This is a genomic window from Paraplanobispora siamensis (assembly GCF_016863175.1).
In the GTDB taxonomy this organism is placed as follows: Bacteria; Actinomycetota; Actinomycetes; order Streptosporangiales; family Streptosporangiaceae; genus Planobispora; species Planobispora siamensis.
In genome coordinates, this window is record NZ_BOOJ01000032.1 from 1 (window position 1) to 56,399 (window position 56,399).

Here is a 56,399-nt window from a genome sequence, read left to right on the forward strand (position 1 = left end):
GGGGATGTGAGGACGCCCCGCCCGCCGCACCCGGATCGCGGCGTACACGGGCATCCCGAAGAGCGCGCCGCGGCCCGCCGGGACCGCGGCGCGTTCGGCTGTTGCTTACTCCGGACGTATGGCCGGTCGGATAGTGTTGCGCGAACCTGACGTCTGCTTGAGGGATATCTGATGCGTCGCCGCAGCCTGGCCGTACTGGCCGCCGTTCCCCTGTTGTTCGCCGCCGCCTGCGGCACTCAGCAGGCCGACACCCAGGCCTCCACCGGCAGCGGTGTGAAGGTCACCGGTGAGATGGGCAAGAAGCCGACGGTGACCTTCCCCTCGGGAGCGCCCGCCAAGAAGTCCTCCGAGGTGACGATCAAGGAGGGCTCCGGCGCGGAGTTCAAGATGGGCGACAAGGTCCAGGTCAACCTCACCGGTTTCACCTGGAACGGCAAGGACAACGCCCCCGTCGGCTCGACCTACGACACCGGGGCCCCGGAGACCATCGAGATCGCCGAGCAGCTCCCGAAGGTGCTCAAGGACGTCTTCGTCGGCGCCAAGCCCGGCGGACGCTACCTGGCCGTCATGGCCGAGGACAGCCTGACCAAGGAGCAGATCGATCAGGCCAAGCAGCAGGGGCAGACCGACCTGACCCAGGTGTTCGTGCTGGACATGATCGGCCTGGCGCCCACGCCGCCCAAGCCGGTGACCGTCGAGGGCAAGGCCGCCGACCCCGGCGTCAAGGGCGTCACGGTGAAGAACCCCGAGCCCGGCAAGGCGCCGACCCTGACGACGAAGACCGGCGAGAAGGCCCCCAAGGAGCTGATCAGCAAGGTCGTCATCAAGGGCACCGGCCCGGTCGTGAAGTCCGGCCAGAACCTCATGGCCCACTACGTCGGCAAGATCTGGGGCACCGACAAGGAGTTCGACAGCAGCTGGGGCAGGGGTGAGCCGGCCACCTTCCCGATCGGCAACGGCAGCGTCATCAAGGGCTGGGACCAGACGCTGGTCGGACTGCCGGTCGGCACCCGCGTGCTGCTGGTCATCCCGCCGGACCTCGGGTACGGCGCGCAGGGCAGCCCGCAGGCGGGCATCAAGGGCACCGACACCCTGGTCTTCCTGGTGGACATCGTCGGCGTCTACTGAGCCGCCCGCCACCCGCGCAATCCACTGGGACGAGCCCGGTCACGCCCTCGGCGCGGCCGGGCTCGTCCGCGCTACTGACATCTCTCCTAATAGGGCGTTAAGGTGATCACACCGCCGAGCCAGGGGAGTCGGATGCGTATACGGACCTTGTTCACCGCGCCCCCCGCCGCGATCGTCGCCGTGCCCGCGGCGCTCCTGCTCGTGGCGGCCGGCGGCTGCACCCCGGGCGAGGGGGAGGCCGCCAGGAGCGTGCGGGCCGAGAGCTCCTTCGGGGCCAAGCCGAAGATCACCTTCCCGGAGGGGGAGCCCCCGGCGGATCTCCAGGTCGGCGAGCAGATGACCGGCACCGGGAACGTGGTCGCGGCCGACGACCTGGTCATCGCCCACTACACCGCGCACGTGTGGGACGGCCGGGACAACCGCCTGCTGGCCTCCAGCTTCAACCAGGGCGTCCCCGCCTCCTTCCAGCCCAGCCAGTCGATCACCGGCCTGAGCAGGGCGCTGAGCGGGCACCGGGTCGGCAGCCGCGTCGTGGCCGCCATCCCGCCGTCGGAGGGCTACGGCCCCAACCCGCCGGGCGGGATGACCGCCGACGACGCGCTGTTCTACGTGATCGACGTGCTGGGCGCCTTCCCGCCCGGCTCGGTCGCGACGGGCACCGGGGGACCCGGCGAGCTGGCCGGGGTCAGGGTCACCGGCGGCCCGGGGCAGCGCCCGGCCCTCGCCCTCCCGGCCGGGGGTCCCCCCTCGGGCCTGCGGAGCAAGATCCTGGTCCGGGGCACGGGCGCCGAGGTCAAGGCCGGCCAGCTCCTGGTCACCCAGTACGAGGGCTGGATCTGGGGGGCCGAGGGGCCCTTCGAGTCGACATGGGCGGCCGCGCGCCCCAAGGCCCTGCGGCTGGGCGGCGGCGGTGTCATCAAGGGCTGGGACAAGGCGCTGACCGGCGTCCCGGCAGGCAGCCGCGTCGTCATGGTCGTCCCGCCCGACCTCGGCTATCCCCGGGGCCTGCCGCCCCTGATCAAGCCCTCCGACACCCTCGTCTTCGTCGTCGACGTCCTGGCCGCCTACTGAGCCGCCTGCTGGGCCGCCTGCTGGGCCGCCTGCTGGGCCGCCTATCGGGGCGCCTATCGGGGCGCCCGCCGGACGGCCCGCCATGCGGCGGCCGGGCCTAGAATCCCGGCTGTGAGCAGCGATGACCTCGGCGCGGTGGCGGTACTCAACGATCCCGTACGGCGGGCGGTCTACGAATACGTGATCTCCCAGGGCCGCGAGGTCGGGCGCAACGAGGCGGCCGAGGCGGTGGGGGTGCAGCGCACGCTGGCCGCCTTCCACCTCGACAAGCTGGTCGAGGCCGGGCTGCTGGAGCCGGACTTCAAGCGGCTGGGCGAGCGCACGGGGCCGGGCAGCGGGCGACCGGCGAAGGTCTACCGCCGGGCGCCGGGCGAGTGGCAGGTGAGCGTCCCGCCCCGTGACTACCGCACGCTCGCGCTGGTGCTGGCCGAGGTGGTGGACCTGCTCGGCGGCGACGAGCGGGCCGAGCAGGCCGCGCGCCGTACCGGCGCCAGGCTCGCCGCGCCGGGCGGGGACCTCGGCGAGACCCTGCGGCGGCGCGGTTACGAGCCCTATCCGGAGGGCGATGACCTGCGGCTGCGCAACTGCCCGTTCCACGTGCTGGCCGAGGAGCACCCGCTGCTGGTCTGCTCGATGAACCTGGCGCTGTGCCAGGGCCTGCTGGCGGGACTGGGCCGCGATCCGGACGCCGCCCGGCTGGACCCGCGGCCGGGGGAGTGCTGCGTCGCCTTCTCTAAAAATAATGAGAATTGACATAGAAGGCCCGGGAGTGGTCTGCTGATGCCATGCATCTGGCACAGCTGAACGTCGCGCGCCTGCGCGCGCCCCTCGACTCCCCCGAGATCGCCGACTTCGTCAACCTGCTCGAACCCATCAACCGGGTCTCCGACGACGCTCCCGGCTTCGTGTGGCGGCTCAAGGGAGGGGAGGACCCCCGGGACACGGTCAAGCACGACTACGGCGACGACCTGGTGATCAACTTCTCGGTCTGGGAATCGCGCGAGACGCTGTGGAACTTCGTCTACCGCAGCGCCCACCTGCCGGTGCTGCGGCGGCGCAAGGAGTGGTTCCACCACATCGCGCAGCCGTACTCCGTGATGTGGTGGATCCCCGAGGGGCACATCCCCTCACTGGCCGAGGGGATGGAACGGCTGGAGCTGCTGCGCGAGCACGGCCCCGGCCCGCGGGCCTTCACCTTCAAGGACTTCTACGAGCCCGGGGCCGACACCGGCACGGACCTCTACGAGACCGCCGCCTCTTCCTGAGGGATCTGAGCGAGAGGTCACGGCCTCCGCCTACGGGGCCGCGGTCTCCTCCGGCAGCAGCCCGGCGGCCAGCCTGCCCGCGGCGGCCGAGGTCAGGAAGTAGGCCAGGTCCTCCTCCAGCCCCCGGCCCATCGTCGACAGCCGCACCGGCGAGTTCTTCAGCGCCTCGTGCAGCCCGTCCACGGGCACGGGGACCAGCTCGTGCCGCTCGCCCAGCGGCCCGGCCTGCTCGATCACCCGCCGGCCGAAGTCGCCCGGCAGCTCGGGCACCGCGACCCGGGCCGGGGCCAGGGCGACCCGGCCGTAGGCGGTCAGCGAGTGGTGGGAGACCCCGACGTGCCGATCACGCCGGTCGCCCTCGCTGACCCGCAGTGCCGCGACCGGCCGGCCGGAGAGCGCCGCGGCGGCGTTGACCGCCTCGCCGGCCGAGACCCCGGAGAACCCCCACCGGGTGCCGCCGCCCAGATTGCCCGGCCCCTGCGTGACGACCGCCACGTCGGCTTCCAGCACATGGCGGGCCGCCAGCAGCCCGGTGTGCGTCGTCACCGTCTCCACGTCGCCGCCGAACGCCTGGCCCGCCGTCACCACCCCGCACAGCCAGCCGGCCTCCCGCAGCTGCGCGCACGACATGGAGAACCAGGCGGGCAGCGCCCCGCCGTCGAGCATCACGTAGGCGACGCGGGCGCCGGGCCGCGAGCCGTACAGGCCGCACAGGATCGCCGGGAGCGCCGAGTGCAGGTCGGCGACGACCACCGGCATGCCGTCGAGGGAGTCGGCCTCCTCCAGGATGTCGTGGTGGGGCGAGTCCTGCTCGTCGGCGCCGAACACGGTGGCCTGCAAGGGGGTGTAGCGTGCCTTCACCAGATGTCCGGGCCCTTGCGGATCTTCTGGCAATCGTTCGGGAATCGCCACCACCATGGCGTAACCTCCCGTACCGAGACCCATCGCGAGCGCGGTCGTGTTCAGCAGGACCGCATCGCCGGGTTCCGGGCGTCCAACCAGGGCGGGATAGGCGAGCGCGCGCGCCTGACCCTCCTCGGTGACGACGTCGAGCTCCACCGCCCCCGGCCACTCGCGCCGGATCCGCACGACCTCGCCCCTGCGCCATCTGATCACGCGGGGAAGAGTAGCGTCATTTGAACAGGGAGGGAGGCCGGATGTCACGCCGGAAGACCGAGCGGTTGCTGAATCTCGTGATCTGCCTGCTCGCCACGCGGCGGCCGCTGAGCGCCGAGCACATCCGCCAGGCCGTTCCCGGCTACGACTCGGCCAACGATGAGGCCTTCCAGCGGATGTTCGAGCGCGACAAGAACGAGCTGCGGGAGATCGGCATCCCGATCGAGGTCCAGAAGGACCCGTGGGAGGACGACCCCGGCTACCGGATCGTCCGCCAGGCCTACGAGCTGCCGGAGATCACCCTGGAGGCCGACGAGGCGGCCGTGGTGGGCCTGGCCGCGCGGGTGTGGCAGCGGGCCAGCCTGGCCGAGGCGGCCAGCGGGGCGCTGCTGAAGCTGCGCGCCGGGGGAGTGGAGACCGACGAGACCGGCGGCATGCTCGGCGGCGCGCTGGAGCTGCGGGTCGACACCCAGGACCCGGCCTTCCCCGCGCTGTGGGAGGCGGTGCGCGACCGGCGCCCGGTCCGCTTCCCCTACCGCGTCGCGGCCGGCGAGAGCGTGCTGACCCGCACGGTCGAGCCGTGGGGCGTGGTCAGCCGCCGCGGCCGGTGGTACGTCGTGGGCCACGACCGCGACCGCGACGCGCCCCGGGCCTTCCGGCTCAGCCGCATCAGCGGGCCGGTCACCCCGGCCGGCCGACCCGGCACCGTGGTCGTCCCGGAGGGCGTGAACGTCAAGGAGATGGTCGGCTATCCCGACGAGCGGCCCCTGAACAAGCGGGCGGCCGTGATCCGGGTCCGCGAGGGCACCTGCCAGGGGCTGCGCCAGGTGGCCAAGGCCGTACGGCCCGCGGACGAGGGCTGGGACGAGCTGGAGGTCGACTTCACCGACCCCGAGCGGCTGGCCGGCTGGGTCGCCGGGTTCGCCGCCGACGCCCTGGTGGTCGGACCGCCGGACGCCCGCGACGCGGTGATCAGCCGCCTGAAGGGGGCCCTGGCGTGAGCGTGCCTGCAGGGGCCGTCCGGGCGGGCCGTACGCCCGCGCACAGCGAACGAGGAGCGGTGAGATGAGCACGGCCGACCGGTTGCCCAGGCTCCTGGCCCTGGTGCCGTATCTGATGTCCCACCCCGGGGCGCAGGTGCCGGAGGTCGCCAAGATCTTCGGGTTGAGCGAGAAGCAGCTCATCGACGACCTGCAGCTGGTGTGGATGTGCGGGCTGCCCGGGCACACGCCCGGCGACCTCATCGACGTCTCCTGGGACGGCGGCGAGATCGTCATCGACAACGCCGACACGATCGCCAGGCCGCTGCGACTGGGCGTGGACGAGGCCAGCGCGCTGCTGGTGGCCCTGCGGATGCTCGCGGAGATGCCGGAGTTCGGCGAGCGCGACGCGCTGTCGCGGGTCATCGCCAAGTTCGAGCAGGCCGCGGGGGAGGGCGCCGCCACGGTCAGCAGTCAGGTCGCGGTCGAGGTGGACGCCACCCCCGACGCGCTGCCGGTGGTCAACGAGGGGCTGCGGCGCGGCAGGCGGCTGTCATTGCGCTACTACGTGCCGGGCCGCGACGAGGTCACCCCGCGCGAGGTCGACCCGATGCGGCTGGTGGTGGTGGACGGGCGCTCCTACCTGTCGGGCTGGTGCTACCGGGCCGAGGCGGTGCGGCTGTTCCGGCTGGACCGGATGCTCTCGGTGGAGGTGCTCGACGTGGCCGCGGCGCCGCCGGAGGACGCGGTGCCCGACGAGGTGACGCCCGGGGTGTTCCGTCCCTCGCCGACCGACGAGCTGGTGGAACTGGAGCTGACCCCGGCGGGCCGCTGGGTGGCCGAGTACTACCCGTGCGAGAGCGTCGAGGAGCTCGGCGAGGGCCGCCTGCGGGTGGCGCTGCGCGCCCGCGACCAGGGCTGGCTGCTGCGGCTGGCGCTGCGCCTGGGCGACACCGGCCGGGTCGTCTCGCCCGCCTCGCTGGCCGAGACCGTGCGCGAGGCCGCCGCGGCGGCGCTGAACCGCTACGAGTCGGTGTCCTGAGACGGGGCCGCGTCTTTCGCCGCGGTCACGTACGGCGCGCGGCCGCGGTGACGCGCGGTCACGGTGACGCGCGGCTCTCAGCGCGGTCACGTACGGCGGCGGGGGTCGGTCCTGTGACGTCGCGATGGACGTTCGGTGAAGTGAATGTGCACGAATCCGCTCCCGCGGGCGGAGGGCCGACGGCCCGGTGCCGCGAGGTGATCTGTGAGCCCCGTCACTCCGCGAACCGCCGGGAGCGCTGCGCGCCTGGTCGGGGCGGGTCATCCGGTCGCTCGCGGCTCGGGCCGGGGGCAGGCGGCGACAACGGGCGGGACGATCGGCGGGTGGGATGAGCCGGACGGATACGGGACGATCCGGCGCCGGAAGGGATGAGTCTGCGCTCCGGGGAGCGTACGATCGGCACTGAGATTGCACGTCGTCTGGTTAAGGATGTGTCATGGCTGGCCTGGGTACCACTGAGCTGATCATCATCGGGGTCATCCTGGTGCTGCTGTTCGGCGCCAAGAAGCTGCCGGAGGCGGCTCGCGGGATCGGCCGTTCGCTGCGCATCTTCAAGGCGGAGACCGCCAAGCTCCGCGACGACGACGAGGCTCCCGCCGCGACCGCCACGGTCGTGCAGCCCCAGCCGCAGCCCGCGCCCCCGCAGCAGATCGTCGCGCCCGCCCCGGCGCCGGTCGCCGAGCCCTCGGCCGAGGAGCAGGCCCGCATGCTCGAGGAGCAGGCCGCCAAGCTGCGTGCTCAGGCGAGTGCGAACAAGCAGCAGTAGGCTGTCCCCGCACTCCCTGATCACCTCACCCCTCGGACCGGGATTCACGAATGGCGCTGCTGAAATGGCCCAAGCCGAGCCGTAACGGGTCCGTGTCGCCCGAGGACGCGGCCGAAGGCCGCATGCCGCTCATGGAGCACCTCCGTGAGCTGCGCAACCGGATCGTCGTCTCCCTGCTGGGACTGGTGGCCGGAATCATCGTCGGCTTCGTCTTCTTCGATCCGATCTGGGACTTCATCACCGCGCCCTACTGCAGCCTGGAGGCGTCGCAGATCCTCCGGGAGGGCGAGTGCACCTTCGCCATCCGCGGCGTCTTCGAGGCCTTCCTGGTCAACCTGAAGGTCGCGGCGATGTTCGCCCTGGTGGTCTCCTCGCCGCTGTGGCTCTACCAGGTCTGGGCCTTCGTGACGCCCGGCCTCTACCGCAACGAGAAGCGCTACTCGATCATCTTCCTCGCCATGGCGATCCCGCTGTTCCTGGCGGGCGCGGCGCTGGCCTACTTCGTCATGGACAAGGGCCTGGCGATCCTGCTCGGCTTCGCGCCGGGCAACGCCGTACCGCTGCTGGAGATGGACGACTATCTCAGCTACGCGCTGGTCATGCTCATCATCTTCGGCATCTCCTTCGAGATGCCCCTGCTGATGGTGTTCCTCAACGTCATCGGCGTCCTGCCGCACGCCACGGTGGCCCGGCACCGGCGCATGGTGATCTTCATCATGTTCCTGTTCGCGGCGATCGCCACGCCGAGCACCGACCCGTTCTCGATGCTCGCGCTCGCCCTGCCGATGGTGGTGCTGTTCGCCCTCGCCGAGGGGGTCATGTACCTCAGGGATCGCAGGAGTCCCGCGGATGACTTCTCTCACCTTTCCGATGACGAGGCGTCAGAACTCCCAGAAGACGAATCTCCTCTCGATTTGAATACGACCGATCCAGATTCGGCCCGATAGGGGATAAGTTCCGGTTTGTGCCCGGAGAGATCGCCGTACTCGTCAACCCCGCCGCCCGGGGCGGCCGCTCACGCGGCCTGCTCGCCCCCGTCCTGAACCGGCTCCGGCGGGAGGGGGCCGAGGTCTCGGTGATCGTCGGGGAGTCCCCCCAGGACGCCCTGGAACGTGCCTGCATCGCCGTGGCCGAGAGGCCCGACGCCCTGGTGGCCTTCGGCGGGGACGGCATGGTCCACCTGGCCGTGCAGGCGACGGCCGGGACCGACGTGCCGCTGGGCATCATCCCCGTCGGGACGGGCAACGACATCGCCGACGCCCTCGGCCTGCCCCGCAAGGACACCCTCGCCGCCGCCGAAGTCGTGCTCAGGCGGCGCATCCGCGAGGTCGACGCGGCCAGGGTCGGCGAGGACGAGTGGTTCGCCAGCGTGCTGTGCTGCGGTTTCGACTCCCGGGTCAACGAGCGGGCCAACCGGCTGTCGTGGCCCCCGGGCATGGCCAAGTACCTGGTCGCGATGGTGCAGGAGCTGCGCAGCTTCGCGCCGATCCCGTTCCGGATCGGCCTCGACGACGAGGTCGTCGAGTGCGAGGCGATGCTGGTCGCGGTCGGCAACACCCGCTCCTACGGCGCCGGGATGCGGGTCTGCCCGGGAGCCCTGCCGGACGACGGCCTGCTGGACGTGACGATCCTGGGCGCCTCCCCCAAGGGGCAGTTCCTGCGCGCCTTCCCCAGCGTCTACAAGGGCACCCACGTCGGCCACCCCGCCGTCACCGTCAGGCGGGCCCGCCGGGTGACGCTGGAGGCCCCGGAGGTGGTCGCCTACGCCGACGGCGAGCGGATCGGCCCCACCCCCCTCACCTGCGAGGTCGTCCCCGGAGCCCTGCGCGTCCTGTGCTGAGCCCGCGCGGGGCGGGCCGACGCCCCGCTCCGTCGGCGTGTCGCGGCGGGCCGTACGAGGGCCCGGAACCTATCCGGCCGAGCCCGGGTGGGCCTTGTGGTGCATCTCCGCGAACATCTCCTCCGCCTGTGCCGCCGTCAGCCCCGCGTCGAGCACCGGCAGGTAGATCTCCTCTTCCTCGGCGAAGTGGACCCGGACGAGAGCGTGCAGGCCGTACAGGATCCGCTGCAGGCCGCGGCGCTGCCCGGGGGCGGGAGGACCGGTCAGCGACGCCCGTGACCGCGCCGGCTCGCCGGTCAGCGCGACCACTTCCTCATGGTCCCTGCTCATGGTCGCCGTCGCCCCGGGCGCGTGCATGACCTCCTCGACTCTGGGGTACAGCACCGCGTCCTCCGCCTGTGCGTGCGGGATCAGGCGGTGGCGCAACGATTCGATGCCCGCACGAGATCCCGGTGTTCATCGCGCAACGGCTGTGCCACGACCATGACGACCACCTCCCTCTCCTCTCCGGCCCGGGACGGCCGGATGCGACCAAGTCTCGGCAGGGACAGGGAACCGGACAGAGGCTTGAGTCCCTCCGGCTTGAGTCCCGTCACACGGCGGCCGGTGTCAGGACCCCAGGGCGATCAGGTGCATCTGCGACGAGTGCAGCAGGTGGGTGTAGACCTGCCGGACGTCGGGGGCGGTCAGCCCGTCGAGGGCCTTCTGCAGCGCGGCGATGCCGGTCTTCTCGACCGTCCGGGCCGCGTTCAGCGCCTCCTGCGGACCGGTCGCGCCCTGGGCCAGCAGCCGGTCGTAGGTCGTCTTCACCGAGGGCGTGGCGAAGGTTCCGGCCGCCCTGCCCGCGGTCGGGTCGGCGAGGCCGTACCGGGCGAGCAGGGCGCGCACGGTCGCCAGGCGTCGCTCCTCCCTGACCGCGATCCGGTCCAGGACCGGCAGGTCGTGACGGTCGGCGAAGGCGGTGTAGAGGTCGCGGGAGAGCTTCTCCTCCTCGGCCGTCGCCGCCAGAGCGGTCTTCTGGGCGTTGCTGAGCGTCCCGCTCGGCGCGCGTGCGCCGGACAGGTGGCAGGCACCCGGAGACCGGTCCCGGGCGTCCGGTGAACCCGCGGCCGGTCCGGCGGAGGGTCCCCACAGGCCCATGCCGGGAGCCCCGCCGTCGCCGCCCATCATCCCCATGCCCGGGCCGTAGCCGCCCGGCCATGGGTCCGGCGTGGGCTGGACGGCGGAGACGGCGGTGGAGACTCCGTCGAAGGCCAGGGCGGGGACGGCGAACAGCGCGGCCCCCAGGCCCGCACCCGCGACGGCGAGGGCTGTCTTCCGCATGCGATTCATGATTCCTCCCGGTTCCCGTGCTCCATGTCTGTGCTTTCACGGTCCGCCTCCGGCGGGCAGATCCCGTGACGGCCGTGTGGAGACGGTGTGGAGACCCGGCGAGAAGGGCCTTTCGACCCTCGACGCCGTCATCGGCGGCGGCGTACATGTGGGGCATGGCCCAGAACGTGCTGGTCGTCGAGGACGACAAGGAGATCAGGGAGGTGCTCCGCCGCTACCTGGAACGGGCCGGGTACGGCGTGACGACCACCCCCTCGGGTGCCGAGGCGCTGCGGCTGTCGGCCGCGGGCGGCGTCGATCTCGTCGTGCTCGACCTGGGCCTGCCCGACCTGGACGGCGTCGACGTGCTGCGCACCCTGAGGGAGGAGGGCCGGATGCCGGTGCTGGTGCTCACCGCGCGGACCGCGGTGGAGGACCGCATCCACGGCCTGCGGCTCGGCGCGGACGACTACGTGACCAAGCCGTTCAGCCCCATGGAGGTGACGCTGCGGGTGCAGGCGGTGCTGAACCGGGCGCGCGGCGCCTCCCCGGACTCCGGGCCGGTCACCTACGGCGGCGGCCGGCTCCGGATCGACGAGGCCAGGCACGAGGCGAGCCTCGACGGCAGGCCGCTCGACCTGACGCTGACCGAGTGGGGCCTGCTCACCGCCCTCACCTCGGTGCCGGGACGGGTCTACTCGCGGTACGAGCTGGTCAACCGGGTGCGAGGGTACGAGTTCGCGGGCTACGACAGGAGCATCGACTCCCACGTGAAGAACCTCCGCCACAAGCTGGGGCCGTCCGGCGCCCGGATCGTGCAGACCGTGGTGGGCGTGGGCTACCGGATGGGAATCGACCGTGACCGGTGAGCGGGCCCGTTCGCCCGTCCCCTCCTGGCCCCCGGAGCCGTCCGGCATGGGCTCCCCGCCCGCGCCGTTCGGCCCGCTCGGACGGCGGATGCTGGCGGCGTTCGCCCTGGTGGCCTCCGTCTCGGTGGTCCTGCTCACCCTGGCCGCCCTGGTCGGCGCCGACCGCGGGCTCACCGCCGCCCGGCAGGCCGACCGGGTCCGGGTGACCGGCCAGGTGGCCCTCGCGGCGGGGACGGCGTACGCGGCGGCCGGGAACTGGTCCGGAGCCGACCTCGGGCCCGCCACGGAGATCGCCGCCGGGGCGGGCGCCCGCCTGACGGTCCTGGACCGGGGGGGCGCGGAGGTCGTCTCGCCCCCGGGCATGCACCGGGGGATGGGCGCCGGTCACGGCGCCTCGGAGGCCCCCGTCGTCGTCGGCGGTCAGACCGTGGGCCGGGTGCGGCTGTCGTACGGAACGCCGGTCGCCGCCGGGGCGCGGGAGGTGGCCTGGGGATGGATCGGCGCCGCCGCGCTGCTGGCCCTGACGGCCGCGCTGGTGGCCGGGGCTGTGGTGACGCGGCGGCTGACCGGTCCGATCCTGCGGGTGGCGCGCACCGCCCGCGCCTTCGCCGCCGGCGACCGTTCGGCCAGGACCGCGATGACCTCCCCCGGCGAGCTGGGCGAGCTCGGCCGCGCCTTCGACCACATGGCCGGGGAGGTCGCCCGGGCCGAGGCGACGCGGCGGCGCCTGGCGGCCGACGTCGCCCACGAGCTGCGCACTCCGCTGGCCGCCCTCCAGGCCGGTCTGGAGGAGCTCCGCGACGGCCTGGCCGAGCCCGTCCCGGCCCGCCTGGCCGTACTGCACGACCAGGCCCTGCGGCTGGGCCGCGTCGTGGACGATCTGGCCCAGCTGTCGGCGGCCGAGGCGGCGGCCCCCGCGCTGCGCCTGCGCGAGGCGGACCCGGCCGAACTGGTCCGCGGGGTGCTCCGGACCCACATGCCCCGGCTCCACGCGGCGGGCCTGTCCCTGCACGCCGATCTGGCCGGGGGTCTCACCGTCATGATCGATCCCGACCGCCTGCACCAGGCCGTCGGCAACCTGCTGGACAACGCCGCCCGGTACTGCCGCCCCGGCGACGCGGTCACCGTCACCGTCCGCGCGGGCGACGGCACCGCGGTCATCGAGGTGGCCGACACCGGCCCCGGGATACCCGCCGCGGAGCTGCCGCACGTCTTCGAGCGGCTCTGGCGCGGCCGTTCCGGCGCCGGGACGGCGGGCTCGGGAATCGGGCTGGCCGTGGTGCGCGAACTCGTCACCGCCCACCACGGCACCGTCACCGCGACCTCCGGCGCGTCCGGGGGAGCAGCCTTCACCGTCACCCTGCCGGCGGCCGCCCGCCGCGACGAGCATGCGCCGGACAGACCGGAATTGCGATATCGGTAGGCTGAAGGCATGACGACGCCTGCGGAACGCTACGCTGCCTTCCGTCAGAGCCAGGCCGAAAGCGGCCCGGCGCTGACCTCGTTCCGGGCTCTGTACGACTTCGGGCTGGACGAGTTCCAGCTCGACGCCTGCCGGGCACTGGAGGCGGGCGACGGGGTCCTGGTGGCGGCCCCCACCGGGTCGGGGAAGACCGTCGTGGGAGAGTTCGCGGTCCACCTGGCGCTGGAGCAGGGCCGCAAGTGCTTCTACACCACCCCGATCAAGGCGCTGTCCAACCAGAAGTACAACGACCTCGTCAAGCGGTACGGCGCCGCCAAGGTCGGCCTGCTCACCGGCGACAACAGCGTCAACGGCGAGGCCCCGGTCGTCGTCATGACGACCGAGGTGCTGCGCAACATGCTCTACGCCGGGTCCAACACCCTGGCCGGGCTCGGGTTCGTGGTCATGGACGAGGTGCACTACCTGGCCGACCGGTTCCGCGGCGCGGTCTGGGAAGAGGTGATCATCCACCTGCCCGAGTCGGTGCGCCTGGTGGCCCTGTCGGCCACGGTCAGCAACGCCGAGGAGTTCGGCGAGTGGCTCGGCACGGTCCGCGGCGACACCTCGGTCGTCGTCGACGAGCACCGTCCCGTCCCGCTCTGGCAGCACATGCTCGTCGGCCACCGCCTCTACGACCTGTTCGTCACCGACGAGGACGGCCAGCGGCCGCTGGTCAACCCGAACCTGATGCGGCTGGCGCGCGACGAGGAGCGCCAGGCCTACGGCAGGGGCCGGCGCGGCTACTCCCGGCCGCGCAGGCCCGGCCCGCCCAACCGGGCCGAGGCCATCGAGCGGCTCGACGCCGACGGCCTGCTGCCCGCGATCACCTTCATCTTCTCCCGGGCCGGTTGCGACGCCGCCGTGCTGCAGTGCCTGTACGCCGGCATCCGCCTCACCACCGACGCCGAGCGCCACGAGATCCGGCAGATCGTGGACGAGCGCACCGCGCACCTGCCCGACGAGGACCTGGCCGTGCTCGGCTACCTGGAGTGGCGCGACTGCCTGGAGCGGGGCCTGGCCGCCCACCACGCGGGCATGCTGCCCACCTTCAAGGAGGTCGTCGAGGAGCTGTTCACCCGCGGCCTGGTCAAGGCGGTCTTCGCCACCGAGACCCTCGCGCTGGGCATCAACATGCCCGCCCGCTCCGTGGTGATCGAGAAGCTCGACAAGTGGAACGGCGAGACCCACGCCGACCTCACCCCGGGGGAGTACACCCAGCTCACCGGCCGGGCCGGACGGCGCGGCATCGACGTCGAGGGCCACGCGGTGGTGGTCTGGCAGCCGGGCATGGACCCGCTGCACGTCGCCGGTCTGGCCAGCACCCGCACCTACCCGCTGCGCTCCAGCTTCCGCCCCTCCTACAACATGGCCGTCAACCTCGTCGGCCAGGTCGGCCGCGAGCGGGCCAGGTCGCTGCTGGAGTCCTCCTTCGCGCAGTTCCAGGCCGACCGGGCCGTGGTCGGCATCGCCAAGCAGCTGCGCCGCCACGAGGAGGCGCTGGAGGGCTACCGCGAGGCGATGACCTGCCACCTGGGCGACTTCCCGGAGTACGCCGCGCTGCGCAGGGCGCTGTCGGACCGCGAGGCCGAGCTGTCGCGCCAGCGCGGCGCGGCGCGCAGGACCCAGGCGCTGCGCTCGCTGGAGGCGCTGCGGCCGGGCGACATCATCCGCGTGCCCGGCGGGCGCCGCGCCGGGCTGGCCATCGTGCTGGACCCGGGCCTGAACTCCCGCGGCGAGGGCCCCTCCCCGCTGGTGCTCACCATCGGCAAGCAGGTCAAGAAGCTGTCGGCGGCCGACTTCCCGGTCCCGGTGGAGCCGGTCGAGCGCCTGCGCATCCCGAAGAACTTCAACTCCCGCTCCCCGAAGGAACGGGCCAACCTCGTCTCCTCCATGCACGCCAAGATCGGCGACCGCGACTTCGGCAAGCCCGTGCGCGCCCGCGACCACGCCGTCGAGGACGAGGAGATCCTGCGCCTGCGCAGGGACATCCGCCAGCACCCCTGCCACGGCTGCGACGAGCGGGAGGACCACGCCCGCTGGGCCGAGCGCTACTACAAGCTGCTGCGCGAGACCGAGGGCCTGCGCCGCAGGGTCGCCGGCCGCTCGCACGTCATCGCCCGCACCTTCGACAAGGTCTGCGGGGTGCTCGACCAGCTGGGCTACCTCGAGGGCGAGACCGTCACCGCCGAGGGCCGCCGCCTGGCCCAGCTCTACACCGAGCTGGACCTGCTCACCGCCGAGTGCCTGCGCGCCGGGCTCTGGGACGGTCTCGACCCGGCCGAACTGGCCGCGTGCGTCTCGGCGCTGGTCTTCGAGTCCCGTCAGGCCGACGAGGCCCGCCAGCCGCGCATCCCGGCGGGCGCCGCGCAGCAGGCGCTGGCGGCCATGGTCCGCCTGTGGGGCGAGCTGGAGGCGATCGAGAGCGACCACGGCCTGTCGTTCATCCGGGAGCCCGACTTCGGCTTCGCCTGGGCCGCCTTCCGCTGGGCCAAGGGCCACAGCCTGGACGCCGTGCTCGGTGACGGGATCAACGGCTCGGAGCTGGCGGCGGGCGACTTCGTGCGCTGGATCAAGCAGCTGCTCGACCTGCTCGGCCAGATCTCCGACGCGGCCCCCCGCGACAGCGCGATCAGGCGCAACGCGGGCAAGGCGATGGACGCGCTGCGGCGCGGCGTGGTGGCCTACTCCTCCGTCGGCTGACCGGTCGGCCCGCCGCAGGTGACCGGCCGGTCACGGATGTGTGACCGAGAGTGTGCGTAACGTAACCGTGAGGTCTGTTTCCCGGCGGGCCCGGCTGGAAATGCCATGTCACGACTGTTGACCGGTTACCAGCAAGACCCGTCCCACGGGACGGCCCCCGCGGGGCCCCACCCCTATCCTCCCCGCGAGGTCACCCCGCCGGATACGTCCGTGAAAGGAGCGCACTCGTCGACAAGCCCGACTCCCGCAAGACGGGGCCGCTCCGGAGGCGTCCGGTCGCGGCCCCGCTCGCGTGAGGGCCCCGACGGCTCCTTCACGAGACCGCGGCCGCCCGCTCCTCGGACCAGGCTGATCAGGCCAGGCTGAAGCGCACCTCCCGGGTGGCGGGGTCGGCGCGCGTCAGCCGTACCCGCACCGTGGCGCCCAGGGGGAGGTCCTCGCCGTCGCAGCGGGCCACCACCGGCGGGTCGGTGATCTGCACCTGGCCACCCGGGCGGTCCTCGTCCACGTCGATCACCACCGCCTCGAACGTCTGGCCCACCCGCTCGCGCAGCACCGACGCCTCGATCAGGTCCACGCACGCCCGCTCGGCCGCGGCCGAGCGCCGTCCGGTCGCCGCCATGACGCCCGGCAGCTCGCCCATGATCCGCTGGATCTCGTCGGGGACCGGCTCGCCCGCCGCGATCGCCAGGCAGATCTCGGTGGCGTAGCGGTCGATCAGGCGGCGCAGCGGGGCGGTCACGTGCGCGTACGGCGCCGCCACCGCGGCGTGGAAGGCGCCGGGCGGCGGCGCGCCGTTGAACGCCACGTACTCGGCCCCCCGCAGCAGCACCGTCGACTCCTGCAGGAACGCGGCCTGCTCGGGGATCTTCGGGTCGAGGTCGTGCACGACGTCGCCGTAGGAGGCCTCCTCGGCCCACGGGACCCCCAGGGCCGAGGCGATCCGGCGGACCCGGGCCACCTCCCCGGCCGGGGCGGGCGGCAGCACCCGCAGCAGGCCGATCTCGGCGTCCAGCATCATCGAGGCGGCGGCCATGCCGGTCAGCAGCGAGATCTGCGCGTTCCACGCCTCGGCCTCCAGCGGCACGCGCACCACCACCTGGTAGCCGTCGCCGTCGGGCACCACCTCCCGCTCGGGGGTGGGCAGCGTGACGCCGTCCCTCTCCCGCTCCAGCGCCAGGCGCAGCCTGCCGATCTCCGACAGCAGCCGCAGCGTGCCGTCGGCGGTGCCGGTGTCCACCGCCGCCTGCACGTAGTCGTAGTCGAGCCGCTCGCGGCTGCGCACCAGCGCCCGCGTCACGTCGGCGCCCACCATCCGGCCCTCGGCGTCCAGGTCGACGCACCACAGCGCGGCCGGCCGCACGGCGCCCGGCAGCAGGCTGGCCGCGCCCTCCGACAGGACCGGCGGGTGCAGCGGGATCCGCCCGTCGGGCAGGTAGACGGTCTCGCCCCGGGTGCGGGCCTCGCGGTCGATCGCGCTGTCGGGCCTGACGAACGCCCCGACGTCGGCGATGGCGTACCAGACGCGGTAGCCGCCGGGGCGCTCCTCCAGGTGCAGCGCCTGGTCGAGATCCATGGAACCGGGCGGGTCGACGGTGACGAGGGGCAGGTCGGTCCGGTCGGTCTCGGGCAGCCTGGGCACCTCGGCGACCCACTCGGCCTCGTCGACGACGGCGCGTGGGAACTCCGCGGGCAGCTTCAGCTCCCGGCGGATCCGCTCCAGGCCCTCGTCGAGTCGCGGACGTGACTCCCCGGTCACCCTGATGCTCTCGTACGGCACGGCGCTCAACCTACCCGTCCTCGGCATGTCGGTCTCATCGGACACTCCGGGCGTCCGCCGGCCAGCAGGCGGACGCCCGGACCACCACGTCTTCCCCGGCACGGCGCGGTGAATCGCCGCGGGCCCCCGCCGGCCGCGGCGGCTACGCCAGCCGGAGACCCAGCTGCATCCGCGAGCTGATGCCGAGCTTGGCGTAGATGTGCCCCAGGTGGTACTCGACGGTCTTGACGCTCAGGACCAGCTCACGCGCCACCTGGCGGTTGGTGAGGCCCCCGGCGGCCAGGCGGGCGACCGCGTACTCCTGCGGGGTGAGCCCCAGCGGCTCGGCCGGCGGCTCGCCCGGGACGCTCGCGCCGCAGGCGGCCAGCTCCTGCCGGCACCGGGCCAGGTACGGCGCGGCCCGCAGGTGCTCCAGGAGGCCGCGCGCCGTCTGCAGGTGCTCGGCCGCCTGCCTGCGGGCGCCGCCGCGCCGGAGGAACGCTCCATACTGCAGGTGCAGCAGGGCCTCCTCCAGCGGCTGGTCGATCCGCTTGATCCGGATCACGCCCAGCTCGAAGGCGGCCTCGGCCTCCTCCCGCCTGCCCTCCTCGGCCGCCAGCAGCCCGCGCAGCCGGGCGGCCGAGGCCAGGGCGGAGGCGCGGTCCCGCCGTTCGGCCAGCTCCTCGTGCTCGTCCAGTACGGCGCGCGCCCCCGCGAGATCGCCGGTCCTGACGAGCCCCTCCACCAGGAGCTCGCGCCACCCCATCACCCCGGGCTCGTCCACGCCGTCGCGCCGCTCCGCCCCCCGCAGCGGCGCCAGGGCCCGCACCACTCCGGCGCAGTCCCCGCGCGCGTGCCGCACCACCGCCCGGGCCAGCGCCGCGTACGCCGTGTTGCTCGCGTCGCACAGGTAGCGCGACCACGTCGCGGACGCCTCGGCGTGGGCCTCGGCCTCCTCCCATTCGCCCCGCCCGGCCAGCGGGAAGACGGCCAGCGCGTGGGACAGGCAGCGCATCCACCGCTGACCGGAGTCGGTCGCCAGCGAGACCGCCTGCTCCGAGTGGGCGATGGCGTCGTCCCAGCGCCCGCCGCGGTACTCGGCCTCGGCCAGGTAGGCGGTGGCCATCGGCCCCAGGTGCAGCAGGCCCGAACGGGCCGAGGCGGCGCGGGCGAGATCGTGCCGCGCCCCGTCCAGATCGTCGGTCCACAGGCGCAGGACCCCCCGGGCGACCAGGCCGTCCAGCAGCTCGGGACGGGTGTGGGAGGTCTCCTCCCCCACCGCCGCCACCAGGGCCAGACCCTCCTCGAAGCGGCCGCAGATCCCGTGGGCCAGGGCCAGCGCGTCGCGCAGCCCCGCCGGGTCGCCGCGCGGGCTCAGCGCGATGGACCGCCGCGCCCAGCCGGCCGCCTCGGCGCCCCTGGCCCGCACCAGGCACGACCACGCCAACTGCTCGGCGGCCCGGCGCGCCAGCCGGCGGTCGCCCTCCCGCCAGACCTGCGTGAGCAGCCGGTCGGCCCGCTCGCGCCGGCCGGAGGCCAGGGCGATCCGGCCGAGGACGTACTGCCGCTGCGGGGTCGCCGTCATCGTCTCCAGCGTCTCGGTCATGCCCTCCGCCTGCGCGATGTCGCCGCCCAGCAACTGGTACTCCGCCGCCCGCAGGACGCGCCGCTCGCAGGCCGGTCCGGCGGGCGTCAGCCGCCCCGCCTGGATGAGGTGGTCGGCCGCGGTGTTCCAGCGCCCGGCCCCGGCCTCGTCGGCGGCCAGCAGGGCCAGCTGCCTGGCCACCCGCTCGTCGGGCCCCACCGCCGCCGCGGCCCGGTGCCGCAGCGCCTGGACGCGGTCGGCCTCGATGGCGGCGGCGCCGGCGTGCAGCCGGGAGCGCCGCGCGGCGCCCAGGCGCTGGTACACCGCGGCGCGCACCAGCGGGTGGCTGAACACGACCGTGTGCGCCGAGCCGTTGCCGTGCTCCTGGAGCAGGCCCATGCTGACGGCCTGCTCCAGCGCCGCCAGCGGCGAGCCGATCCCGGCCAGCGCCGCCGCGGTCGTCAGGGAGCCGGACACGCCCAGCACGCTGGCGGCCCGGACGAGGTCGCGGGTCGCCTCCGCGCACCGGTCCAGCGTCTCCTCGACGAGCAGGGCGTAGGAACGCGGCGCGGGAAGCGGACGGTGCACGTCCTGCAGGTCCCGCGCGGCGACCTGCTCCAGCAGCGCGAGGATGTGCAGCGGGTTGCCCTGGGCGTGGGCGCGCAGCCGCTCGGCGGCGGCCGCGGTGAGCGACAGCCCGCCGTGCCGGTCGGCCAGGTCCCGCACCTCGGCCGTGGCCAGCCCCCGCAGCCGCAGGCGCAGCGTCGTCTCGTCGCACAGCAGCCTGCGCAGCCCCTCCGGCAGCCGCAGGTCCCCGGGGTCCTGGACGACGACCACGGCAAGTACGCGGTCGGCGCGCAGGCGGCGCAGGGCGAAGGTGAGCGCGGCCAGGGACGTGACGTCGGCCCAGTGGGCGTCGTCGACGACGATGACCACGGGCGGCCCGTCCTGCAGCAGGCCGATCCGGTCGAGCAGGGCCGAGCCGGCGACCAGCGGCCCCGCGGCGCCGTACGGCTCGCCCGGAGCCTGTGTCATGAGCTGGTCGAGCACCCCGTACTCCAGGGGGACCTCCGCCGCCTCGCCGCTCGCGCGCAGCAGGCATGTCTCCCCGGCCCCCGCAAGGAAGTGCCGGACGAACGAGGTCTTACCAATCCCGGCGGGCCCGTCCACCAGGACGATCCGGGGACGGCCCTCGCGGGCGTGGTCGAGTGCGGAACGAAGCTGAACGAGTTCCTGCCGGCGACCGACGAATGATGACATGGAACCTCTCCTCCCGATCCCCTGTCATTTAGGAGCGGGAAGAGGGGATCCTGATACACACCGGGTTCAGATGGTGATCCACTCGGTGGCGACCACGAGAGAGGGCAGCCGGCAGCGCAGGCTGAAGGCCCCGGTGGGCAGGTGCTCACCGCTGAAGCGGCCCAGCGGGTCGGCGGTGAGGACCATCGGCCGGCGCCCGTGGATCTCGATGCGCGCCGGCTGGGGCGGAAGCAGCCGCCCGATGATGTGGCCGGTCCCGCCGGAGACGGAGATCTCCAGCTCGATGGTGACCGGGGGGCTGCGGAAGGTCAGCAGCCGCGGCCGGCCCGGCCCGCGCACCCCGGCCGCCCGTTCCAGCGAGTCGAAGGCCAGCTCCGCCAGCTCGGCCTCCAGGGTGTGCAGCGCGTAGGCGTCGATCGCCGACTGCAGCGCCCCCGAGGGGAGCGGGTCGAAGATCTCCGCGGCCCGCCGCAGCTGGTTCTCCAGCTCCTGGTTCTCCCACTCCTCGTCCTTCACCGCACACCCCTTTCGGCCAGCAGGGTGCGCAGCTGCCGCAGGCAGCGCTGCCGGATGGGACCGATGCTCCCCACCGCCAGGCCGAGCGCCGCCGCCACCTCCAGGTAGCTGGGCGGCGGCGAGGCCATCAGCAGGCGCAGCAGGCGCTGGCACCGCTCCCCGAGCTCGTGGAAGGCCTGCCAGAGCCGGTGCAGGCGCTCCCGGTCCAGGGCCGCCTCCTCCGACTCGATCACCGCCTCCTCGGGGGTCGGTTCGTCGCTGAGCCGGTCGAACACCTGGGGGTTGTCGCTCAGCGGGAGCGGGCGGGCCGCCTTGAGCACCTTGAGGCACTCGTGCCGGGTGGTGCTGGCCAGCCACGCGGCGACCCTGTCCGGCTCACGGATGCGCCGCAGGTGCTGCGCCAGCCGGAACCAGGCCGTCTGGTACACCTCGAGCCCGTCGGCCTCGTTCAGCCGGTGCGCCCGCACCACCGACCAGACCAGCGGGCTGAGCCCCTCCACCAGCGCCTTCCACGCCGCGGCGTCCCCCTCCACCGCGGCCCGGAAGAGAGCACCTGCCGTCGCATGATCCACAGTTGATCCCCTTCACGCTCGGGAGCGGACTCCCACTTCCGTCACACGCCGTCAGGGTGAGGGGGTCTGCACCGGCGAACCCACCCAGCCCGGGGGCAGCAGCACCGGGACGGAACGGCCCCTGACCGAGGTCCGCCGACTCTCGGGAAGGCTCTCCATGTCCGTCCTGGCCTTCTCGAGAAGCGCCTTGGCCGCCTCGCGCGGCGGCAGGGCGTCGTTCTCTCTCATCCGGTTGGCGATCATGGCCGCCACCAGCGGGGTGGCGAACGAGGTGCCGCTCCACTCCGCCAGGCCCTCGGTGAACTCCACCCGGTTCGGGTTCCCGGAGGAGAAAGTCGTCTTCTCCGTCAGTTCGCCGACGTGCTTGGGGTACTGGCAGGTGCACAGGTAGGTCGAGTGGTAGCGGCAGCGGGGATAGGTGGAGTGCTGGTAGTCGTAGATCTCGGGCGGCGCCCCCGGCGCGCTGAAGGTGCTGACCAGGCGCTCGCCGGGCGCGTAGACCTTCACCCACGGCCCGTGGTTGGTGAAGCAGGCCCCCTGCCTGCCGTCGGTCCGCAGCGCCCCGACCGACACCACGGCGTCGCGGTACTCCTGCTGTGAGGCGTGGGCCGCGGGCCAGAACAGCTCCTCGCTGCCGTTGTTGCCCGCCGCGGCCACCAGCAGCGTCTCCTGCGTCCTCAGCTGGTTCATGAAGCGTTCGAGCCCGAGGAGGGTCTCGGTGAACGAGGCCGGTGTCCCGGCGGACAGGCTGATGATGTGGGGCCACTCCTGCGCCACCGCCGCGACGAGCCTGTCGCCGAGTTCCTCCTCCGGGATGCTGCCCGCGTCGGACAGGGAGTTGAGCACCTTCACCCGGGCGTGCGGCGCCACGGCGGCGATCAGCCCGGCGATGAAGGTCCCGTGCCCGACGTACTCCCTGAGGATCTTCGTCTTCCCGTCCAGATCGAACTCGGGATCGTTCTGCTCTCCATCGACGTTCTGCAGCTGCGGATAGTTCCGGAAGCCGTCGACCAGCCCGGTGTCGATCACCAGGATCCTGACGGGATCCGCCACCTGTTGCGCCTGCGCGACCGGTCGCGGATTGAGCGGTCCGAGCGAGGGGACGGGCTCGTCACCGGGGCAGCAGTTCACCGTGATGGTGACCAGGTGATTGCGGGTGGCCATCTGCCGGCGCCGCTCGCGCTCCATCGGGCGCACCGCGCTCAGGGCGTCCGTCACGTTGGGATCGCTCCACAGGTCGCCGCTCTCCGGATCTCCGACCTGGATCCGGCTCACACCGCTCCGCTCGCCCGTCGAGGCCCTCCTGACCCCCTCCCCCCTGGTCGGACCGAAAGCCTCCCGGACCACCTGCATGACGTCCTCGGCGTCCTCGTTCCGGGTCAGGATGTGGCCCTTCTCGTAGAGATACTGCGGGGCGCCGCCGGGCCCGGCGGCGACGGGGAAGCCCGCCGCCCGCCGGATCACCTCGAACTGTTCCTCGAACCTGTCCGGTACGGCGGGTCCGTTCGGTTCCAGCGGCCTGTTCGGCTCCATGTCACACGACCCTCGGTGGGGGATTGTTGTCACCTAACACGAGCCGGTCGGAGGCCGGCTGATACACCCTCGTTCTCCTCCGCCCACCCGCACGGCACGGCGTGGACGCCCCGTCCTTCCACGTCTAACATCGATCCGTGGCGACGGGAAGGTCACCGAACCCGCGCTCTTCAGGCGACTCCCTCGACCTGCTCCCGCTGCTGTTCGCCAGCCCGAAGCGGGCGCTGGAGCGCGCGCGGGACCTGCTGTCGGCGGGTCCGTCCGCCCACGACGCCTCCGTGGCCCACCAGGTGATCGGTCTGTGGCACCGCGACTTCGGCGACATGGCGGTCGCGATCGGGCACCTGCGGCGCGCCCGCGCCCTGGCCGCCCGCGCCGGGTCACCCGACCGGGAGGCGGACGTGCTCGGGGCCCTGGGCGTGGCCCTCCTCCACGCGGGCCGCACCCGGCAGGGGCTGGGCGCCCTGGAGCGGGCCGTCGCGCTGGGCGAGGGCCTGACCGGCGCCCGGACCCTGTTCCGCCGCGCCTACGCCCGATGGGTCCTGGGAGACCACCACGAGGTGCTCGCCGACCTGCGCCGGGCCCTTCCCGTCCTGCGCCGCGAGGGCGACACGATCTGGACGGCCCGCGCGCTCACCCTGCGCGGGACCGTCCACCTGGCGGTGGGGGCGGTGGAGCGGGCCGAGACCGACCTGCTGGCCGCCGAGCTGTTGTGGTCGGGCACCGGCCAGGAGCACGACAAGGCCGACGCCGTGGAGAACCGCGGGCTGGCGGCCTTCCGCTCGGGCGACCTGCCCGCCGCGCTGCGCCACTTCGACGAGGCCGCCCGGCGCTACGAGCTGCTGGGCACCCCCATGATCATGCTGACCATCCGGCGGTGCGCGGTCCTGCTGGCGGCCGGTCTGGCGGGGGAGGCGCTGGAGGAGGCCGACGCCGCCGCGGAGTCGCTGCGCCGCAGGGGCGGGCACGCCACCCGGCGCGCCGAGCTCCTGCTGGTCGCCGCGTCGGCGGCCGTCGCGGCGGGCGACCCCGAGGCGGCGATCGTCCGGGCCACCGCCGCCGCCCGCCAGTTCTCCCGTCAGCGCCGCGGTTGGTGGCACGCCCACGCCCGGCTGACGCTCCTGCACGCCCGCCTGGCCACCGGCAGGGTCCACGGGCGCTCGGTGCGCGACGCCGCCGAGGTCGCGGCCCGGCTGGCGGAGCTGCGCTCACCGGACGCGGTGCGGGCGGCCCTGCTCGCGGGCCGTACGGCGCTGGCCCTCGGGCGGCGCCGCGAGGCCGAACGCCACCTCGCCGCAGCCGCGCGGGGCCGGAGCCGCGGTCCCGCGCTCGCCCGCGTGGACGGGTGGGTGGCCCAGGCGCTGCGGGCCGCGGCCGCGGGCCGTACCGGAGCCGTGCTGGAGGCCTGCCGGCGCGGGCTGGACCTGCTGGACGAGCACCGGATGACGCTGGGCGCCTCGGAGCTGCGCACCCGGGCGACCGCGCAGGGGGCCGAGCTGGCGCTGCTGGCCCAGCGGGTCGTGCTCGGCCGCGGTGACTCCCGGCGGCTGCTGGTGTGGAGCGAGCGCTGGCGGGCCACCGCGCTGGCCGTCCCGCCCGCGCGCCCGCCGGAGGACCCCCTGCTGCTGCGGGACGTGACGGCCTTCCGCGCGGTCAGCGACCGGGTGGAGGAGGCCCGGGCGCAGGGGACGCCCATCCCGTCGCTGGAGCGCGAGCAGCTCCGGCTGGAGCGGGAGATCCGCGCGCGCACCCTGCGGATGCGCGGCGAGGCGGGCGCGGGTCCGGGCTTGGGCGCGGGTTCGGGCCTCGGTGCGGGCGAGTGGCCCTTCCGGGTGCCGGAGCTGCTGGAACGGCTCGGCGAGACCCTGCTGGCCGAGATCGTCGCCATCGACGGCGAGGTGCACGTGCTGCTGTGCGGGCGCGGACGGGTGCGCAGGTTCCGGGCCGGGTCGCTGGCCGAGGCCGCCGTCGAGGCGGCCCACGCGCGGGCCGGTCTGCGCCGCCTGGCCTACCGCGAGCCCGGGGACCGGCTGGCCCTGCTGGAGGCCGGCGGGCGACGCCTGGAGGAGCTCCTGCTCGGCCCCGCCGTACGCCACCTGGACGGCGAGCGGGTCGTCGTCGTCCCGCCGGGGCGGCTGCACGGCGTGCCGTGGGCGCTGCTGCCGTCCCTGCGCGACCGCGTGCTCAGCGTCTCACCGTCGGCGAACGCCTGGCTCCGCGCGTGCCGGATCGAGCCGCCGCCCGAGGGCGTGGTGCTGGTCCGCGGTCCCGGGCTGATGACCGGGGGAGCCGAGGTGCCGGGCCTGGCCGCCCTGTACGGGTCGGCGCGGGTGCTGGAGAACGGGGAGGCGGCGGTGCCGAAGGTCCTGGCGGCCATGGACGGCAGCCGGCTGGCCCACGTCGCCGCGCACGGCACCTTCCGCGCCGACAGCCCGATGTTCTCCTCCCTGCGCATGGACGACGGCCCGCTCACCGTGCACGACTTCGAGCGCCTGCGCCGCGCGCCGTACCGGATGGTCCTGTCCAGCTGCGACTCCGGCCGCCTGGAGCCCGTCGGGGCCGAGGAACTGCTCGGCCTGGCCGCGGCCCTGCTCCCGCTCGGTACGGCGGGCATCGTGGCGGGCATCGTCCCAGTCGACGACGAGGCCGTCGTGCCGCTGATGCTCGGCCTGCACCGGCGGCTGCGCGAGGGCGGCGACCTGGCCGAGGCGTTGCGCGACGCCCGCCGCGCGCTTCCCGGCGACCCGCTCCACCAGGCGACGGGCTGGTCCTTCTCCGCGATCGGCGCGGTCTGAGCGGACCGCGCCGATCGGTCCCGGCGGTCAGTCCTTCCAGGACAGCGCCTGGGCCAGGCGCTTGAGCGGCCCGTCCAGGCCGTACTGCTTGCCCAGGGCCCGCAGGGTCAGCGGATCGCGCGGCTCGGCGGGGAGGGTGAGATCGATCCGGGGGAGCGGCACGTCGCAGACCACCCGGACCACGGCGGGGGCGACGGCCAGATAGTCGGCGGCGGCGGTGATCTTGGAGCGCTGGCCCGCGGTCAGGCCGCCGCCGGTCTCCGCCGCCTCCAGCAGCGCCTCCAGCGAGCCGAACCGGCTGATCAGCGTCGCGGCGGTCTTCTCGCCGACCCCCGGGACGCCGGGGAGGCCGTCGCTGGGGTCACCGCGCAGGACGGCGAAGTCGGCGTAGGAACGGCCGGGGATGCCGTACTTCTCGGCGATGGCGGCCTCGTCGACGGGCTGGATGTTCTTGATTCCCCTTACTGTGTAAAGGACCCGGACCGGTCGCGCGTCATCCACCAGCTGGAACAGGTCGCGGTCACCGGTGACGATGTCCACCCTTCCGGGCGAACCCGCGGTGAGGGTGCCGATGACGTCGTCGGCCTCGTAGCCGGCGGCCTCGACGCGGACGATGCCCGCCGCGTCGAGGACCTGCTCGATGACCGGCACCTGGGGGGCCAGGGTGTCGGGGGTCTCCTCCCCGCCGCCGGCCGCGACCCGGTGGGCCTTGTAGGACGGGATGGCCTCGACCCGGAAGGCGGGCCGCCAGTCGGCGTCCATGCAGGCGGCCAGCCGGTCGGGGGAGTGCTCCCTGACCAGCGTGGCGATCATGTCGACCAGGCCGCGGACCGCGTTGACCGGCATCCCGTCGGGAGCGGTCACCGACTCCGGCACTCCGTAGAAGGCGCGGTAGTAAAGCGAGGGCGTGTCGAGAATCATCAGTCCGGACATGGCCCTCATTGAACCAACCCGGACCGACATCCGCCGCCCGGCCGGAGCCGACCGGCTCCGGGGGGATCAGCCGAGCACGTCGACGGCGAGCAGGCAGGTGTCGTCCTCCGGGGCGCGCCCGCCGGCCGCCTCCACCAGGCGGTCCAGCCCGCCCTCAAGGTCGTCGCGGCGGATCCGGGCCGCCGCCTCCACGGCCAGCGCGAGACCCTCGTCGATGTCGCGGGCGCGCCGCTCGACCAGGCCGTCGGTGAACAGCAGCAGCAGGTCGCCCGTGCGCAGGCGCACACTGGTCCGTTCGTAGGCCAGGCCGGAGGCGGCGCCGAGCAGCACCCCGGCGGGCGGGTCGAGCTGGACGGCGGCCCCGTCGCGGACCAGGATCGGCGCGGGATGCCCGGCCTGACCCCAGGTGAACGTCCGGGTGGCCGGGTCGAGATGGCCGACGACCGCGGTCGCCGTCGCCTCGGCCATGCGGTGCAGGACCAGCTCGTTGAGCCACGTCAGGAGTTGGTCCGGCGGGCGGCCGGTGACGGCCAGGCCGACCAGGGCGTGGCGGAGCTGGGCCATCCTGGCGATCGCGGGCAGGCCGTGCCCGGAGACGTCGCCGACCGCCAGGACCGTCCGGCCGTCGGGCAGGGAACTGGCGTCGTACCAGTCGCCGCCGAGGCTGGCCAGCGTCCCGGCCGGCACGTAGCGCACCGTGACACGGGCGTGCGGCAGGTCGACGGCGGTGCCGGGGCCGGGGAGGATCGCGTCGCGCAGGGCGGCGTTGACGTGCCGCTGACCGGCCGCCTGGTCGATGATGTCCTGCAACCACCGGGAGGAGCCCGGCGGGGGGTGCTCGGCGCGTGTCTGCAACGCGGTGAGCTGGATGTTCTCGACGACCACGCGGCCGTCCGGTTCGTCACGCGGCCGCCGCAGGGTCCGGGCGGCGGCCGGTGAGGCCGGATCGGTCACGAGGTCGTTTCGTGGGTGGAGGGGTGGCTGTGAGCCGCCCACTACGCCGACCATGGAGCTCGCTCTCAGGATTCGGGTTCGGGCTTTTCGGCAGACGCCCGTCGACGAAATGTGAGCGCCATTGCACGGAGTGTAGTGACGTCGTCGCTCCGACGACAACATTTCCCGCCCCTGCCTCCTGCGACGGGTCCGGCGCGCCGGTGCCCGCGCCGGATCGGAGGACTAGATTGGTGCCGTGACAAAGGAGTCCTCTGATCTTTACCCCGTCGCCCGCCTGGCCGCAGCCCAGGAGGCGACCGCCGCGGCCGGCCTCGACGCCCTGCTGCTGACCCCCGGCCCCGACCTGCGCTACGTGACCGGATACGAGGCGCTGCCGCTGGAGCGGCTGACCTGTCTCGTGCTGCCCGCCCGTGGTGAGGCCTTCCTGATGGTGCCGCGGCTGGAGCTGGCCGCGGCCGAGCACTCCCCGGCCTCGCGGCTCGGCATCGAGTTCGTGGCCTGGGAGGAGACGGACGACCCCTACGCGGCGGTCGCCGCCCGGCTGGGCGCGGTGAGCAGGGTCGGGCTGGCCGACCGGATGTGGGCGATGCAGTCGCTGCGCTTCCGTGACGCGCTGCCCGGGGCCGAGCAGGTGCTCGCCGGGACCGTCCTGCGCGGGCTGCGCATGCGCAAGAGCCCGGCCGAGGTCGCCGCGCTGCGTGAGGCGGGCGCCGCGATCGACGCCGTCCACGCGCAGGTGCCCGGCTTCCTGAAGGCGGGCCGGACCGAGCGCGAGGTCGGCAGGGACATCGCCGAGGCCATCCTCGCCGCGGGGCACGCGACCGTCGACTTCGTCATCGTCGGCTCCGGCCCCAACGGCGCCAGCCCGCACCACGAGCTGTCCGACCGGGTCATCCAGGCCGGCGAGCCGATCGTGGTCGACATCGGCGGCCAGATGCCCAGCGGCTACTGCTCCGACTCCACGCGGGTCTACTCGATCGGTGAGCCCCCGGCGGGTTTCACGAAGTACTACGAGGTGCTCCGGCGCGCCCAGGAGGCGGCCTGCGCCGCCGTACGGCCCGGAGTGCCGTGCGAGGAGATCGACGCCGCCGCCCGCGAGGTGATCGCCGCCGAGGGCTACGGCGACTACTTCATCCACCGCACCGGTCACGGCATCGGCCTGGAGACCCACGAGGAGCCCTACATCGTGGCGGGCAACACCGAGCCGATGGCCCCCGGCTTCGCCTTCTCCGTCGAGCCCGGCATCTACATGCCCGGCGCGCACGGCGCCCGCATCGAGGACATCCTCGTCTGCACCGAGGACGGCGGCGAGCGGGTCAACCACCGCCCGCGCGATCTCGTCGTCGTGTAGGCCCTGGCAGGCCCCGGCGCCCGCACCGGCCCCCGCGCGGATCGGGGAGCGGGCGCCGGATGCCACAATCGGGGTGGCCGGCGATCCCGGCCGCCCCGTTGCCCCTGTTCCACGCCCATGACCTGGAGTGTGCGGAGATGTCCGTCGAGCGTGTCCTTCCCACCCCCGAGGCCCACGACCTGCTGGACCTGGTCCGTGACCTGATCGGCAAGGAGGTCGCGCCCCGGGCCGCGGCAGACGAGTCCGCCGGGCGCTTCCCCCGCGAGGTGTTCACCACTCTCGGCGCGGCGGGCCTGCTGGGCCTGCCGTACCCCGAGGAGCACGGCGGGGCCGCGCAGCCGTACGAGGTCTACCTCCAGGTGATCGAGGAGCTGGCGGCGGGCTGGCTGGCGGTCGGGCTGGGACTGTCGGTGCACACCCTGTCGTGCTTCCCGGTCGCCGCCTACGGCACCGACGCCCAGCGCGAGGAGCTGCTCCCGGCGATGCTCGGCGGCGAGCTGCTGGGCGCCTACTGCCTGTCGGAGCCCCACTCCGGCTCCGACGCCGCGGCCCTGACGACCAGGGCCGTCCGCGACGCCGACGGCTACGCCGTGGACGGGGTGAAGGCCTGGATCACCCACGGCGGCGCCGCCGACTTCTACACCCTCATGGCCCGCACCTCCCCCGACGGGGCGCGCGGCATCTCCTGTTTCCACGTGCCCGCCACGACGCCGGGACTGTCGTTCGGCGAGCCCGAGCGCAAGATGGGCATGAAGTCCTCGCCGACCGCCCAGGTCCGCTTCGACGGGGTACGGCTGGCGCCCGAGGCGCTGGTGGGCGCCGAGGGTGAGGGCTTCCGCATCGCGATGGCCGCCTTGGACGGCGGCAGGCTCGGCATCGCCGCCTGCGCCGTCGGCGTGGCGCAGGCCGCGTTCGAGGCGGCCTCCTCCTACGCCAGGGAGCGCAGCCAGTTCGGCTCGCGCATCGTCGACTTCCAGGGCGTGTCCTTCATGCTGGCCGACATGGCCACCCAGATCACCGCGGCCCGGGCCCTCTACCTGGAGGCCGCCCGCGCCCGCGACGCGGGCCGGCCGTACGGCACGCAGGCGGCGATGGCCAAGCTGTTCGCCACCGACGTGTGCATGAAGGTCACCACCGACGCCGTTCAGGTGCTCGGCGGCTACGGTTACGTGGAGGACTTCCCGGTCGAGCGCTACATGCGTGAGGCCAAGGTCCTGCAGATCGTCGAGGGCACCAACCAGGTCCAGCGCCTGGTCATCGGCCGCGCCATCGCCAAGAGCGACCGCTGACGTCCCGGTCCCGGCCTGCGCGGTGAGCCCGGCCCGGGTCGCCGACGGACAGGCCGGGGCATTTCAGGAGCGTCCGGTTACCCTGGTGGTGAGGTGTGACCGACATGTCCGTGACGCTCGTCTTCAACCACCGTCCGCGCATCGATCCCGCCCTGGAGGCCGAGACGGTCTGCTGGGTGTGCGGTGTGGCGGTCGACCCGGCGGACCGGTCCCTGCACCGGGGCGAGATCGCGCCCGCGCCGCCGGACCCGGACGATCTGCCCCTCCTGGAGGACGTCACCCGGATCGTCCGCGCCGAGCTGGCCGAGACCTCGATCTCGCTGACCGACGACCAGCTCGACCTGCTGGCCCGCCGCGCCGCCCGGGCCCTGTACCACCGCGGCGCCATCCGCGCACGCAACCGCTGGCACTCCACCTGACGGAGATCTCCGGCACGGACCGCAAGATCGTCGGAGACGATCATTAGTGTCCCGGCCATGTCTGACAAGGTCTGCTCCCCGCATCGGCAGGCGGCGCCGTGACCCTGTGGCCCCGCCTGCTCGACCGGATCGGCCCGTGAGGAGGATTGGTACAGGAATTAGCGGTGGCGGACTGAGCCCGGTGTCGGTTCGGTGACGAGCCCGGTCAGGTCGGCTGGTCGGGCAGGAGGCCGGCCAGCGCGGGGATCTTCGAGGTGGTGGCCGGGTCCTCAAACAGCAGCACCCCGTCGGCCGGGCGGAACCCCTCGGCGAAGCCTCCGGTCCGCACGAGGAGGCGGGCCTCGGTGAGGATGTGGCGCTGGCACAGCAGGGACTGGGCCGCGGTGGACACCCGCGAGTAGACGATCCGCACCGAAGGCTCCCCGGGGAAAGGGCGATGAGCTCTTCTCCCCATCGGGAAATCCGGTCGTCAATCCGAGCTTGAAAGCGACCGCTCGGGGTGTGCTTTCATCTCTGGTGTCCGGTTTTCTGGGCGGTGCGGGGCGGGTTCGGCGAGACGTCGGGAAACCTTCTGATTCCGACATCCAGAGAAGGCGCCAAGCGCGATCAAGCCCTCTTCGGGGCTATCGACACGTTTGTAACGGAGGGCTGTCTTATGGTGGGCGCGCAAGGCCTGCATGGGTGGTTCTACGCACGACTTTGGGAGCCAAGTTCAGCCGGTTCTGGTGCCAGGTGCAGGTCCGATAAAGAGTTTGATCGCGAACGGCTTCCGGTATCACGCGCCGCCCTCGCCGGCGAGCACGGACAAGGCCGTCAGGCTCGCCGCCCGTTCAGGTCATTCGTTCTCGACTCCGCCTCCGGGCGCTTCACATGGACATGCCGCGCTGCCCTCGGCGCAAGCAGCAGCCCACGCTGATGGTCCGCTTCTCCTACAAGATCGAGGAGGTGTGCCCGGGAATGCATCCCACAGTCCTTCGTCGATGTCGGGCTTGTGATGTATGGTCTGCATCGAGAGTTCATTGCATGATGAATTAGCTGGAACGAGTCGGAGTGCGGGAGCCCTCAAGGAGGACTTCGTGGATTCGGTACGCCAGCTCGCCATCGGCGCTCCGGCTCGCCGATACCGCGCGCACGTCGGCGCGGTGCTCGTATTGATCGCCTGGTGGGGATTCGGCAACCTATACGAGGCCATCGTGGTGGTGCCGTGGCTGTGGCGCCTGCCGCCCGGGTCGCTCCCCGGCGAATTCCAGCCAGGCAGTCCCGTGTTCTATTTCGTGCCGACGGGCGTCGCTCTGCTCGCGCTCGCCTGGACGCTGGTCATTCGCGTCTACCGGGATCCGTACCGCCCTGGACGTGCCGTGCTGGGCGCCAGTGCTCTCATCACGATCGCGGCCGCCGGTACCGGGATCCTGGTCAGCGCTGTCAATCCGACGTTCCGCGATCCTGCGGCGAGCGTGTCCGATGTGCACACCGCGATCGTGATGTGGGAGGCAGGCAATGCGGTGCGTCTCGCCCTCGCGGCTGCCGCGGCCGTCAGCCTGCTCCGTTGGCAGGCGTCCGCACCGGTTCCAGGACGATAGGCCGAGGCCCCCTCGCCAACGATGAGACGGTACCAAGCCCCACTGAACAAAAAATCAGCGTCAACGACGTGGTACCGCTGGTCGTGCGTACCTGGTACCGGAACCCGTTCGTAGAACCATGCATGGGAGGCGCACTCTGATGAACGGGCTTCGCCGTACTGGACGGGGTGCCTGGATGAACCCTCCAGGCCGGTGGCGCGTCCCTCTGATGGGAGGAGATCGCGTTTGACCGTCATCGCGTTGCTCGCGTCGTTGAGCGCCTGCGGCCAGTCTGGTGCCGGCCCGGTGTCCACTGTGGCCGGGACCGAGACGATCGTGTTGCCGCGGGCCGATCAGCCCAAAGCGCATCGGCCCACCCTGGAGCGGCTCAAGCGGGAGGCGGCGTCCTCGGGCCGGTCCCTGGAGGAGGTCGTCAAGCGGTACGCGGCCCGGGTGGCTGCTACCGCGTCACCCGAGCCGACGGACTTCGAGGGGTACGACCCTGCGGTGACCGACCCGGACGTGGCGATCGACGGCATTCCCTACGCCGAGCTGGCCGGCCTCGGGGCCATCGCCGAATCGGAGGGCATCTCCTACGAGGAGGCCATCGACCGCTTCGGCTCACAGTCGTCCAACAGCCGGGTGATCGACAAACTTAACAAGGAGTTCCCTGACGAGATCTCCGGCGTCAGATACGTCGACGACGACCAGCAGGGGCTGCGCGTCGGCTTCAAGGGGCCCATCCCGACTCGCGCGATCGAGCTGGCCAGGACCCTCCCCATGGAGGTCACCCTGATCGGCGGCAAGGGATTCTCGGCCTCGGAGCTCCAGCGGGCCCAGGACACGGTCGTCTCCCGGCTCCGATCCCGTCCTGAGGTGGCCACGATGATGGCGCACTCAGATGAGGAGACCGGCCAAGTCAAGGTCACAGTTCAGCCGAAGGCGATGCCGGACGATGCCGAGAAGTTCAAGCGCGGGCTTCAGCTCCCGCAGCTGGACAATCCGCACATCACCGTCGAGGTCACGCTCTCCGCCGATGCGGTCGCCGTTCGGCCGCAGTGAGCGCCACCGAAGCCTCCGACGAGCGCACGGCCCGAACCCAAGGTTGATCCTTCGCTCTGCTACCTGGCGGCTGGGGAGACATGTTCGGCTGCTGCTCAAGCCCCTTCCACGTCGTAGATGGCGGCGATGTCTGGTGACATTCCGTGACGTCGGTCAGATGTCCCTGACGCGATCGACGCACTCTCGTGCCGATGTGCGAGGGCTGCCGGTGCTAGGAGCTGTTCGAGGTTCGGATCATGTGGTTGAGGTGAGGAGCCTCAGCCACATGACCGAGCCTCGGAGATAGAGCCCGGCCTCGTAGCTTTCCGGGGCCTTGTCGTAGCGGGTCGCCAGACCCCGCCAGGTCTTGATCTTCTGGAAGCAGCGTTCAACGGTGTTGCGCTCCTTGTAGAGATCGCTGTCGTAGCCGACGGGCCGGCCGCCCCGGCTGCCCTTCTTCCTGCGGTTGGCGGCCTGGTCCTTCTTCTCCGGGATGACCGCCTTGACGTGACGTTTCCTCAGGTAGGCGCGGTTGGCGCGGGAGGAGTACGCCTTATCCGCGGCGACCGCGTCCGGCCGGGTGCGGGGCCGGCCGACCGGACCGGGAACGCGGATTGTGTCCATGACGGCGATGAACTGCGGGCAGTCGGCGGCCTGGCCGGGCGTGAGCACGAACACCAGCGGCAGCCCTCGGGCCTCGACCGCGGCATGGACCTTGCTGCTCAGCCCGCCTCGGGATCGGCCGAGCCCGGCAGCCGTGGCCCGGGCCCTGCGGCGTCGCCGCGTGGCGGCGCGATCGTGGTCCGACGACGCGTCCGGACCGTTCCTGCCGTCCGTGCTGGGTACGGTCGGTGGCGCATCACCCGCAGCACCGGCGGCTGCTGCTCCAGCGCAGCCCCCTTTTCCTCGGTCAGCGCCTGCTCCAGCGCATCCAGCGTCTCGCCGGCCACGGCCAGCCCGGCCGACTCCTGATGGGCCCGCACGATCGTGGAATCCACGCTGACCAGCTCCAGCCCGACCTGCCCGCGCGATGCCGCCTCGGCAATCAACGCGTCCATCAACCCTTGGAACACCCCGGCCTTGGCCCAGCCGTTGAACCGGGAATACAGCGTGGACCAGGGCCCATAGCGTTCGGGGACATCACGCCAGCCGGACCCGGTGCGAAAACGCCACAAGATCCCGTTGAACTGATCCCGCACCCGCCGCGGCAGCGGCCCGGTAGCCGCCACCGGTAGATGCGGCTCGATCAACGCCCACTCGGCATCCGTCACATCAAAGCGCGCCACGTCCGAGTTCTACCAGCCGCCACCGGTCCGCCACCGGGCCACACCTAGATCCGAACCTCGAACAGTTCCTAGGCCGGGTCGAGGTACATCGGTGCCGGCTCTCCGTAGTGCACCCGTCGAACAGCACCGGGCAGGGCTTTGCTCAGAGCCTGGGACGCGTCGACGGAACATCCGACGGTGAACTCGATCTCCTCGTCGACCTCGCAGGCCAGGCACCAGGCTTGATCTTCGGGCCATACGAGGTGGGGGTCTTGATAGCCCAGTGCAGAGCCGTACCAGGCGAGGGCGGGCGCGTCGCTCAGTACGTCGACAGGGCCGGTGAACAGCAGCATCTCCCGATGAGGAATGTCCACCCGCGGCGCTTCGGGAGCCGGCGGGTGCCCGCCCCACCCCTCCCAGATCGCCGCGTATCCGCTGGAAGGCGTGGCCGTGCATGTCGCGAGAGCCGCCAGTGCCACGCGAACGGCGCGATCTTCTCCCTGCGGGTCGACATCCTGCACCCCATGGGCAAAGGCGATACGCACATACGCATCGAAGCCTGGTGGGCCGTAGCGGACAAGATCCCACCAATCGACATCAGTGCGGAGCAGCCATCGAGCCGCGTCGGCATTCGGAGCGGGTCGCACCTCGGTCATGTCCTCAGTTTGTCGCAACCGCAGACGGTAACCGAGACGGGGCTTGTCACGGCGCGGTGGCCGGGTCGTCGACCACACCCGCGCCGCCACAAAGCGACGCAGTCCGTCCTCTCCTTCGGCGAAGTCTCGGTAGCGCAGCAACTCGCGGATCTCCCACGCGTGTTCGTACACCCTCTGCTGACGCTGTCCGTACTCGGCGAACTCCTCCGGAGCCACACCGAGCTGCTCAGCGACGAAAGGCATGACCCCGGAACGTACGACCCCTCATCCGGGCAAACCCGCTTCGTCACCGAACCGAAACGAAGATCAGCCAACTACCGCTAATTCCTGCACTCATCCTCCTCGCGGGCCTTCAAGCGAGGATGAGCACGCTCACCAGGTTGTTGCCGAAGGGCGATCCGTTGGACAGGATCCACACGCGCTTGTTGCCGAGCAGGGCCGCCTTGGCCAGTTCGAAGGCCCACTGCGGCCAGGTCGAGGAGTAACCGGTGTTGGCGTTCTCGTCGTTGAACTGGACGGAGTGGTTCCCGCTGGAGTTCTGGCCGGCGAAGGCGATCCGGCCGGTGAACGAGCTGATGCTCGCCTGGGTGACCACCTCCATGAGCTGCTGCGGCAGGCCGGGCCGGGAGACGTCCTGGATGACCAGCTCCGCCGATGCCTGTTCGAACTTGAGCGCCACGTCGGACTGCTGGCTCTGTTCCGGCATGTCGATCTCCTGACAGGTAGGAGTGGATATGTCTGACATCGATGCTGTAGCCATGTCCTGCCGGAGGGCTTCGGGGACCGGCCCGGGGAATTCCCCAGTCTCGGCCGGGATCGGGGACTCTTCCGACGCGGGGAAAGTCCTTCCTGGGAAAGTCCTGGGAGAGGCGGAGCGGACCTTCCGCGGCGGGGGACGAGCGGAGAAGGTGATCGTATGAGAACACGAGCCGTCATCACCGTGTTATCCACGCTGCTTCTCGTTCTTCTGGGCGTGCCCGCGACCGCGCAGGCCGACGGCGCGGCTCCGTTCCCCGAGGTCTTCCCGCTGCCCGACGGGTTCCAACCGGAGGGGATCGCCACCGGTCCCGGGCCGGCGGCCTACTTCGGGTCGCGCGCCACCGGCGACATCTACCGCGCCGACCTGCGGACCGGCAAGGGGAAGATCATCAGCAAGGGGCCGGGCACGCCGTCGCTCGGGCTCAAGACCGACAAGAGGGGGCGGCTGTTCGTCTCCGGCGGCACCGCCGGGAACGCGCGGGTGGTCGACATCCGCACCGGCGAGGTGATCAGGTCCTACACCCTGGCCACCGGCGCGTCCTTCGTCAACGACGTGGTCCTGACCGGCCGGGCGGCCTGGTTCACCGACTCGACCAACCCCGTCCTGTACCGGCTGCCCCTCGGGCGCCACGGGAGCCTGCCCGACGAGGCGGTGCGCCTGCCGCTCATCGGCGACATCGTGTACGGCACCGGCGTCAACGCCAACGGCATCGCCGAGACGCCCGACGGCAGGTCGCTGCTCATCGTGCAGTCCAACACCGGCACGCTGTTCCGCGTGAACCCCGCCACCGGCGCCACCACGCGCGTGGACCTGGGCGGGGAGACGCTGACCAACGGGGACGGGCTGCTGCTGATCGGCCGCACGCTGTACGTCGTGCAGAACCGCCTCAACACGGTGGCTGTGATCCACATCAGCCGCGACGGGTCCTCGGGCCGGGTCGTCGACCGGCTGACCGATCCGGACTTCGACGTGCCGACCACGGTGGGGGCGTTCGGCGACCGGCTCTATCTCCCCAACGCCCGGTTCACCACCCCGCCCACCCCGACGACCCCGTACACCGCGGTCTCCATCCCCAGGCGGTGAGCGGGCCGGATCCCCGGCGGTGAACGGGCCGGAAATCCCCTTCCCGTGATCGCCTTTTGCGGGGCCTGATCGGGCAATATTGGGCCATGACTGTGGACACTTGGCTCGTCGTCGGCCTGGACAACGGTGGAACCGCCAACAACGCCACCGTGATCGACTCCTCGGGGCGCTTCCTGGTCGACACCTTGGTGGAGAACCCGAGTTTCGTGCGGCAGGGGCCGGAGGTCGCGATCCCGGCGCTCGAGCAGGCGTTCGACAACGTGCTCGAACACGTCGGGGCGACCAGGGCCCAGGTCCGGGCCGTGGGGCTGGACACCCCCGGCCCGGCCAGCGCGAACGGGGTCATCTCCTCCAAGGGGGGCACCAACTTCGGTCACCCGGGCTGGCGCGGGTTCGACTTCCGCGGAGCGCTGGAGGCCCGCCTGGGGATCCCGGTCGTCTACAACAACGACGGCAACGCCGCGGCGCTGTACGCCCACCACCTGCACTTCGGGATCGCGGCCGCCGAGCGCTCCTCGATCTCGGCGATCGTGGGCACCGGGCTGGGCGGCGGGGTCATCGAGTCCGGACTGGTCGTCAGGGGGGCCGCCGGCATGGCCGGGGAGCTCGGCCACGTCCACATCCCGCTGCACGGGCTCCTGGAGGACGGCCAGCCCCTGCCCCGGTGCAACTGCGGCTTCGTCGGCGACGCCGAGAGCGTGGCGTCCCTGACGGGGATCGAGCTCAACCTGCTGCCGTTCTGGCTGAGCCGTTTCCCCGGTCACGAGCTCGCCGCGGTCGAGCCCGTCGGCAAGGCCGCCAAGCTGCTGCGGGGATACGCCGAGAACGGCGACGAGCTGGCGCTGAAGGTCTTCGAGCAGCAGGCGATGGCGCTGGGCCGGCTGTTCACGATCGCCGCCAACTTCACCGATCCCGACGCCTACTTCGTCGGGGGCGGCGTAGTGGAGGCCGCGCCGCACTTCCGCGAGTGGTTCCTGGACAAGGTCCGCGAGAACACCGTCCTGCGCGCCGAGCAGCGCGAGGCGACGACCATCTCCCTGGTCCGCGACCTGGACATGGCCGGAGCCCGGGGCGCGGCCCTGGCCGCCCTGGCCCACGCGCCCGGCCGCTGAGCGCCCGCGGGGCGGGCGGCGGATCCGGATCGTGACCATGGCCGGGTCACGGGGTGGTCGGTATCACGCTACCTTGGGCGGGTGGAGGAGATCGACCGCCGGATCGTGACGTTGCTGGCCAAGGACGGCCGGATGAGCTTCACCGACCTGGCCCGGGAGACCGGGCTGTCGGTGTCGGCGGTGCACCAGCGGGTGCGCCGGTTGGAGAGGCGCGGAGTCGTGCGGGGTTACGCGGCCCTGGTGGACTACGACGCGGTCGGGCTCCCCCTCACCGCGTTCGTCTCCATCAAGCCCATCGACCCGGCCGCCGCCGACGACGCCCCCGTACGGCTGGCCCACCTGAGCGCCATCGAGGCCTGCCACAGCGTCGCGGGCGACGAGAGCTACATCCTCAAGGTGCGCGTGTCCTCGCCCAGCGCCCTCGAGGAGCTGCTCAGCCAGATCCGCGTGGCGGCCAACGTCTCCACCCGCACCACGGTCGTCCTCAGCACGCCGTACGAACACCGGCCCCCGGACCTGATCGACGCCGAGGCCGAGCCGGAGCCGGAGAAGCACTGAGGCGCCGCGGCCTGACGGCGCTTCTCAGCCGGAGTCGGACGGCGCCTCGATCGGGAACAGGGTCGGGCTGAGCAGGTACTGCGCGCGATCGGGCGCGGGCCTTGGTGGAGGCGGAGCTTCCCCGCCTGAAACACTCGCGCGAGCTGTGGGTCCTCGAGTATGAGCTCCTGAGGGGGACGGACATCAGCCGGGCACCGGTGGGCAGAGGAGCGCCTGGGGCGACGACGGGTTGCTCATGGCCGGTCGTTCACGGGGAAGGCGAGGATGGATTCCGGTGCCGGTGGGCCGGAGCGTCACGTCCAAGGGCACGTGACCGGGTACGGCAGAGCAGCCGCCTGGACCGTCTGTGCTGGACCGTCTGCGTCGGGGCGCAGCTTGGGTGGGTGACACCCGGCTCACTGGGGACGTGCTTCACGGGTGGGCGGCACCCGGACCGTGGGGACGGCCCGGGTGGGGGTCACCTCTTCGGGCGGGCGATGAGCGACGTGATGATGACCATCAGGGCGATGATCGCTGCGACGATGACGATCGCTGTCGGCCAATCCATGACAGCCTCCTTTCGCGGAGCGGTCGTGTCACCGCTCCGGGCGCCGCGGGGCGGGCCGCTTCGGCGACTGAGGGCCGCTGACGGCCTTCTCTCCGCGGGTGCTCCCGATTCCAGCGTGGACGGGGACGTCACCGGGCGATACCGGCGAACGTCCCGCGGTGACGGGCCATAGGCCACATCCTGCGCGGCCTGGGAAACGGGTCACGGGCGGGCGCCGGGGGCGCGGCGGAGCGGGGGGAGCCCAGGCTCCGGGACAGGGCGCGGGCCGTGGCGCGCACCGCGGGGGACAGGCCGCGCGGTTCGGCTCCGCCCGCCGGGACGACGACCGACAGCGCCGCGACGACGCTGTCGTCCCCGCCGTGTACCGGTGCGGCCACGGCGACCACCGGGCCCGGCTCCGAGCGCTCGACGACCGCCAGTCCGGTCCTGCGCACCTCCGCCAGAGTCCGCCGCAGGGCGGCGGGGGAGACGGGGACGCCCTCGGGTTCGTGGACCAGCGGCCGGGCCAGGATCCGGTCCTGGAACTGCGCCTCGGCGTGCGCCAGCAGTACCAGGCCGACGCCGGTGGAGTGCAGGGGCAGCCGGCCGCCGACGCGGTAGAGCACGTTGACGGCGTCGCGGGCCGACAGCCGCTCGACGAGCAGCGCCTCGGCGCCGTCGCGCACCGCGAGCAGGACGTGCTGGTGGGTCGCCTCGTACAGGTCCTCCATGTACGGCAGCGCCACCTCGCGCAGCCCGTGGCCGCGCGGGGCGAGCGAGGCCAGCTCCCACAGGCGCAGGCCGATCACGTACCGGCCGTCGGCGCCGCGCTCCAGCGCGCCCAGCTGCAGCAGGCGCCGGGCCAGCCGCAGGGCCGTGCTCGGCGGCGTGCCGCTGGCCCGGCTCAGTTCGGCCAGGGTCATGGAGCGGCGGGTCGCGGTGAAGGCGGTGAGCAGGGCGAAGGCCCGGTCGATCACCGGTTCGCCGTGCGCCGGCCGGCGGCCCCGGGGCGCGGGGGAGGCGCCGGAAGCGTTCGTCACCTGTGCAGTGTGCCGTACGACCGCAGCGTGCCGTACGACCGCAGCGTGCCCCACGGCCGGAACGTGCCTCGCGGTGCGCCCCGGAAATGGACACCGGAAGGGACGCGGGGGCGCCCTCGGACAACGCCACCGGAACATCGCACCGCGCGTGCCGTTCAATGAAATTCCGGCTGGTGCGGACGGGGACGCCGCCCTAGTTTTTCCGGTCAGCGGGCATGACGCCCGTCACACGGAGAACCGATCCGATTGCGGGGAACGCCGATGACCGCGCAGTTCGCGCAGCCCGGCGCCGAGGGCTTGGCCCTCCCGGGTGAGCCCGTGCGGCTGATCGAGGGCGCCGACCACCTGTGGACCGGACTGGAGGACGGCGAGCCCCTCTTCCGCGAGGCGCTGGAGTTCGCCCGCCGCCTCCTGCAGCAGGTCCCGGCCGGCACGGCCTGAGACCTTCCACCGTGAACCCCCGACGAGGAGCCACCACCCCATGAAACCGGCCGTCACCGGATCCCCGCACGAGCGGCTCGACGCGCTGCTGGCCCAGGTCCTCGACTCCCTGGGAGGCGAGGACGAGCGGCTGCGCGAGCTGGTCGCGAGCATCGTCACGCACCTGCACGCCTTCGTGCGCGAGACCGGGCCCACCGAGGCCGAGTGGCTGCGCGCCGTGGACTTCCTGGTCCGCACCGGGCACGCCTGCACCGACAGGCGCAACGAGTTCATCCTGCTGTCCGACATGCTGGGCCTGACCTCGGCCGTCGACGAGGTCAACCACACCGGCCCGCCGACCATGACCCCCAGCTCGGTCGAGGGTCCCTTCCACTCGCCCGCCCCGCCCCGCGAGATGGGCGCCTGGATCGCCGAGGGATCCGAGCGTGACCGGGGTGAGGCCGCAGTCGTGCACGGCAGGGTCACCGACTGCGACGGGCGCCCGCTGCCGGGCGCCGTGCTCGACGTCTGGCAGGCCGACGACGCCGGGCTGTACGACAGTCAGGACGCCGCGCAGCCGGAGGGCAACCTGCGGGCCCTGCTGACCACGGGCGAGGACGGCTCCTACTGGTTCCGTACGGTACGGCCGAGCAGCTACCCGGTGCCCACCGACGGCCCGGTCGGTGAGCTGCTGCGCGCGCTGGGCCGCCACCCCATGCGCCCGGCCCACGTCCACATCCGGGTCGAGGCGGCCGGGCACCGGCCGCTGACCACCCACATCTTCGTCGACGGCGACCCCTACCTCGGCTCCGACGCCGCCTTCGCGGTCAAGGACGCGCTCGTCGCGCCCTTCCGGCCGTGCGAGGACCCGGCCGCGGCGGACCGCTTCGACATGAAGGGCCCCTTCCTGGAGGCCGAGTTCGACATCCGGCTGGTCGCGGAGGACCTGCGGCCGGTCGCGGAAGGAGACACGCGTTGAGGCTCATCGGCATGGTCACCGGCGGGGACCGCGGCAGGCGGCAGGTCACCGTCGGCGTCGTGACGGACGGCGCCGTCACACCCCTGGCGGAGGTCACCGACTTCTACGCCGACCTGCCGCACTGGCTGGAGGAGGCGCGCGCGGCGGGAAGGGGCGCGGTGCCGCTGGCGGAGGTGGAACTCGCGCCGCCCGTGCCCCCCTCGGCCCGGGTGCTGTGCATCGGGCTCAACTACCGGGCGCACGCCGCCGAGGGAGGGTTCCGGCCGCCGGAGCACCCGACCGTGTTCGGCCGGTGGACCGCCTCGCTGTCGGTGACCGGCACGCCGGTGCCGGTGCCCGCCAACGAGCCGGGACTGGACTGGGAGGGCGAGGTCGCCGCGATCGTCGGCGCCCGGCTGGCCGACGCCGGCGAGAGCGAGGCCGAGGCCGGCGTCCTGGGCTACGCCGTCTTCAACGACCTCACCGCCCGCACCGCCCAGAAGCTCACCACGCAGTGGACGCTGGGCAAGAACGCCGACCTCAGCGGGCCGATCGGCCCCATCGTCACCGCCGACGAGGCAGGGAGCCTCGCCGACGGCCTGCGCCTGGTCACCCGGGTCAACGGCGAGGTCATGCAGGACGGCGACACCCGGGACATGATCTTCACCGTGCCGGAGCTGCTGTCGCGGATCAGCGCCACGATGACGCTCCACCCCGGCGACGTCATCGCCACCGGCACCCCCGAGGGCGTCGGCTACGTCCGCACGCCGCCGAGGCTGCTGACGCCCGGCGACGTGGTGGAGGTCGAGGTCGAACGGCTCGGCCTGCTGCGCACCCCCGTCACCGACGCCTCCGCGCGGAGCGGCGCATGACCCGGCCCGCGACGCAGGTGACGATCGCCGGCGGCGGCCCCGCCGGCCTCGCGGCGGCGGTCGAGCTCGGGCGGCGCGGGATCCGCACCTGCCTGGTCGAGCCGCGCATCACCCTCGACGACGACCGCCCGCGCGCCAAGACCACCAGCATCCGCACGATGGAGCACCTGCGCCGCTGGGGCGTGGCCGACCGGCTGCGCGCCGCCGCGCCGCTGCCGGTCTCCTGGTCGCAGGACGTCGCCTTCTGCACCGCCCTGCTCGGTACCGAGCTCACCCGCTTCCGCAACGCCTTCGGGCTGTACGCGGACCGCGACGAGCGCTGGGCCGAGCCCGGCCAGCAGGTGCCGCAGCCGGTCGTCGAGCGGGTGCTGCGCAAGGTCGTCTCCGAGCTGTCCTGCGTCATGTTCCTGACCGGGCACACGGTCACCGCGATCGAGCAGGACGAGCGCTCCGTGCGCGCCACGGTCGCCGACGGCGACGGCTCCGCCCGCGTGATCGAGGCGGAGTACCTGCTGGGATGCGACGGCGCGGGCGGCGTCAGCCGTACGGCCGTCGGGGCCGCCTACACCGGCTCCTCCGGCGAGCGCCCCAACCTCAGCGTCGTCTTCCGGGCGCCCGGCCTGGGGGAGATGGTGCCCCTGGACCCGGCCGTGCAGTACTGGGTGATCAGTCCGGAGGTGTCCGGCCTGATGGGCCGGATGGACCTGGACGACCGGTGGTGGGCGATCATCCAGCGGGTCGACGTGCGCACCTCCGCACCGGACCCGCAGGAGCTGGTGCGCTCCCTCATCGGGCCGGAGTACGGCGGGCCCGTGCACGTCCTGGGCACCGACCCTTGGGTCGCCCGGATGCTGCTGGTGGACCGCTATCGTTCGGGCCGGGTGTTCCTGGTCGGCGACGCCGCCCACCTCAACCCCCCGTGGGGCGGGCACGGCTTCAACACCTGCGTCGGCGACGCGGTGAACATCGGCTGGAAGCTCGCCGCCGTGCTCCAGGGCTGGGGCGGCGCCGCGCTGCTGGACAGCTACGAGGCCGAGCGCCGCCCGGTCGCCGCGCAGACCATCGCCGACAGCTCCGCCCAGGAGAAGCTGCTCGCCCCCTCCTTCGCCGGGCGCCCGCTCACGGGCACGGGCGCCGAGGCGGAGCGCCTGCGCGCGGAGACGGGCGCCGCGCTGCGGGTCAAGGCCGGGGAGTTCTACAGCGAGGGGCTCGTCCTCGGCTATCACTACGCCGGCTCCCCGGCGGTCGTCGACGACGGCTCGCCCGTGCCGTCCCACACCCCGCAGGTCTACCACGGCTCGGCCAGGCCCGGCGCCCGCCTGCCGCACGCCTGGCTCCGCGACGGCCGTTCCCTGTTCGACGTCCTCGGACCGGGCCTCACCCTGCTGCGCCTGTCCGCCGACGCCGACCCCGCCGTGCTGGAGGGCCCGGCCCGGGCGCGCGGCGTGCCGTTCACGGTGGCCGACCTGACGGGTGAGGACCTGCTCGACCGGTACGGCGCGCCGCTGCTGCTGGTCCGTCCCGACCAGCACGTCGCCTGGCGCGGGACCGGCGACGCCGACGGCGTACGGATCCTCGGCACCGTTCTGGGCACCGGCCCGTAGGCGGCGGCCCGCCCGCCCGCGTGAGGCTCGCGGCGGGCCGCCGTACGGGAAGGACCTCGGCACGGGGCGGCCGGTCACGCACCCGCGACCGGCCGCCCCGCGCCGGGCCGTCTCACAGGTCGGTGGCGATGATCTTCTCGATGTTCCGCTCGGCCAGCGCCGTGATGGTGACGAACGGGTTGACGGTGGTGTTGCCGGGGATCAGCGCGCCGTCGATGACGTACAGGCCCGGATAGGCCGTCAGGCGGCCGTAGTTGTCGGTGGCCTTGTTCAGCACCGCGCCGCCGAGCGGGTGGTAGGTGAGGTGGTCGCCCCAGATCTTGTAGGTGCCGAACAGGTCGGTCCGGTAGATCGTCCCCTCCTTGGAGTTGATCTTGTCGAAGATCGTCTTGGCCATGGTGATGGACGGCTGCTTCCAGGCGGCCTGCCAGTTCAGGTCCACCCTGCTCGCCGCGGCGTTCCAGGAGAACTGGGCGCGGTTGGGGTTGTTGGTGATCGACAGATAGAACGAGGCGTAGGTCTCGATCCCGGTGGGCAGCGGCGCCACCTCGGCGAACGCGCCGCCGGCCGCCCAGTTGTCGATGCCGCAGCAGGGGATGGACGACTGGAGCGCGCCGGTCGGGTCCCACAGGTGGTTGGCGCGACCGCACATGACGTTGCCGTTGTCGCCCCAGCCCCTGCCGACCTCGCCGTTCAGGTTGGGCAGCGCGCCGGTGGCCTTCAGCCTGACGAGCAGCTTGCTGGTGCCGACGCTGCCTGCGGCGAAGAAGACCCGGTCCGCGGTCACGGTCTTGACGGTCGTGACGGCGCCGGTGGTGTTGAGCTGCTCGACGGTGACCGTGTAACGGCCGCCGGAGGCCGGGGCGACGGAGGTGACCCTGTGCAGGGGGGAGACGGAGACCCTGCCGGTGCTCCTGGCCCGTGCGAGATAGGTCTGCTGCAGGGACTTCTTGCCGTGGTTGTTGCCGTAGAGGATCTCCCCGGCCAGCGCCGACTTCGTGACGGTCCCGGCCGCCTCCTGCTCCATGTAGTCCCAGTCGTAGACGTCGGGCACGAAGACGAAGGGGAAGTTGGAGCGCTGGGCGTGCTTGCGGCCGACCCGGGCGTACTGGTAGCAGGCGGTGGAGTCGAACCAGGCCGGGTCGACGGTGCCGACCCCGAGCTCGGCGTTGGCGCGCGGGTAGTAGACGTTGTACATCTCGTCGGGATTCACCGACGGCAGGACGGCGCCGAAGTTCTCGCGCCGGGGCGTGACGGCCATGCCGCCGTTGACCAGCGAGCCGCCGCCGACGCCGCGGCCCTGGTAGACCGTGATGCCGCCGAACTCCTCGGCGTCCAGGATCCCGGTGTAGCGGGGGATGTCGCGGTCGATCGGGAAGCCGAGGAAGTAGTTGAGCGGCGCCTTGGTCCTGGTGCGCAGCCAGTAGGACCGATAGTCCGGCTCACGCGTGTTGCAGAAGATCTTGCCGTCGGAGCCGGGGGTGTCCCAGGCCATGCCCATCTCGACCATGTGCACGTCGACGCCCGCCTGGGCCAGGCGCAGGGCGGCGACGGCGCCGCCGTACCCGGTGCCGATGACCAGGGCGGCGACGTGGGCTCCGGAGGGGATCGGGGCGACCGGGGCGGTCTGGGCCCAGGCCGCGGGAGTACGGCCGGCCAGGGCGGCGGCTCCCAGCAGGGAGCCGGTCCCGGCGATGAAGCCGCGGCGCGAGATCGTTCGGGGGACGGGGGATCCGGTGGTGTCACCCATGTGACGGTCCTCACTCTCGACGAAATGAGAAATGGTCGTGCTCGGGGTTTCTCGCGCCTTGAGATATGGGGTCGTGCTCGTCTACACGGGTTCGTCTGCCGGGAGGGATGTCTGCCGGGAGGGTTGTCTATGGGAGGGTCGTCCAGGAGAAGAGCCGTCTACGGGGAGGTTCGTCGCGTCAGGGCGTGGGCGTCCGCTTTCCCGCGGGAGAGGAGCCGCCGGTCAGCACACACACGGTGTCCAGGCCCAGCACGTGGTTGAGCCGGCCGAAGGCCAGCCAGGAGCCGATGCTCATGCTCAGCTCCACGATCTCGGTCTGGCTGTAGTGCCCGGTCATCCGGTTCCAGAACTCGTCGTCGAGGCCGTGGTGGTCCAGGGCGTAGCGCTCGGCGTACTCGGCGGCCAGCCGGGTGCGGTCGTCGAAGGCGCCGGTGGTGCGCCAGTCGGTCACCGCCTCGGCGAAGTCGTCCTCGACCTTCTGCCCGTCGCGCTCGGTGCGCCAGTCCAGGCAGAAGGCGCACCCGTTGATCTGCGCGATCCGCAGCCGGGCGGCCTCGAACTCGCGCAGGCCCAGGGTCGTGTGGGCGTACACCGCCAGCGAGAAGTTCGAGGCGGCCACCCCGATGCCGGGGACCATCTCGCCCCACACGTACCCGATGGGGTCCTTGCCCTCGGGGATGTCGATCCTCACGGCCGCCTCCTCGCGAGCCTGCCGGGCCGCAGCGGGACGTCGAGCGCGTCGTAGATCCCGGGTTTGGCCTCCACGAGCCAGTCGACGGCGTTGACCAGCCGGCTGACGGCGGTCGCGTTCCCGCCGGCGGAGCGGTTGCCGCTCTCGTCGACGGCCTCGACCGTGACCTCGATGTGCGGACGGCCCTCGATGATCACCCGGTGCGCCCCGTCGCCGTCGGGCGGCGTCGGCCAGTCCGGCGCGCAGGAGGGGTGGATGCGGGTGACGTGCTCGATGACGATGCGGGGCTCGCCCCCGACGATCCCCTGCACCTCGAACCGGATCGCGCCCTGGGTTCCGGCCTCGAACTCGCCCATCGTCGCGGTGCCCACCGTGGACTCGAGCGGGCGCCGTTCCACGGTCTCGCGGATCTCGTCGAGCTCGACGTCCAGGGCCCGGGCCATCAGCCGTACCTGCCCGCCCCACACCATGGTCGGGACCGTCGGGGCGATCATCGGCGGCTCGTAGTCCATCGGCTGGCCCATGCCCACCAGGTAGCGGACCGCGTCGGGCTGGTCGTAGGTGGTGTAGTCGAAGATCTCCTGGCAGCGGATCACGTCCACGTCGGCGGCCAGCCCGCTGATCAGCAGCGGCAGCACGTCGTTGCCCCAGCCGGGGTCGACGCCGGAGACGAACAACGATCCGCCGCCCTCCGCGACGGCGGCCAGCACCGGCTCGCGCATCTCCGGCGGGGCGTTGCGCTGGTCGTAGAGCGCGTACAGCGAGGGGGTGACGACCACGGCCCCGGCCCGGACCGCACTGACGACGTCGGCCAGGGCCTCGTCCGGGCGGATGTCGCCGGAGGCGGCGTACACCACGGCGCGGGGGCCGGCGGCCAGCGCCGCGCCGGCGTCATCGGTCGCCTCGACTCCCAGGACGCGGCCGAGGCCGGCCAGTTCGCCGGCGTCACGACCGGCCTTGGCGGGATCGTGGACGATCACCGCGGTGAGCTCAAGCGCCGGATGGGCCTCGACGGCGCGGATGGCCGCGCGGCCGATGTTCCCGGTACCCCAGACGATCGTGGGTATCATGACCGGAGCGTAGCAAGCGCTTGGTTCAGTGCATAGACCTCCTCACAACGCCGGATCAATCTTGTGCGGCCGTGGTGTTCTGGACGGCCACCGCGTCTCGTGCGGCCACCGTGCGGAACCCGGCGTTGGCCATCGAGGAGTCCGGCGTGTTCGACGAGCGCGCCGCGTTGCGGTAGCGGTTGCAGTAGGAGTCGTGGCACAGGAACGAGCCGCCGCGCAGCACCCGGGCCGTGCCCCGCCGCGGGCCGCGCGGGTCGTCGGCGGGGGAGTGGGCGTAGTAGTCGGGGGCGTACCAGTCCGCGCACCACTCCCAGACGTTGCCGACCGTCTGCCACAGCCCGTAGCCGTTGGGGCCGAAGGCACGCACCGGGGCCGTGGTCAGATAGCCGTCGTCCATGGTGTTGCGCGCGGGGAAGTCGCCCTGCCAGATGTTCACCGGCCACCCCCCCTCCGGTAGGTCGTCGCCCCACGGGTAGCGGGCGCCCTCCAGGCCGCCACGGGAGGCGTACTCCCACTCGGCCTCCGTGGGCAGGCGCCGCCCGGCCCAGGCGCAGTACGCCGTCGCGTCGTTCCAGCTCACGTGCACCACGGGATGGTCGGGATCGGCCTCGGACAGGGCGCCGCCGGGGTGGCGCCAGTCGGCGCCGCGCACGCCCAGCCACCAGGGCACGCCGGGGACCGGCCCCATGACGTCCTGCGGGCGGGCGCTCAGCGCCAGGTGGAAGACGGCCGAGAAGCCGTACACCTCGGCCTCGGTCCGGTAACCGGTCGCCTCGGCGAAGACGGCGAAGTCGGCCGTCGTCACGCAGGTCGCGTCGATCGAGAACGGCCGCACCGTGACCCGGTGGACGGGCCGCTCGCCGTCGGCCGGGTTGCCGTCGCCGGCCGGGTCGCCCATCAGGAACCCGCCGCCCGGCAGACGCACCTGCTCGATCGCGTGCACGCCCGGCGACCCGGCCGCGTGCGCCCGCCGTACTCCGGCCGCGTGCGCATCTGACGACCCGGCCGCGTGTGCGCTCCGCGCCTCGATCGTCGGCGCCTCGACGCGCACGGGCTCCGGCGGCCCCGCCGTACCGGGCGTGCAGCAGCTCCCCGACACCTCACACCCCCAGGTAGTCCGGATCGTGATAGACGTTGCGCGGCTCCGCCGGGTCCGCCTCCAGGTCGTACGGCTCCCACTGGCCGCCGTAGGCGGAGACGCCGGTGCCCGGGACGCCCATGCCGTCGTTGTGGAAACAGATGATCTCGTAGCGCGCCGTCCGGTAGCCGTAGTGGGCCGGCGCCTTGTGGAAGATGTCGTCGTGCTCCCAGTGGCGGTAGTACATCCCCTCGGCGGGCGGCGGTCCCGGCTCGCCGGTCAGGTCCGCCGGGGAGCTGCGGCCCTGCATGCGGGGATGGTGGGCGACCACGGCCGCGTCGAGCACGGTCTGCGCGGAGCAGTACATCAGGAGGGCGTCGTCGGACTCGCCGGGCTCCCGCAGCCAGTCGACGACCCGGCCCGCGTTGTCGTCCGCCGAGGCTGCCACGGCCAGACAGTCTTCCATCAGATCCTCCCGGGGACCGTCGTCCTCAGGCGATCGTGAAGCACCCGGGCGCAACGCCGCCGCCGAGGCCGGTCTCAACGAAGCATCCTGGATGCGGGTCGGGGGCCGGTGCGGCGCGGTGCTGCACCAGACCGAGTTCGGCAGGGAGGGGCCCAGGCCCGGCACCACCCTGCCCACCGCGGTGGCCAAGGGCCCCATGTCCGGAGGCCCGGCCGCCGGGACCACATGGCTGCGCCTGCTCTATCACCACGACGCCGCCAACGCCGAACACGACGATCGCCGTGGGGAGACGAGGTCTCCGTATGCCGCGGAAGGCCGAGGGCCTCGGTCGAGCCGGGGGGTCCAGGTGCCTAAGGGTGTCGAGGGCCTTGGTCAAGCTGGATGATCCGGGTGCCACGGGAGGTCGAAAGCCCCGGCTGAGCTGGGATGATCCGGTGTCTCAGGATGTCGGGGGTCTCGGTTGAGCCGGGATGATCCAGGTGCCGTGGGAGGCCGAGAGCCTCACCGATGACGGCGCCGAGTGTGACGCCGGGGAGCGCTGATATCCGGGGAGCGCTGATGTGCGGGGGCGCTGATGTGCGGTGTGGTCCGGCCGGGTAGTCGATCCGCGTCCGCGTGTGCCGGAGGGCGGGCGCTGGGATGGCGCGGTCAGGACGCCCGGGAGGGGCGATGGGCGGAGTAGGGGGACGGAACGTCGACGGCCTCGGCCAGGGTGTGGTCAGGACGCCCGGGAGGGGCGGTGGGCGGAGTAGGAGGGGCGAGAGGGGACGTCGACGGCCTCGGCCAGGGTGTGCAGGAGGACGGCCAGGCGGTGGCGCAGGAGGTCGGGGGAGCGCCGCCGCCCGGGGCCTCGGCGGGCGAGTGTGCGGGAGCGCCCGGCCTCGGCGATGCGCTCGGAATGCCGGGCGAGGGCGTAGCGCAGGATCATGTCGGTGTTCATCGCATGCCTTCCGATCTGGTGATGGAGATGTCGCCGCTGAGGCTGCGGATGCCGAGTTCGATCGTGTTCTCGTCGTCGGCGGGCTGGTCGCCCTGGTCGAACGGGACCAGCTCAGAGTTGATCTTTCCGGACAGCGATCCGACGTCCAGCCACGTCGCGGTGCCGTCGGCGACCCCGATCGCGACGTCACCGGAGGTGGTGTTCGCCGAGACCCGGCCCCGGACGATCCGGTGAACGCGGATCCGTCCCGAGGTCGACTTGGCGACGACGTCGCCGCCGGCCTCGCCGAGCTCGGCTTCCCCGGACACGGTTGTCAGGCCGGCCGGGCCGCCGACCGTGCCCAGCCGTACCACTCCCGAGATGGTCTCCACCGAGGCGGCACCTTCAGTGACGTCGCATCTGACGTCACCCGACGCCGTCTTGACGCGCAGCTCCGCCGCGCGCTCGATCGTGACGTCACCGGAGGCGGTGGAGATCTCGACGTCGTACAGCGGCCCGGACGTGGTCACGTCGGCCGAGACGGTGCCGGCGCGCACGTGGGATCCGGCAGGCAGCGCCACGACGACGTCGACGGTGGGGGCCCGGCGGAGGACCCGCCGGTCGGGTGTCCTGAGGCTGATGGTGTCGGCGTCGTGCTCGACCTGGATGGATCGGGCGTAGTCGAGGTCGGAGGGATCGGCCGGCTGTACGTCGACCCTGGTGTCCTCGCGGTCGGAGGCCGTGACCCGGAGGCTGCCGCCCACCAGGTGGGCGCTGAAGGTGATCGGGCCTGGTGTGGGAAATGTGGGCATGGCGAAGCTCCGTCTCGGTGGAGAAGGGTGAACGGCGGTGGGAGCGGTGCCCCGCGCCGCCGGAGCGGGGGTGGTGCCCCGCGCCGCCGACCCGGTCGGTGACGACTTGGCAGCTCCGCGACGGGTGAGGTCCCGGATCTGCCGGGCCGGTCCGCGACGGGTCGGCCCCGGATCTTCCTGGCCCACCCGGGACGGGTGGGCCTCCGATCTGCCGGACCGGGTCAGCGGCTCCAGCCGGTGAGGCGCCTGCCCGGACCGTGCGTGCCCGGGCCGGGGTCGGACAGGGCGGCGGTGAGGGCCCGGACGAGCCAGGCGTTCACCGAGACGCCGGCGCCGGCCGCGGCCTGCTCGATGCGGGACTTCAGCGCTTCGGGGAGGCGCAGGGTCATCCGGGCGGTGCCCTGCTCGGCCTCGCCCGGCGGGGCGGGAGGCTCCGGCGGCAGAGGCGGGTGCGGCGGCGAGGGGGCGTGGGGAGGGCCGGGCGGACCGGGTGGTCCCGCGGGCGGGCGGCCCGTGGAGAACGGGAAGCCGGGCGGGAAGCGCCCGGAGAAGGGGAAGTCCGGCGGGAAGTGCCCCGGGAACGGGGAGCCCGGCGGGAAGTCATGCGGCCCGGCGCGCTCGTGCTCCTGCGGCAGGCTCACCACGAACTGCGGTTCCCTGCCGCGGATGCGCACCTCGACCACGCCGGGATCGATCTCCCTGGTGACCTCGTCGGCCGCGTCGGAGAGCACGTCCATGAGCGTGAGCCGCACCGCCGGATCGAGCGCGGAGGCCAGGCGCTCGGCGGCCTCGCGCACCTCGGGGCCCGCCACCTCGGCCGCGGCGGCCAGTTCCCGGCGCAGGTCGGCGATGTACGATGTCAACTCCATGACGTCATCATGGCATCATTGTGACGTCACTTCAAGGCCTGCCGACGTCAAAATGGCGGCGAGGATGGACGCGGACGGTCTGTGCGGCGCGCGGACACGGCAGAGAGGCGGATGCGACAGGAGTGCGGGCGCGAGGATGAGCGCAGGGCGGGCACAAGGAGGAGGATGAACGCGAGCGGCGGATGCGGAGCCGGATGCGGAGCGAGACGGGGAGAGTCGATGAGTGAGATCTTCGACGAGGTGGGCGTGCGCGATCTCTACCACCGGCTGCTGGACTCGTGGCGGCGCAACGACGCCGAGGAGTACGCCGCGCTGTTCGTCGAGGACGGCATGATGGTCGGGTTCGACGGCAGCCAGGTGGCGGCCGCCGAGATCCTGGACCACCTGTCGGCGATCTTCGGCGACCACCCGGTCGCCACCTACGTCGCCAAGGTGCGCCGGGTGCGGCCGCTCGGCGCCGACCACGCGATGGTGCAGGCGATCGTCGGGATGGTCCCGCCGGGCGCGGACGACCTCAGGCCCGAGGTCAACGCCTTCCAGACGCTCGTCGCCGAGCGCCGCGGGGGGACGTGGCAGATCGTGATGTTCCAGAACACCCCCGCCCAGTACCACGGCCGCCCCGACCTGGCCGAGCGGCACACCGCCGAGATCAGAGAGGTCCTGCGGGCGGGGACGGACGGCGGACCGGTCTGACCCGGCCGTCCGAGTGACCGGGGCGGGCAGGGCGATCCGCGAACCGCCCGGGAGCCGGGGACTGTTCTAGGGGAGGGCCGGTTCCAGGGTGGGCTGCGGGGCGGGGACGATGCGCATGCGCAGCCGTACGGACGAGCGGCCCGGGTGCTGGGAGATGGTGAACTCGTCGCAGAGCCGGCCGATCAGCCACAGCCCGAACCCTCGTGAGGCGTCGGCGCCGGGCAGGTGGCGGCGGGTGTCGAGCGGGGACAGCCGGCCCATGGCGTCGGTGATCTCGACGTGCACGTCGGTCCCGTCGTGCGAGAGGGACACGGTGCCCCGGCCGCCGCCGTGCTCCAGCACGTTGATGACGGCCTCGTTGGTGGCCAGCAGGAGGTCGTCCAGGCGGCGGCCGCGCAGACCGGCCCGCTTCGCGGAGTCGGTGATCCGGTCGCGGAGGGTGGAGAGATCCGCAGTGATCGCCCACTGGCGGAGCTGAACGCTTCTCACTGATCTCCCCTGCGATGTCGTGCCCGGTGCCGGCTCATTCTGCCCCGGGTCAGTAGATTAGCGGTCGCCCGCCGGACGCTTGCTGCCGGAGTTACCCATTCCAGCCCGGATCATTGATGCTTTTCCCTCCGGGCCGGTAAAAATCCCACCAAGCCCGGCGGACCGGAGGTCACCGGGAGGCGGCGGCCAGGGCCTCGTGCGCCTCGGCGAGGGTGGCGTGCAGGGAGAAGGCGCGCGCCAGCCCGGTCAGGTTCAGGATCCTGTTCAGGCGGGCGTTGGCGCCGACGAGGGCGACGACGCCGCCCGAGGTGGTGATGGTCTGCCGGGCGTTCAGGAGCATGCGCAGGCCGGTGGAGTCGCAGAACGTCAACTGGCTCACATCGGCGATCAGGTTGCGGCAGGCGCCGAGGTCGTCGAGTGCGTCCTTCAGGTGGACCGAGGTGGTGTAGTCGAGTTCACCGGTCAGCCGAAGCACGCACGCCTCCGGCTCCTCATGGTCGAGGGCCCAGGTCAACGAGCTGGTCGGGGCACTCACTACGGCTCCTCACGGCGACGGGCCGGCCGGCGGGGGACGGCCATGGACGATCAGCCTATGGTACGGACAGGGCCAAGATAGCGGTGTCGTCGGCCAGCCCGGCACCGAAGTCGGCCAGGAGCCCCCGCATGACCGTCACGATCTCCTTGGCCGCCCGGCCCGCCAGCGGGGCGAGCAGCCCGCGCAGCCGTTCCTCGCCGAACAGGTGGCCGTCGGGGGTCCGGGCCTCGGTCAGGCCGTCGCTGTGCAGCAGGAGCGCGTCCCCCGGGTTCAGGCGCGTCCGCACGGTGGTGATCGTCGGGTCGTCGAAGACCCCCACCACGCATCCGTCGGCCGGGTGCAGCGCCTCCACCTCGCCGCCGGCGCGGACCACCTGGGCCGGAGGGTGTCCCCCCGCCGCCAGCACCAGGTCGAACCCGGGGCCGTCCGGAGTCAGGAGGCCGAACTGGACGGTGCAGTAGCGCGGGTCGCCGGGCTGCTGCTCCTGCAGCAGCACCGTGTTGAGATTGTGCAGCACGCCGACGGGGTCGGGGTCGTAGGTGGCCGCGGCGCGCAGCGTGTAGCGCGCCAGCGAGGTCAGCGCCGCCGCCTCGGCCCCCTTGCCGGACACGTCCCCCAGGAACAGGCCCCAGCGCCCGTCGCCCAGGGCGAAGACGTCGTAGAAGTCGCCGCCGACCCGGTCGCTGGAGGCCACGTGATAGTAGGCCGCCAGCTCCAGGCCGGGCACGTCCGGCAGGATCGACGGCAGCAGCGTGCGCTGCAGCGTGCTGGACAGCAGCTCCAGGCGCTCCTGCTCCCGCTCCAGTTCACGGCGCATCCGCCGCTCGCGCGCCACCGTGGCCATCGCCGCCAGCCGTACCTCCAGCTCGTCGGCCACCAGGGCGGCCAGGTCCTGCAGCGTCGCGAGCTGCGCGGCGTCGACGGTGCGGGGGCGGACGTCCAGCACGTTGACGGTTCCCAGCCGGTAGCCGTCGGAGGTGATGATCGGGGCCGCGGCGTAGAAACGGATCCCCGCCGGGCCGTCCACCAGGGAGTTGTCCATGGTGCGCGGGTCGGTTCGGGCGTCGGTGACGACGTACGGCTCGCCGCACAGGATGGCCGAGGCGCACAGGCCGGGCTCGCGTCTGATCTGGTTCATCCCGGCGGGCAGCCCCCGCTGGGCTTTGAACCAGATGCGGTCCTCGTCGACGATGGTCACGGTGGCCATGGGGACGTCGAACGCGCGGGCGGCCAGCGCGGCGACCCGGTCGAAGGCGCCGTCGGGCGGGGTGTCCAGGATCTGATAGCGCCGCACCGCCGCCAGCCTCCGGACCTCGTCCCCGGAGATCACCGACATGCCGTCTACGTGCGCCTTTACCACCTGTCCCCCTTCGCTCGACGCCGTCCCCTTCCCGGAAGATGACTGGATCGGTACAACCCCGGTGAAGGTCCCAATATCATCCATCCAGTCCGTATCGGTATGAGCGAGGGCCGCGGCGGGCGTCCAGCCGGATCCGGTGATCATTTTCTCCTATCCGCGAAGGGTCCGCCACCATCGAAGATCCTCAATTGGGGGACTCTATCGACTTCTCATAACAACCTAATGTATCTGGATGATTACACTATGTGTAGATTCAGGGTGTCTAGAGGATACCGGCAAAAATCGGGAAACCACCCCATATCTCCCCCATGGGCCCCGTGGCCGCGACAGGCGAGACCGTACGGCGTCGCGGCGCAGCGTCCCGCCCGGTCGGCCGGCCGAAAACCGGGTGCGGATCTTCGGTGTGGTGAGGTGTGATCGGGGCTATGGCGATTGTCTTGGATGAGCCGGGAACCGACGGGCTGAGCGAGGTCGTGGGCGCGCTGCGTGAGTGGCAGCGCGACGGGGCGCCGGTGCAGCTGCACCCGGGGGACCTGGGCTGGTTCTGGCGGTTCGGTGACGAGGCGACGGCCGCGGCGGTCCGGACGTGGAGCAGGGACGGGCGGATCCTCGCCGCCGGGCTGCTGGACGGCGCCGGGCTGCTGCGGCTGGCGATCGCGCCGGACGCCCGGCGGGACGGGGAGCTGGCGCGGCGGCTGGTCGAGGACGTGAGCGAGCCGGAGCGCGGCGTACTGGGCGAGGGGAGGGTGAACGTCGAGGCGCCGACGGGCGCACTGGTTCGGGATCTGCTGTTCGGGGCCGGCTGGAAGGCCGACGAGCCGTGGACGCCGCTGCGCCGCGATCTCACGCAGCCGGTGAAGGACCCGGGCGTGCGGATCGAGGTGATCGGGCCGGAGCGGGCGCACGTGCGCGCCGCCGTACAGCGGGCGTCGTTCGACAGGTCGACGTTCACCGACGAACGCTGGCGGGCGATGGCGGCCGGCTCACCGTACGCCGAGGCCCGGTGCCTGGTCGCCTACGACGATCAGGGCGACGCGGTGGCGGCGGTGACGGTGTGGTCGGCCGGTCCGGGCAGGCCCGGGCTGCTCGAACCGATGGGCGTGCACCGGGAACATCGCGGTCACGGCTACGGCAGGGCGATCACCGTCGCCGCGGCCGCAGCCCTCCGGGAGCTGGGCTCGTCGAGCGCGGTCGTCTGCACCCCGAGCTCCAACGTCGCCGCCGTCGCCACCTACGAGTCGGCCGGCTTCCGGCGACTCCCCGAGACCCGCGACTGCTACCGGGACGCCTGACCGCGTGCTCGGACCGGTTCTGGAAGGCGCCCGGCTCGGCCCGCCGGCCGGACACCTGCCGGATGGCGGCGTCCGGAGCCTCGACGGAGCCGCACCGGGCCGGCGTCAGAGTTGCTGGCCGGTCTTCGGGTCGTAGCGGACCTGCACGGCCACGACCTGGTCGGTCGGGAGCACCTCGATCCACTGGTCGAAGATCTGGTACGGCTCGGCCGGGCGGAAGCCCCCCTCGAGCGGGTCGAAACCGGTCTCGAAGACCTCCTCGGTGGCCAGCAGGTTCGCCACCGAGGTGTTGGACGCCTGCAACCCGGCCGAGAGCAGTTGCAGGACCTCGCCGACCTTCTTGCCCTGGTACTCGGGCGGGTCGCCCGGCTGGAACGGGTAGGGCAGGTCGAAGGCGGCCTGCCC

The 56,399-nt window shown here is 72.7% G+C and carries 53 protein-coding genes and 1 pseudogene (1 of these 54 running past the window's edge); 27 read left to right on the top strand and 27 right to left on the bottom strand.

What is annotated here, in order from left to right; all coding sequences use genetic code 11:
* Positions 1-171 precede the first annotated feature (171 nt).
* The 4 genes from Psi01_RS18975 to Psi01_RS18990 all read left to right on the top strand — a co-directional run bounded on the left by Psi01_RS18975 (position 172) and on the right by Psi01_RS18990 (position 3,464).
* The gene (locus tag Psi01_RS18975; RefSeq protein ID WP_204065373.1) at positions 172-1,128 is read left to right on the top strand and encodes an FKBP-type peptidyl-prolyl cis-trans isomerase; all 957 of its coding nucleotides are present in this window, start codon (positions 172-174) and stop codon (positions 1,126-1,128) included.
* 132 nt (positions 1,129-1,260) lie between these two features.
* Positions 1,261-2,199 carry an FKBP-type peptidyl-prolyl cis-trans isomerase gene (locus Psi01_RS18980; protein WP_204065374.1) on the top strand — a complete coding sequence of 313 codons (939 nt, stop codon included), beginning with the start codon at positions 1,261-1,263 and terminating at the stop codon, positions 2,197-2,199.
* Between the two features lie 111 nt (positions 2,200-2,310).
* Positions 2,311-2,952, top strand: a complete 642-nt coding sequence (locus tag Psi01_RS18985) for a helix-turn-helix transcriptional regulator (RefSeq protein WP_204065375.1) — start codon at positions 2,311-2,313, stop codon at positions 2,950-2,952.
* Between the two features lie 32 nt (positions 2,953-2,984).
* Positions 2,985-3,464, top strand: a complete 480-nt coding sequence (locus Psi01_RS18990; protein WP_204065376.1) for a DUF3291 domain-containing protein — start codon at positions 2,985-2,987, stop codon at positions 3,462-3,464.
* A gap of 30 nt (positions 3,465-3,494) precedes the next feature.
* Here Psi01_RS18990 and Psi01_RS18995 read toward each other — a convergent pair whose 3' ends face one another.
* Positions 3,495-4,580 (bottom strand): DUF3866 family protein, encoded by a 1,086-nt coding sequence (locus Psi01_RS18995; RefSeq protein WP_204065377.1) that lies wholly within the window; start codon positions 4,578-4,580, stop codon positions 3,495-3,497.
* A 41-nt stretch (positions 4,581-4,621) separates the two neighbouring features.
* Here Psi01_RS18995 and Psi01_RS19000 point away from each other — a divergent pair, with 41 nt between their 5' ends.
* From Psi01_RS19000 to Psi01_RS19020, 5 genes are all read left to right on the top strand, one after another.
* The gene (locus Psi01_RS19000; protein WP_203875928.1) at positions 4,622-5,581 is read left to right on the top strand and encodes a helix-turn-helix transcriptional regulator; all 960 of its coding nucleotides are present in this window, start codon (positions 4,622-4,624) and stop codon (positions 5,579-5,581) included.
* A 64-nt stretch (positions 5,582-5,645) separates the two neighbouring features.
* A complete protein-coding gene (locus Psi01_RS19005) occupies positions 5,646-6,602 on the top strand; it encodes a helix-turn-helix transcriptional regulator (protein ID WP_204065378.1) in 957 nt (318 codons plus the stop codon).
* Positions 6,603-7,038: 436 nt separating this feature from the next.
* Positions 7,039-7,368, top strand: coding sequence for a Sec-independent protein translocase subunit TatA (tatA, locus tag Psi01_RS19010; protein ID WP_204065379.1), 330 nt, complete (start codon positions 7,039-7,041; stop codon positions 7,366-7,368).
* Positions 7,369-7,418: 50 nt separating this feature from the next.
* A complete protein-coding gene (tatC, locus tag Psi01_RS19015) occupies positions 7,419-8,315 on the top strand; it encodes a twin-arginine translocase subunit TatC (RefSeq protein ID WP_204065380.1) in 897 nt (298 codons plus the stop codon).
* A 17-nt stretch (positions 8,316-8,332) separates the two neighbouring features.
* Positions 8,333-9,208, top strand: coding sequence for a YegS/Rv2252/BmrU family lipid kinase (locus Psi01_RS19020; RefSeq protein WP_204065381.1), 876 nt, complete (start codon positions 8,333-8,335; stop codon positions 9,206-9,208).
* A 69-nt stretch (positions 9,209-9,277) separates the two neighbouring features.
* On the opposite strand, the gene Psi01_RS19025 is transcribed toward Psi01_RS19020, so the two are convergent.
* The gene (locus tag Psi01_RS19025; protein ID WP_204065382.1) at positions 9,278-9,634 is read right to left on the bottom strand and encodes a hemerythrin domain-containing protein; all 357 of its coding nucleotides are present in this window, start codon (positions 9,632-9,634) and stop codon (positions 9,278-9,280) included.
* 183 nt (positions 9,635-9,817) lie between these two features.
* Positions 9,818-10,531, bottom strand: a complete 714-nt coding sequence (locus tag Psi01_RS19030) for a DUF2202 domain-containing protein (RefSeq protein ID WP_204065383.1) — start codon at positions 10,529-10,531, stop codon at positions 9,818-9,820.
* A gap of 164 nt (positions 10,532-10,695) precedes the next feature.
* Between Psi01_RS19030 and Psi01_RS19035 the strand changes: the two genes are divergently transcribed.
* From Psi01_RS19035 to Psi01_RS19045, 3 genes are read left to right on the top strand one after another with little or no spacing between them, the layout of a single operon-like run.
* The gene (locus tag Psi01_RS19035) at positions 10,696-11,388 is read left to right on the top strand and encodes a response regulator transcription factor (protein WP_204065384.1); all 693 of its coding nucleotides are present in this window, start codon (positions 10,696-10,698) and stop codon (positions 11,386-11,388) included.
* Positions 11,378-12,811, top strand: coding sequence for a sensor histidine kinase (locus Psi01_RS19040; protein WP_204065385.1), 1,434 nt, complete (start codon positions 11,378-11,380; stop codon positions 12,809-12,811). The genes Psi01_RS19035 and Psi01_RS19040 overlap by 11 nt, the downstream gene beginning before the upstream one ends.
* Positions 12,812-12,820: 9 nt before the next feature.
* Positions 12,821-15,550, top strand: a complete 2,730-nt coding sequence (locus Psi01_RS19045; RefSeq protein WP_204065386.1) for a DEAD/DEAH box helicase — start codon at positions 12,821-12,823, stop codon at positions 15,548-15,550.
* A gap of 352 nt (positions 15,551-15,902) precedes the next feature.
* Here the strand turns inward: Psi01_RS19045 and Psi01_RS19050 are convergent, their stop codons facing one another.
* The 5 genes from Psi01_RS19050 to Psi01_RS19070 all read right to left on the bottom strand — a co-directional run bounded on the left by Psi01_RS19050 (position 15,903) and on the right by Psi01_RS19070 (position 22,775).
* The gene (locus tag Psi01_RS19050; RefSeq protein WP_204065387.1) at positions 15,903-17,357 is read right to left on the bottom strand and encodes an RNB domain-containing ribonuclease; all 1,455 of its coding nucleotides are present in this window, start codon (positions 17,355-17,357) and stop codon (positions 15,903-15,905) included.
* Between the two features lie 115 nt (positions 17,358-17,472).
* The gene (locus Psi01_RS19055; protein WP_204065388.1) at positions 17,473-20,154 is read right to left on the bottom strand and encodes a helix-turn-helix transcriptional regulator; all 2,682 of its coding nucleotides are present in this window, start codon (positions 20,152-20,154) and stop codon (positions 17,473-17,475) included.
* Positions 20,155-20,220: 66 nt separating this feature from the next.
* Positions 20,221-20,670, bottom strand: a complete 450-nt coding sequence (locus Psi01_RS19060; RefSeq protein WP_204065389.1) for a hypothetical protein — start codon at positions 20,668-20,670, stop codon at positions 20,221-20,223.
* Positions 20,667-21,242 carry an RNA polymerase sigma factor gene (locus Psi01_RS19065; RefSeq protein WP_204065390.1) on the bottom strand — a complete coding sequence of 192 codons (576 nt, stop codon included), beginning with the start codon at positions 21,240-21,242 and terminating at the stop codon, positions 20,667-20,669. The genes Psi01_RS19060 and Psi01_RS19065 overlap by 4 nt, the downstream gene beginning before the upstream one ends.
* 51 nt (positions 21,243-21,293) lie before the next feature.
* Complete coding sequence (locus Psi01_RS19070) at positions 21,294-22,775, bottom strand: S8/S53 family peptidase (RefSeq protein WP_204065391.1); 1,482 nt, start codon at positions 22,773-22,775, stop codon at positions 21,294-21,296.
* Positions 22,776-22,912: 137 nt separating this feature from the next.
* Between Psi01_RS19070 and Psi01_RS19075 the strand changes: the two genes are divergently transcribed.
* Positions 22,913-25,570 (top strand): CHAT domain-containing protein, encoded by a 2,658-nt coding sequence (locus Psi01_RS19075; protein WP_204065392.1) that lies wholly within the window; start codon positions 22,913-22,915, stop codon positions 25,568-25,570.
* Positions 25,571-25,597: 27 nt separating this feature from the next.
* On the opposite strand, the gene Psi01_RS19080 is transcribed toward Psi01_RS19075, so the two are convergent.
* Complete coding sequence (locus Psi01_RS19080) at positions 25,598-26,503, bottom strand: 5'-3' exonuclease (protein ID WP_204065393.1); 906 nt, start codon at positions 26,501-26,503, stop codon at positions 25,598-25,600.
* 66 nt (positions 26,504-26,569) lie between these two features.
* Entirely contained in the window at positions 26,570-27,457 is an 888-nt protein-coding gene (locus tag Psi01_RS19085) for a PP2C family protein-serine/threonine phosphatase (RefSeq protein ID WP_239127835.1), read from the bottom strand.
* Positions 27,458-27,692: 235 nt separating this feature from the next.
* Between Psi01_RS19085 and Psi01_RS19090 the strand changes: the two genes are divergently transcribed.
* The 3 genes from Psi01_RS19090 to Psi01_RS19100 all read left to right on the top strand — a co-directional run bounded on the left by Psi01_RS19090 (position 27,693) and on the right by Psi01_RS19100 (position 30,516).
* Positions 27,693-28,808: a M24 family metallopeptidase gene (locus Psi01_RS19090; protein ID WP_204065395.1), complete on the top strand. Its 1,116-nt coding sequence runs from the start codon at positions 27,693-27,695 to the stop codon at positions 28,806-28,808.
* Between the two features lie 137 nt (positions 28,809-28,945).
* On the top strand, positions 28,946-30,097 hold the full coding sequence (locus Psi01_RS19095; RefSeq protein ID WP_204065396.1) for an acyl-CoA dehydrogenase family protein: 1,152 nt from the start codon (positions 28,946-28,948) through the stop codon (positions 30,095-30,097).
* Positions 30,098-30,192: 95 nt separating this feature from the next.
* The gene (locus Psi01_RS19100; RefSeq protein ID WP_204065397.1) at positions 30,193-30,516 is read left to right on the top strand and encodes a hypothetical protein; all 324 of its coding nucleotides are present in this window, start codon (positions 30,193-30,195) and stop codon (positions 30,514-30,516) included.
* A gap of 205 nt (positions 30,517-30,721) precedes the next feature.
* On the opposite strand, the gene Psi01_RS19105 is transcribed toward Psi01_RS19100, so the two are convergent.
* A complete protein-coding gene (locus tag Psi01_RS19105; RefSeq protein WP_204065398.1) occupies positions 30,722-30,928 on the bottom strand; it encodes a hypothetical protein in 207 nt (68 codons plus the stop codon).
* A 664-nt stretch (positions 30,929-31,592) separates the two neighbouring features.
* Here Psi01_RS19105 and Psi01_RS19110 point away from each other — a divergent pair.
* Both Psi01_RS19110 and Psi01_RS19115 read left to right on the top strand, forming a co-directional pair.
* Entirely contained in the window at positions 31,593-32,096 is a 504-nt protein-coding gene (locus Psi01_RS19110) for a hypothetical protein (protein ID WP_204065399.1), read from the top strand.
* Between the two features lie 225 nt (positions 32,097-32,321).
* Complete coding sequence (locus Psi01_RS19115) at positions 32,322-33,137, top strand: hypothetical protein (protein WP_204065400.1); 816 nt, start codon at positions 32,322-32,324, stop codon at positions 33,135-33,137.
* Between the two features lie 234 nt (positions 33,138-33,371).
* On the opposite strand, the pseudogene Psi01_RS19120 reads toward Psi01_RS19115, so the two are convergent.
* The 3 genes and pseudogenes from Psi01_RS19120 to Psi01_RS19130 all read right to left on the bottom strand — a co-directional run bounded on the left by Psi01_RS19120 (position 33,372) and on the right by Psi01_RS19130 (position 35,743).
* Positions 33,372-34,402: pseudogene (locus tag Psi01_RS19120) on the bottom strand (IS5 family transposase).
* Positions 34,403-34,470: 68 nt separating this feature from the next.
* The gene (locus tag Psi01_RS19125; RefSeq protein ID WP_204065401.1) at positions 34,471-35,280 is read right to left on the bottom strand and encodes a DUF4158 domain-containing protein; all 810 of its coding nucleotides are present in this window, start codon (positions 35,278-35,280) and stop codon (positions 34,471-34,473) included.
* Positions 35,281-35,389: 109 nt separating this feature from the next.
* Positions 35,390-35,743, bottom strand: a complete 354-nt coding sequence (locus Psi01_RS19130; protein ID WP_204065402.1) for a hypothetical protein — start codon at positions 35,741-35,743, stop codon at positions 35,390-35,392.
* 210 nt (positions 35,744-35,953) lie between these two features.
* On the opposite strand from Psi01_RS19130, the gene Psi01_RS19135 reads away from it, so the two are divergent.
* The 3 genes from Psi01_RS19135 to Psi01_RS19145 all read left to right on the top strand — a co-directional run bounded on the left by Psi01_RS19135 (position 35,954) and on the right by Psi01_RS19145 (position 38,550).
* On the top strand, positions 35,954-36,880 hold the full coding sequence (locus Psi01_RS19135; protein WP_204065403.1) for an SMP-30/gluconolactonase/LRE family protein: 927 nt from the start codon (positions 35,954-35,956) through the stop codon (positions 36,878-36,880).
* Between the two features lie 86 nt (positions 36,881-36,966).
* The gene (locus Psi01_RS19140; protein ID WP_204065404.1) at positions 36,967-37,992 is read left to right on the top strand and encodes an ROK family protein; all 1,026 of its coding nucleotides are present in this window, start codon (positions 36,967-36,969) and stop codon (positions 37,990-37,992) included.
* Between the two features lie 81 nt (positions 37,993-38,073).
* A complete protein-coding gene (locus Psi01_RS19145) occupies positions 38,074-38,550 on the top strand; it encodes an Lrp/AsnC family transcriptional regulator (RefSeq protein ID WP_204065405.1) in 477 nt (158 codons plus the stop codon).
* Positions 38,551-39,225: 675 nt separating this feature from the next.
* Here the strand turns inward: Psi01_RS19145 and Psi01_RS19150 are convergent.
* Positions 39,226-40,116 (bottom strand): IclR family transcriptional regulator, encoded by an 891-nt coding sequence (locus tag Psi01_RS19150; RefSeq protein ID WP_239127836.1) that lies wholly within the window; start codon positions 40,114-40,116, stop codon positions 39,226-39,228.
* Between the two features lie 261 nt (positions 40,117-40,377).
* Here Psi01_RS19150 and Psi01_RS19155 point away from each other — a divergent pair, with 261 nt between their 5' ends.
* Genes Psi01_RS19155 through Psi01_RS19170 form a run of 4 tightly spaced genes read left to right on the top strand, consistent with a single transcriptional unit; the run spans position 40,378 to position 43,970 of the window.
* Positions 40,378-40,557: a hypothetical protein gene (locus Psi01_RS19155; RefSeq protein ID WP_204065407.1), complete on the top strand. Its 180-nt coding sequence runs from the start codon at positions 40,378-40,380 to the stop codon at positions 40,555-40,557.
* Between the two features lie 40 nt (positions 40,558-40,597).
* Positions 40,598-41,515 (top strand): dioxygenase family protein, encoded by a 918-nt coding sequence (locus Psi01_RS19160; RefSeq protein ID WP_204065408.1) that lies wholly within the window; start codon positions 40,598-40,600, stop codon positions 41,513-41,515.
* Positions 41,512-42,366: a fumarylacetoacetate hydrolase family protein gene (locus Psi01_RS19165; RefSeq protein ID WP_239127837.1), complete on the top strand. Its 855-nt coding sequence runs from the start codon at positions 41,512-41,514 to the stop codon at positions 42,364-42,366. Before Psi01_RS19160 ends, Psi01_RS19165 begins: the two co-directional genes overlap by 4 nt.
* Complete coding sequence (locus tag Psi01_RS19170; protein WP_204065409.1) at positions 42,363-43,970, top strand: FAD-dependent monooxygenase; 1,608 nt, start codon at positions 42,363-42,365, stop codon at positions 43,968-43,970. The genes Psi01_RS19165 and Psi01_RS19170 overlap by 4 nt, the downstream gene beginning before the upstream one ends.
* Positions 43,971-44,082: 112 nt before the next feature.
* Here the strand turns inward: Psi01_RS19170 and Psi01_RS19175 are convergent, their stop codons facing one another.
* The 8 genes from Psi01_RS19175 to Psi01_RS19210 all read right to left on the bottom strand — a co-directional run bounded on the left by Psi01_RS19175 (position 44,083) and on the right by Psi01_RS19210 (position 51,625).
* Entirely contained in the window at positions 44,083-45,720 is a 1,638-nt protein-coding gene (locus Psi01_RS19175) for a GMC oxidoreductase (RefSeq protein WP_204065410.1), read from the bottom strand.
* A gap of 178 nt (positions 45,721-45,898) precedes the next feature.
* Positions 45,899-46,411, bottom strand: a complete 513-nt coding sequence (locus tag Psi01_RS19180; RefSeq protein ID WP_204065411.1) for a carboxymuconolactone decarboxylase family protein — start codon at positions 46,409-46,411, stop codon at positions 45,899-45,901.
* The gene (locus tag Psi01_RS19185) at positions 46,408-47,481 is read right to left on the bottom strand and encodes an NAD(P)H-dependent amine dehydrogenase family protein (RefSeq protein ID WP_204065412.1); all 1,074 of its coding nucleotides are present in this window, start codon (positions 47,479-47,481) and stop codon (positions 46,408-46,410) included. The genes Psi01_RS19180 and Psi01_RS19185 overlap by 4 nt, the downstream gene beginning before the upstream one ends.
* A gap of 55 nt (positions 47,482-47,536) precedes the next feature.
* A complete protein-coding gene (locus Psi01_RS19190; protein WP_239127838.1) occupies positions 47,537-48,532 on the bottom strand; it encodes a formylglycine-generating enzyme family protein in 996 nt (331 codons plus the stop codon).
* Between the two features lie 49 nt (positions 48,533-48,581).
* Positions 48,582-49,025 (bottom strand): sulfatase/phosphatase domain-containing protein, encoded by a 444-nt coding sequence (locus Psi01_RS19195; RefSeq protein WP_204065413.1) that lies wholly within the window; start codon positions 49,023-49,025, stop codon positions 48,582-48,584.
* Between the two features lie 718 nt (positions 49,026-49,743).
* Positions 49,744-49,965, bottom strand: coding sequence for a hypothetical protein (locus Psi01_RS19200; RefSeq protein WP_204065414.1), 222 nt, complete (start codon positions 49,963-49,965; stop codon positions 49,744-49,746).
* Positions 49,962-50,756 carry a DUF4097 family beta strand repeat-containing protein gene (locus tag Psi01_RS19205; protein WP_204065415.1) on the bottom strand — a complete coding sequence of 265 codons (795 nt, stop codon included), beginning with the start codon at positions 50,754-50,756 and terminating at the stop codon, positions 49,962-49,964. The genes Psi01_RS19200 and Psi01_RS19205 overlap by 4 nt, the downstream gene beginning before the upstream one ends.
* Positions 50,757-50,977: 221 nt before the next feature.
* Positions 50,978-51,625, bottom strand: coding sequence for a toxin-antitoxin system HicB family antitoxin (locus Psi01_RS19210; RefSeq protein WP_204065416.1), 648 nt, complete (start codon positions 51,623-51,625; stop codon positions 50,978-50,980).
* A 219-nt stretch (positions 51,626-51,844) separates the two neighbouring features.
* Here Psi01_RS19210 and Psi01_RS19215 point away from each other — a divergent pair, with 219 nt between their 5' ends.
* On the top strand, positions 51,845-52,318 hold the full coding sequence (locus Psi01_RS19215; protein WP_204065417.1) for an SgcJ/EcaC family oxidoreductase: 474 nt from the start codon (positions 51,845-51,847) through the stop codon (positions 52,316-52,318).
* Positions 52,319-52,384: 66 nt separating this feature from the next.
* On the opposite strand, the gene Psi01_RS19220 is transcribed toward Psi01_RS19215, so the two are convergent.
* The 3 genes from Psi01_RS19220 to Psi01_RS19230 all read right to left on the bottom strand — a co-directional run bounded on the left by Psi01_RS19220 (position 52,385) and on the right by Psi01_RS19230 (position 54,702).
* On the bottom strand, positions 52,385-52,807 hold the full coding sequence (locus tag Psi01_RS19220) for an ATP-binding protein (RefSeq protein WP_204065418.1): 423 nt from the start codon (positions 52,805-52,807) through the stop codon (positions 52,385-52,387).
* Between the two features lie 169 nt (positions 52,808-52,976).
* The gene (locus Psi01_RS19225) at positions 52,977-53,342 is read right to left on the bottom strand and encodes an STAS domain-containing protein (protein ID WP_204065419.1); all 366 of its coding nucleotides are present in this window, start codon (positions 53,340-53,342) and stop codon (positions 52,977-52,979) included.
* Positions 53,343-53,397: 55 nt separating this feature from the next.
* A complete protein-coding gene (locus tag Psi01_RS19230; RefSeq protein ID WP_204065420.1) occupies positions 53,398-54,702 on the bottom strand; it encodes a PP2C family protein-serine/threonine phosphatase in 1,305 nt (434 codons plus the stop codon).
* 425 nt (positions 54,703-55,127) lie between these two features.
* On the opposite strand from Psi01_RS19230, the gene Psi01_RS19235 reads away from it, so the two are divergent.
* Entirely contained in the window at positions 55,128-55,994 is an 867-nt protein-coding gene (locus Psi01_RS19235; RefSeq protein ID WP_204065421.1) for a GNAT family N-acetyltransferase, read from the top strand.
* Positions 55,995-56,099: 105 nt separating this feature from the next.
* Here the strand turns inward: Psi01_RS19235 and Psi01_RS19240 are convergent, their stop codons facing one another.
* Positions 56,100-56,399: the 3' end of a hypothetical protein gene (locus tag Psi01_RS19240; RefSeq protein WP_204065422.1), read on the bottom strand. Its footprint extends 2,403 nt past the window's final position; the window shows 300 of its 2,703 coding nt (coding positions 2,404-2,703); its start codon lies off the right edge, out of view; it ends in the stop codon at positions 56,100-56,102.

Excerpts from the sequence above, each read along its gene's own strand:
- Psi01_RS18975 (WP_204065373.1), top strand. The coding sequence starts at position 172 with ATGCGTCGCCGCAGCCTGGCCGTACTGGCCGCCGTTCCCCTGTTGTTC.
- Psi01_RS18980 (WP_204065374.1), top strand. The coding sequence starts at position 1,261 with ATGCGTATACGGACCTTGTTCACCGCGCCCCCCGCCGCGATCGTCGCC.
- Psi01_RS18990 (WP_204065376.1), top strand. The coding sequence starts at position 2,985 with ATGCATCTGGCACAGCTGAACGTCGCGCGCCTGCGCGCGCCCCTCGAC.
- Psi01_RS19000 (WP_203875928.1), top strand. The coding sequence starts at position 4,622 with ATGTCACGCCGGAAGACCGAGCGGTTGCTGAATCTCGTGATCTGCCTG.
- Psi01_RS19005 (WP_204065378.1), top strand. The coding sequence starts at position 5,646 with ATGAGCACGGCCGACCGGTTGCCCAGGCTCCTGGCCCTGGTGCCGTAT.
- tatA (WP_204065379.1), top strand. The coding sequence starts at position 7,039 with ATGGCTGGCCTGGGTACCACTGAGCTGATCATCATCGGGGTCATCCTG.
- tatC (WP_204065380.1), top strand. The coding sequence starts at position 7,419 with ATGGCGCTGCTGAAATGGCCCAAGCCGAGCCGTAACGGGTCCGTGTCG.
- Psi01_RS19030 (WP_204065383.1), bottom strand. The coding sequence starts at position 10,531 with ATGCGGAAGACAGCCCTCGCCGTCGCGGGTGCGGGCCTGGGGGCCGCG.
- Psi01_RS19035 (WP_204065384.1), top strand. The coding sequence starts at position 10,696 with ATGGCCCAGAACGTGCTGGTCGTCGAGGACGACAAGGAGATCAGGGAG.
- Psi01_RS19045 (WP_204065386.1), top strand. The coding sequence starts at position 12,821 with ATGACGACGCCTGCGGAACGCTACGCTGCCTTCCGTCAGAGCCAGGCC.
- Psi01_RS19050 (WP_204065387.1), bottom strand. The coding sequence starts at position 17,357 with ATGCCGAGGACGGGTAGGTTGAGCGCCGTGCCGTACGAGAGCATCAGG.
- Psi01_RS19055 (WP_204065388.1), bottom strand. The coding sequence starts at position 20,154 with ATGTCATCATTCGTCGGTCGCCGGCAGGAACTCGTTCAGCTTCGTTCC.
- Psi01_RS19070 (WP_204065391.1), bottom strand. The coding sequence starts at position 22,775 with ATGGAGCCGAACAGGCCGCTGGAACCGAACGGACCCGCCGTACCGGAC.
- Psi01_RS19080 (WP_204065393.1), bottom strand. The coding sequence starts at position 26,503 with ATGTCCGGACTGATGATTCTCGACACGCCCTCGCTTTACTACCGCGCC.
- Psi01_RS19095 (WP_204065396.1), top strand. The coding sequence starts at position 28,946 with ATGTCCGTCGAGCGTGTCCTTCCCACCCCCGAGGCCCACGACCTGCTG.
- Psi01_RS19125 (WP_204065401.1), bottom strand. The coding sequence starts at position 35,280 with ATGCCTTTCGTCGCTGAGCAGCTCGGTGTGGCTCCGGAGGAGTTCGCC.
- Psi01_RS19130 (WP_204065402.1), bottom strand. The coding sequence starts at position 35,743 with ATGCCGGAACAGAGCCAGCAGTCCGACGTGGCGCTCAAGTTCGAACAG.
- Psi01_RS19135 (WP_204065403.1), top strand. The coding sequence starts at position 35,954 with ATGAGAACACGAGCCGTCATCACCGTGTTATCCACGCTGCTTCTCGTT.
- Psi01_RS19140 (WP_204065404.1), top strand. The coding sequence starts at position 36,967 with ATGACTGTGGACACTTGGCTCGTCGTCGGCCTGGACAACGGTGGAACC.
- Psi01_RS19155 (WP_204065407.1), top strand. The coding sequence starts at position 40,378 with ATGACCGCGCAGTTCGCGCAGCCCGGCGCCGAGGGCTTGGCCCTCCCG.
- Psi01_RS19160 (WP_204065408.1), top strand. The coding sequence starts at position 40,598 with ATGAAACCGGCCGTCACCGGATCCCCGCACGAGCGGCTCGACGCGCTG.
- Psi01_RS19170 (WP_204065409.1), top strand. The coding sequence starts at position 42,363 with ATGACCCGGCCCGCGACGCAGGTGACGATCGCCGGCGGCGGCCCCGCC.
- Psi01_RS19175 (WP_204065410.1), bottom strand. The coding sequence starts at position 45,720 with ATGGGTGACACCACCGGATCCCCCGTCCCCCGAACGATCTCGCGCCGC.
- Psi01_RS19185 (WP_204065412.1), bottom strand. The coding sequence starts at position 47,481 with ATGATACCCACGATCGTCTGGGGTACCGGGAACATCGGCCGCGCGGCC.
- Psi01_RS19195 (WP_204065413.1), bottom strand. The coding sequence starts at position 49,025 with ATGGAAGACTGTCTGGCCGTGGCAGCCTCGGCGGACGACAACGCGGGC.
- Psi01_RS19200 (WP_204065414.1), bottom strand. The coding sequence starts at position 49,965 with ATGAACACCGACATGATCCTGCGCTACGCCCTCGCCCGGCATTCCGAG.
- Psi01_RS19205 (WP_204065415.1), bottom strand. The coding sequence starts at position 50,756 with ATGCCCACATTTCCCACACCAGGCCCGATCACCTTCAGCGCCCACCTG.
- Psi01_RS19210 (WP_204065416.1), bottom strand. The coding sequence starts at position 51,625 with ATGGAGTTGACATCGTACATCGCCGACCTGCGCCGGGAACTGGCCGCC.
- Psi01_RS19215 (WP_204065417.1), top strand. The coding sequence starts at position 51,845 with ATGAGTGAGATCTTCGACGAGGTGGGCGTGCGCGATCTCTACCACCGG.
- Psi01_RS19235 (WP_204065421.1), top strand. The coding sequence starts at position 55,128 with ATGGCGATTGTCTTGGATGAGCCGGGAACCGACGGGCTGAGCGAGGTC.